The following is a 56950-nucleotide window of genomic DNA, read 5'->3' on the forward strand; positions in this document are numbered from 1 at the left end:
GAATACGCCTGTTCCGCCTGCTGGCGCGCAGCCTCGGCCGCTCCCAGCCCGTGTTCGGCGAAATGCCGCAGCGCGGCTCGCATCATATGGTCGAAGTTCGATTTGCGGGCCAGGATATGGGCGATGTCGCCATTGTCGTTGGCAGCGCGCGCATGAGCCTTTTTTGCCAGCGCGCGGGCAATCGGCGAATGTGCGGTGGAACGGGCGGCGGCGAAATGTAGGGGCATTGCCTCTGACCTCGTGAAGCGACTGTGCTGACTGCAGTGCCCTAGCTGGCCGACACTAAGCATCGGTTCCGCGACATGGTTGTCCGAATGTAAACGCCGTTCACGCCCTCGCGCAGAATGTCACTTCTTGCCGGGTTCGGCGATCCATTTACCCGAATTGGCGTATTCATCGCGCACGCGCCCCGATTGCGGCAGCGTGTCCTTTCGCTCCGGCGCCGTGGTAGCCGCGCCGACGGGTGTGGCGGCGGGCCGGGCGTCGAGGGCGATTGCGGCGTTCGAGGGCGGGGAGGGGCGAACCGGCCCGGGCACTTCGGCCTGCGCGCGCCGCACATTGGGTGCGGCCAGCGGTTCGCTGCCGGCATAGGTGTCGGTAAAGGCACCCGCCGTTCCCGCGCCGCCTTTCCAGCGATAGAAGCGGTGGGTGCCGATCGCGCCGATGAAATCGAGGCTGGCCGCCCAATAAGGGTTTACGTAATCGGTATGATAATGGGTCGCGAGCCCGACAGGTTCGTAGACCTCGCCCGCCAGCGCACCCAGCGCGATCGATTGCGCCACCGCCCAGGCTCGGCGCGAAGGCTTGCGCTGCAGCGATCCGTCGCAGGTAAAGCTGAACTGGCACCCGGTCGTCCTCTCCGATCCCTGAAACACCACGCCGCAGATACTGGCTGGATAGGCCGGATGGGCAACCCGGTTGAGCACCACCTGTGCCACTGCCTGCTGGCCCCCGAAACTCTCGCTCGCCGCTTCGTAATAGACCGCCATGGACAGGCATTGCAGCGCGCGGGCCTTGTCGAGACCGCTGCCCGCCTGGCGGAAGGCCTGCGCGGCCGCCCCCGCACCGTGACTGTCCGCGAATTCGACGGTTTCGAGCTGCCCCTCCGCCTCCCGCAGATCGGAAAGATCGGTGGCGAGGCGGGGCGCATCCTCAAGATAATAGAAAGCCGATCCGGGGAAGCTTTCTCCTGCCGTCTCGAACGGCATCGGGGTAAGCGCGACACGTTCTTCGGCCAATCCCAGAGCCTGCTTGAAGTCCGACCACTGACCCTGTGCGGCCACTGTGGGCAGGGCGATGGCTGCCGCCAGAATGCCGCCGCGCGCCAGCAACTGGCGCCGTTGGCGACGCTTTTCGTTCAGGCGAGACGCGCGAGAGGACGGCGCGCGGCTGGCGCGCCTTGCCGATCCGGCCTCCCTTTCGCGTGCGGTCAAAACCTTTCCTTCCATCAGCCCGGTAACATAGCTCAATTACAGCCGATTCAACAGCTTCGCGAGCGGTCCATCCCGGTTTGGGACCATTGCCCCCGGATTCGGGCCTGGCGATACATGCGGGTTGTTCGGGATTTTTGCACCGCAATGCTTAACAAAGACCGATCTTGTGCAATGCAAAATCGCAGGCTAATCGAACCGCCGAGTCACGGGTTGGCCTGTTTGCGCAGGCCCGAAGAGGGAAGAAGGTGACCCAAGGCCGCCGCAAGGTGGAACGGGAAATCCTTCGCTGCCCCCGCAACTGTGACCGGGGAGCGATCCCGCCATATGCCACTGTCCTGAGCTAGTCGAAGGGCGGGAAGGCGGCGGGAGAGCGTCGATCCGGGAGCCAGGAGACCTGCCCTTGACCGTCGTTCGGCCGCGGGCGGGGTGTACCGATGGCAAACGCGGAAAGGCGCAATTCCGCCCTTTCCCGTCATGGACGGCACTTCGTCCATGATGGGAGGTTTTGTGCGTAAACTTTTCTTTTTTTTGACTGTTTCTTCGATTTCCGTGGCCGCTCAGGCGCAAGACGGTGCCGTCGACCAATCCGACGTCGTCCTTGCGGATTCCGTCCGACCCACGATTACTGTAACCGCCAACGGCCTGGGCACCGCCATCGCCAATACCGGGCAGGCCGTGACGATTGTCGACCGCGAAGAGATCGATAGCGTTCAGGGGGGCGATGCCACCCGCGTCTTGCGCCGCACGCCTGGGCTTTCGTTCAGCCGCAATGGCGGAAATGGCGGTTTTACCGGGGTCAATCTGCGCGGGGCCAATTCGCAGCAGGTCCTGGTGCTAGTCGATGGCGTCCGGGTGGCCGATCCGGCCGCGCCCGGCGGCGGATTCGATTTCGGCAATCTCCTGCTCGGCACGGCGGGCAAATTCGATATTCTGCGCGGGTCCAACAGCACGATCTGGGGATCGGATGCCATTGGCGGGGTTGTCGATATCTCCACGCGGGGCGAGACCGGCTTTGTGGGCAATGCGGAATATGGTTCGCGCGATACGGTATTCACCAGCGCCGCGGGCGGGATCGACGGTGATGGGTATTACGCCGGTCTGACCGGATCGTGGTATCGCACCGATGGTTTTTCGACCGCTGCATCGGGTACGGAGCGCGACGGCTTCGAACAGCTTGCCCTGGGCGGCCAGGTCTTCGTCGATCTGGCCAGCAATCTCGAAGTCTTCGCCCATGCCAATTGGAGCGAGGGCGATCTCGATCTCGATGGTTTCCCGCCGCCGACCTTCGCTTTTTCCGACACGCTCGACACGCAGGAAACGCACCGCCTCTGGGGCGATGTGGGTTTCGCCTATTACGGCAACGATCTCACGCTGAGGGGATCCTACGGTCTGTCGGATACCGAGCGCGACAATCTTGATGCCGCCGGCGCGACCACTTTCGCCTCCGATGGTCGCTCCGAAAGGCTCAGCCTGCGCGGGGAATACCGCGCCATCGGGCCGGTCACCGTTGCCTTCGGTGCGGAACAGGAATGGACCGACTATTCCGCCAGCTTCAGCCCCGATGGTGAGGCGGACATCTTCGGCGCCTATGTTCAACTCGGCTTCGTGTTGGGCCGGTTCGCGGCGCATATCGGATCGCGCGTGGACGATCATTCGCTGTTCGGCAGCAATGCAAGCTACGGGGCCGATGTCTCCTACGGCTTTGGCAGCGACTGGCGCTTGCGGGCAAGCCTGGGTGAAGGGTTCAAGGCCCCGACATTGTTTCAGTTGCTGTCGAATTACGGCAATACGAAGCTGCAACCCGAAGAAAGTACCAGTTTCGATATCGGATTGGAAAAGGGCAGCAGGGGGAAAGGCACGCACCTGGCGCTCACCGCCTTTCATCGGGACAGCGAGGATCTGATCGGGTTCGTATCCTGTTTCGGCATCACCGGCGGTATCTGCGCCGATCGGCCTTTCGGCACCTATGACAACACGGACCGCGCAAGAGCCCAGGGTATCGAGGCCGAGGCCGGTTTCGACATCGCAAAGGGCCTGCGCCTTTCGGCTGTCTATAGCTATATCGATACGGAAGATCGCACCACCGGCCTTCGACTCGCCCGGCGTCCGCGCCATATGGGCACGCTGTTCGCCGATTACGAAACGCCATTCGGGCTCACCTTGGGCGCGGACCTGCGATTGGTGGGGCCGAGTTTTGACGATGCGGGCAACCTTGCCCGGCTCGACGGCTACGAGGTGTTCGACCTCCGCGCGGCCCTGCCGGTTTCCGAAGCGATCGAGATCTACGGCCGTGTGGAGAACGTGTTCGATACCGATTACCAGACGGTCGCACACTATGCTTCGCCGGGCCGCGGAGCGTTCGTCGGGGTAAGGGCGCGGATGTGAAGCGCCTGCTGCCCGCGCTGGTCCTACTTGTCGCAGCATGCGCGGGCGAAGGGCCGGCGCGGGACGCCAAGGGCGGGCGCACTACCATCGTCAGCCTCAACCCCTGCTCTGATGCCATTCTGGCCGAGGTCGCGGCGCCCGATCAACTGCTCGCCATTTCCCATTATAGCAAGGACCCGCGCTCCAGGTCGATGGAGGCGGCGACTGCGGAGCGTTTCGCGGTCACGGGAGGGACGGTCGAGGAAGTTCTGGCGCTTGACCCCGACGTGGTGGTTGCGGGCAGCTTCCTAGCGCCTGCCACCCGCGCCGCTTTGGAGGATTTCGGGATCGAGGTGGTGACTCTCGACATTGCCGGGGACGTCATGGAGAGCGCGGCGCAAGTGCGCACATTGGCCGAACTGGCTGGTCATCCCGATGCGGGAGACCGGTTGGTCTCGCGCATCGAACGTGCGCTTGCCGAGGCCAGTCCGCGCGACGACGAGCGGATCGATGTCCTGCTCTGGCAGCCGGGCGGGATCGTGGCGGGCGAGCAAGCCTTGGTCAGCGATCTGCTCGCGCGGACGGGCTTTGCCAATGTGGCGCCCTCGCGCGGGCTTTCCCAAGCCGATTACGTCGCGCTGGAGGATGTGGTGGCGGCGCCCCCGCAGGTGCTGCTGGTCGCGGGAAGCGCAGTCGGCCAGCGTCATCCGGTGCTCGACGCCTTGCCCGAAATGCGCCGCGAGCGTTTCGATACCGGCCTGCTCTATTGCGGTGGGCCGACCATTATCCGCGCAGCGCGACGGCTGGCCGAAATCAGGAAAGCGGCGTCATGAACCGCGCGACGGTTGTCTTCGCGGGGTTGCTGCTCGTCGCTACCCCGCTTTCGCTGCTGGCAGGCCGCGTCTGGCTCGATCCGGCGAGCACTCCCAACGCCAGTATTATTCTTGCCGAATTGCGCCTGCCCCGGGCGATGCTGGCTATCGTCGTCGGCGCGGGGCTGGGGGCCGCCGGGGCGGCGATGCAGGGCTATCTGCGCAACCCGCTCGCCGACCCGGGCCTGTTCGGGATTGCGCCGGGCGCGGCATTGGGCGCGGTTGCCGCGCTGTGGATGGGTTATGCCGCATCGCCATGGCTGTTGCCGCTCTTCGCGCTGGTCGGGGCCAGCGGGGCGATGGCGCTGCTGGCGGCGATCGCAGGGCGGACCGGCGGCATCGCCTTGTTCACGCTTGCCGGACTGATGGTGGCAAGCCTGGCCGGAGCGCTCACCGCGCTGGCGATCAGCATGGCCCCCAATGCCTTCGCGATGAGCGAAATCGTGATGTGGCTCAACGGCGCGCTGACCGACCGTAGCTGGCGCGAAGTATGGCTCGCCGCACCGCTGGTCATGCTGGGGATAGCGCTCCTGTGGCGCAGCGGGAAATCGCTCGACGCGCTCACGCTGGGCGAGCCGGTGGCGCGGTCGCTCGGCGTGGATACGCGGCTCTTACTGTGGCTGCTGATCGTCGGCGTCGGACTGACCGTCGGCGCGAGCGTGGCGGTTGCCGGGATCATTGGCTTCGTCGGACTGATCGTGCCGCACCTCGTCCGCCCGCTGACCGACCGGCGTCCATCGCAACTGATCCTGCCGAGCGCGCTTGCGGGCGCCTTGCTGGTTCTCGTCGCCGACAGTGTGGTGCGGGTCCTGCCGCTGGTCACCGAACTAAGGCTCGGCATCGCGCTGAGCCTGCTGGGCGCGCCCTTCTTCCTGCTTTTGTTGCTGCGCATGCGCAAGGGGCTGGCATGAGGCTGGCTGTACGCGATCTGACACTTGCAGGCCGCCTTTCGGGCGTCTCGTTCGATCTGGCACCGGGGAGTATCACCGCGATTTGCGGCCCCAACGGCGCGGGCAAATCGAGCCTGCTCGAAACGCTGGCCGGATTGCTCCAACCCGATGCCGGTGACGTTAGCCTTGGCGGGCAGAGCTTGCGCGACATGCCGCCCCGCGAACGGGCAAAATGTGTCGGATATCTGCCGCAGTCGCATGAAATCGCCTGGGATGTTCCGGTGCGCAGTATCGTCGAGCTGGGACGTATGCCGCATGGCGACCGGCTGGCCGATCCCATCGATTGCGCGCTGCGGGCGCTCGACATCGAACGTCTGGCACACCGCCGTGCGCAATCGCTTTCGGGGGGCGAAACCGCACGTGTCCTGCTGGCCCGCGTCTTGGCAGGCCAACCGCGCTGGATCCTTGCCGATGAACCGCTCGCCGCGCTCGACATCGGTCACCAGATCGCCCTGCTACGCCATCTGCGCAGGGCCGGGTCAGGCGGTGCGGGGGTGGTCCTGGTGCTGCACGATCTCGCGCATGCCATGAACCATGCCGACCGCGCGATCGTGCTGGATCAGGGGCATATCGCCGCCGACGGCGCATGCGAAGACGCGCTCGACCGCGATACGATCGAGCGCGTCTGGAAAGTGCCTGTCCGGTGGATCGGCGAACCGGGCCACCGGGCTTTGGTCACTGGGTGATTACTGCGCATTCTCCGCCGGTAGCGCACCATCAGACACTTCGCTGTCGGCGGCTTCTTCGCCCGCGATCAGGCCGCGCGCGGCCAGCATCGGGGTTACGTTGGGTTTGCGACCGGCGAAGTTCTCGAACATCTTGAAGTAATCCATCGTGCCGCCCTGGCTGAGCACGGTGGCGCGATAGTGATCGCCATTGGCGCGCGTCAGGCCGCCATTGTCGATGAACCACTGGCGGCTGTCGCGGTCGAGCATTTCGGTCCAAAGATAGCTGTAATAGCCTGCCGAATAGCCCGAGGGCGAACTGAAGATGTGGTTGAAATAGGTGCTACGATAGCGCGGCGGCACCAGGTCGATCTCGAGGCCGAGCTCTTCGAGCGACTTGCGTTCGAAGGCGTCGACCTTTTCCGGCGTGTCGATCGCGGCGGCTTCTTCGGGCGACAGCGCGCTCCACTTCATGTCGAGCAGCGCGGCTTCCACGACTTCACCGAAATCGTAGCCTTGGTTGAACTTCGCCGCCGCTTCGATCTTGGCGATCATCTCGTCGGGGATGGTCTCGCCGGTCTGGTAATGCTTGGCATAGTTCGACAGCACGCTCGGCCAGGTCGCCCACATTTCGTGGACCTGACTGGGATATTCGACGAAGTCGCGCGCGGTCGCCGTGCCCGAAAGGCTCTCATACTTCTGGTTGGCGAAGAAACCGTGCAGCGCATGGCCGAACTCGTGGAAGGTGGTGTTGACCCAGTCGAAGCTGACGAGCTGCACCTCGCCTTCCGGCGCCTTGGGGATGTTGAGCACATTGTAGATCACCGGCTTGGTGCCCCACAGATGGCTCTGGTCGACGAAATTGCTCATCCACGCTCCGCCGCGCTTCGACGAGCGCTGGAACGGGTCGAAGTAGAACAGGCCGAGTTCCGAACCATCGCGGTCGAACACGGTGTAGGTCCACACGTCCGGGTGATAGACCGGCAGGTCGGTGCGGCGCTGGAAGGTCAGGCCGTAGAGCTTTTCGGCCATGTGGAACACGCCGTCCTCGAGCACCTTGTCGAGCACGAAATATTCCATCACCGCATCTTCATCGAGATCGTACTTCTCGGCTTTGATGCGGTTGGCATAGCGATACCAGTCCCACGGCTTGACTTCGTAGTCGCCGCCATCGGCTGCGATGGCTTCGTTGAGCATCGCGGCCTCGCGCCGCTGCGTGGCGGCGAGGGCGGGGACCATCTGTTCCATGAAGCCGAGCGCGGTGGCAGGCTTTTCCGCCATGCGGTCCCACATGGCATAGCTGGCCCAGTCGGCCTCGCCGAACAGCGCGGCCTTTTGCGCGCGCAGCGTGGCGATCTTGGCGATCAGCATACGCGTGTCGACATCCATCCGGCCATCGGCACGGTGATAGCTGGCCATGAACAGCTTTTCGCGCGCCGCACGGTTTTCCATGCTCGGCAGCAGCGGCTGCTGCGTGGTGTTCTGCAGCGCGATGGCGAACTTGCCCGGCTGGCCGTTTTCCGCAGCGAGGTCGGCGGCAGCCTGGATATCGCTGTCCGACAAGCCGGCCAGATCTTCGCGGCTGTCGAAAAGCACCGGATTGTCGTTCATCGCCGCGCGGGCGAGCTGGCTGAATTCGGTGGTCAGCGTCGAGAGTTCGGAATTGATCGCCTTGACCTGTTCGCGCTCGGCATCGCTGAGCAGCGCGCCGGCATGGACCATGCCGTCATAGGTATCTTCGAGCAGCTTGGCGTCTTCGCGCGTCATCGTCATCGCGGCGCGGTTGTCGTAAACCGCCTTCACGCGCGCGAAGAGTTCGGGATTGAGCGTGATCGAATCCCCGTGGGCGGTCAACTTGGGGCTGATTTCGGTGTTGATGTCGTCAAGCCGGTCGGTCGTGTTCGATCCGGTCAGTGCGAAGAACACGCGCGTCACCCGGCCAAGCATGCGACCCGATTTTTCCAGCGCGACAATGGTGTTTTCGAAAGTCGGCGGGGCGGGATTGTCGATGATCGCAGCGATTTCCGCCTTCTGGATAGCCATGCCCTGTTCGAAGGCGGGAACATAATCCTCTTCCGAAATCTGCGAAAAATCGGGTGTTTTGAAAGGCAGCGTACTGTCGGCGGCGAAATAGCCGGTTCCAGCCGGGATCGCGGCTGTGTCGGTATTGGCTTCGGCCATGGTTTCGATGTCCTCTCCGTAGGCGGCGGAGCAGCCCGCGAGAAGTGCAGCGGATGCGACGGTGGCCAGGATCTGGGCCTTCATGATTTTCCCCTCTGAAATGATACGCCACGCGGACGCGCGGTACAGTAATGCGACAATGGATGCGCGATTGGACCGCTCACCTCGCGCGCGCAAGGCCGCACAAGTCGCCGGTCGGCGCTCCTTCTACGTTAGTCGAACGGAACGGGGTGGCCCTGGTTCCGCTCGGCCTGGTCGCGCGCCGCCGCGATCGCTTCGTCCAGCGCCTGGCGGTTGACGGTCATCAGACGCGGACGGCCGCCATCCCGATCGACCACCAGCCATAGGGCACCGAGATCGAAAAAAGCGCCCTGGTCCTTGGCAACGCTCATCCTGGAAAGATCGAGCCGTTGCAGCAAGTCGAGCATTGCGGGATCGAATATCTCGTCGAATACCGCTTCGACCTCTTGGCGATCCTCCATTTCGCGGCGATTGCCTTGTGCATCGATATAGAGCAGCGGAAGGCCGATTTCCTCGAGAATACGTGCCTTGTTACCGCTCTTCGCCGCTTCGCGCAGCGCGGCGATGGCGGCGTCGAATTGGCTGGCGCTGGTACCCGTGGCGCAGGAAATCGCGCCGCCTTCGACAAAATCGTTTTCGCGATCGAAGTCGACCCGGCGCTCTTCCTGGTTCGACCATACCAGCAGCAGGCAATCCTCCGGCTTGGCTACCGCCTCGGCCAGGATCTGGGCATTGGCCTCCTTTTCCGGCGCGCGTTCCGGTGCGCATCCGGCAAGCGCCGCGCAGGACAGTATCAGCAGGGGCAGGGGTACGATCTTCATGGGCCTGGTTCGAGTGCATAGCGGACGACCGGTTCGTAAACAGAACCTTCGGGCCGCAGGAAGGCTTCGTACAGAATATAGGCTTCGGCTTTCCATGGGCCAAGGCGCAACCCGGCATTCCTGGCGAGAAACGGGCCGAGAGGACCGGTTGCCAGATTGCATCGCGCGAGGGTGATGTGAGGGTGATATTTGCGGTGTTCGGGTTCCAGACCCGCGGCGATGCAGAGGCGTTCGATGCGGCGTTGCAGGCGCTGCAGTTCGGGCGCTTTTTCGATGCCGGCCCACAGCGTGTGCACGCGGCCTTTCTTTTCGAAAACGCCGACCCCGCGAATTGTTAGCGCGAAGTCCGCCCCGATGGCCATGCGCAGCCGTTCGGCCAGATCGTCGGCGCGGTGAGTGTCCACCTCCCCGATGAAGCGAAGCGTCAGATGCAGTTGGTTCTCGTCTTGCCAGCGTACGTCGTCGATGCCTTCCATCAGATCGATCAACGCGTCGCGGATTGCCGAAGGGGGACGGATGCCGATGAAAAGGCGATGGGACATAGATGGGCAGCGCCGCTCGATCGGCGTATGGATAGAGTTCAGGCGACCTGTCGTCTGACGCGGTTGCGGCCGCTTTCCTTGGCCTCGTAGAGCGCATTGTCGGCGCGCTGCAAGGCCTCGCTGACATGTTCTTCGCGCTGCATCGAAGAAATCCCGATCGATGCCGTGCCGACGCCGGGCGGGAGCCCGAAGCTGGCGGCAAGTCGATGAGTCGCTGTGCGCAGACATTCGGCAGCGCGATCGGCTTCCATATCGTCGGCGATGGCGAGGAACACGGCGAATTCCTCGCCGCCCAGCCGCGCGGCGAAATGCCCTTCGCCAGGAAGGCTGCGGAGAACATCGCGAATGGCGGTCGCCACGCCGACCAGAACGCGGTCGCCCATGTCGTGACCGAACCGGTCATTGACCTGTTTGAAGTGATCCAGATCGACGATCAGCACGTGATAGCGGTCGCCCGGCGCATTCTCGTATATCCGGTCCTCGAACAAGGCCCGCCGGTTATAGAGCCCCGTCAGCGGATCGCGTATGGCGAGAAACTCCGCCCGTGCCAGCGCTTCCTCCAGATCCTCGGTCAGCCGGCGGTTGTGAACCCATGTATTCGCCGTTTCCAGCCGCTGGCGTCCGCTTCCGATGCTGAAGATGACGATCCCGCTCATGAGGAATAACAGGCCCCCCGCCAGCCAGATCGCGGTTCCCAGTGGGATGAAGGCGAGGGCACCGAGGAAGGTCGCCATGAAGCCGATAGTGTAGGGAATCGCGATATGCTTGATCGCCGAAGTGTTGGTGATGATCAGCGCAACGCTGATGAACACCCCCGCCGTCACGATATAGGATGCCGGATGCAGGTAGGGATCGAGAAATATGGGAAGGACTATGCTCGCCCAACTCGCTCCGCCGAAAGCCGCCACGACCGAGGCCATCCGCATCGGGACCAGCGTGCTTGCCCTTGCATCCAACCGTCGGCGGATTTTTCCGTAGAGCAGCGCCGTCGCGAACAGGGCGAGGAATCGGAGCAGCATGGGAATATAGAAATCGGCGGCGTTGGGCAGCGCTTGGGCGGCACCGATGACCAGCAGCGTTCCGGCGATATTGGCGGGTAGGGTGCGGCGCTCGGTCTCGGCCGCTGAGTGAACGAGAAGATGCAGGCGCTCCATGCGCCAATCCTCGTCATACTCCTCGTTCTCTACCGCCACTATCGTCCCACGCCTGTTACTCTTGCGAAAGGAACACTACCATGCCGATTGTAAAGGCAAAGTAAGCCGAGGTTGTGATCTCAGGCGGAATTCGCTCCGGCGGTTTCGCGCGGGTCGTCGTAGGATGCGTCCATGAATATCTGGGCACGGCGTTCGCTGCGATACTGCAGTCCCTTGGCAAATTTGCCGCCCGCATGGGTATAATCGAGTTCGGCCGCGATACGCTCGTAATCGCCCGCATCGATGGCGGCATTGAGGCGGGGGCTCTTTTCCGGCGACACGTTGCCGATACCGACATTGTAAACGAGATCGAGCAGGGCATCGAACTCGTGCTGGTAGAGCGGCAGGTCGCCGACCAGTTGGCGCACCCCCTGTTCGGCTTCGGCAAGGTCGGCCTCGAGAAATGCCAGAACCTGTTGCTCGCTAATCCGGTCGCCGACTCTCAATCCGTCCTCGGGTTCGACCAGATGGCCAACGCCGACGGTCGGATAGCCCGCGACATCGCGATAGACGGTAAATCGCACGCCCTCTTCTTCGATCAGGGCCTGCTTGAACGTATCGCTCGCTTTGATGAGCGGGGCGGGCTGGCGCGCGCTCCGAGCATCGTGAACCATCTCGATGGCGTTGGACGGGGCCACGGCTTTTCGCGCCTTGGGCGGGCCAGTGAATGCGGTCAGCCCCAGCGCGCCCGCACCCAGCATCAGCGTGGCCCGCTTGCGGGTGGACATTCTGGGTCTTACATCGAAGGCCCGCGCGGCCGCCCGGCGCGCCTGGCGCAAATCGCGGCGATGCTGGCGCTCGCGGCGGCGGCGTTTCAGAAAGCTCTCGGGCTTTTCACCCTTCTTGCCGCGCAAAGTGGTGTGCGCCCAATCGACTTCGTCGAGCGGACGGTTGAGATCGTCGAGGATCGCCCTGAGCTTGGCGTCGTTCTGCGCGCGTTGTGCCGGAGACGGCGGTTTCCCGGCGGTCTCGTTAGAGTAGTGCGCGGTGTCCTTGTCCATGTGGAGAGGCACCTTTCATAGTATCAACGTGTTGGGACACCGACGCTGCGACCGGGCGCATGCGATTTCATGCGCTCTCGCGTGATGTCTGACTTGTCTATGAAACGGTTCGCCAAGCGTCATTGGTCCCCGATTCGTCGCTGCGCAGCAACGTCCGGGCGGTCAATCGATGGGGTGCAACACAGAATCGGACCGCGCGATCGACCCTGCGAAGGCGGTCCGGGCAGGGTCTCCGGCTGGCCCGCTTGCGGTCATGGCTCAGCAAAGCCGCGGGCGGCAAGCCTCGTGGCGGCGCGCGGACAAGGGGCCACGCGCCGCCCGATCGGTCACCAGATGCGCACGCGATCCTCGGGCGCAATATACATTTCGTCCTCGGGCGTGATGTTGAACGCCTCGTACCACGCATCGACATTGCGCAGCGGCGCGATCGTGCGATAGCGCGGCGGGCTGTGCGGGTCGGTCGCGACCTGATTGCGCAGCGAATCCTCGCGCGCCTTCGCCCGCCACACCTGCGCATAGGCGAGGAAGAAACGCTGGTCGCCGGTCAGCCCGTCGATCACCGGCGCGACTTCGCCATTCAGCGATTTTTTATAGGCATCGTAAGCCACCAGCACGCCGGCCAGATCGGCGATATTCTCGCCCATGGTCAGGTCCGGATTGATGAAGCTGCCGGGCACGACTTCGAAGGCGGCATATTGCTCGCCGAATTTCTTGGCCTCGGCGTTGAACCGTTCCGCGTCCTGGGCGGTCCACCAGTCCCTGATCGCGCCATCGGCGTCGATCTTGCGGCCCTGATCGTCGAAGCCGTGGCTGATTTCGTGGCCGATCACTACTCCGATGGCCCCGTAATTGACCGCGGGATCGGCCCAGGCATCGAAGAAAGGCGGCTGAAGGATACCGGCCGGGAAGACCATCTTGTTTTCCAGCCCGCCATTATAGGCATTCACGGTCTGCGGGTTCATTGCCCATTTGCTGCGGTCGACCGGCTTGCCGAGATCGCTCATCTGATAATCCGCGTTGAACCGGGTCGCGCGGACCATATTGCCGAACAGGTCGTCGGGCGACATGGGCAATTGCGAATAATCGCGGAATTCCTCGGGATAACCGACCATCACATCCATCCGCGCCAGCTTTTCGAGCGCGGCCTGCTTGGTTTCCGGAGTCATCCAGTCGTTTTCACGGATGCGGTCGCCCATGGCCAGCTTCAGGTTCTTCACCAGCTCGTCCATCCGCGTTTTCGCGATCTTGGGGAAGTATTCCTCGACATAGGCTTCGCCCACAAGTTCGCCCAGCGAGCCATCGATCGTGTCGACCGCGCGTTTCCAGCGCGCGCGCTGCTCGCTGGTGCCGTTCAGGGCGCTGGTGTAGCGAAACCGGCTCTCTACCATCCTTGCGTTGAGATAGGGCGAGGCCTGATGCGTAACACGGGCCTTCTGCCACAGTTTGAGCGTTTCCAGATCGGTGCTGGCGAAGAGTTCCGCGATCGCCTTTATCGCCGTATTGTCGGTCACGATGATGCGGTCCTGCGGCGGAATGTTGTGCCCGTCGAAGAACGCGGCCCAATCGACACCCGGCGCATAGGCGACCAGTTCGGCGCTCGACATAGGGTTGTTGATCTTCTCGATCTGGCGGGTCTGCTCGACATCCCAGTTGAGCTGGGCGACATAGGTTTCGAACGTCATCACGCGGCTTGCCGCGCCGCGGGGGTCCTCCTCGCCGATATTGCGGAAGGTGCGCACCAGATATTCGTAATAGGCGATGCGTTCTTCATCGAACTTCGAATTGAAGTAGTAGTCCTTTTCCGGAAGGCCGAGGCCGCCCGAGAACATCCATAGCGCGTTGGTCGTGGGATCGTCGGGATCGGCATAGGGCGCCGCGCCGAACAGCGTGCCGCCGAATTTGGCGTAGGTCGCGCCCATGTAGCGGGCGAATGCGCTCTTGTCGGACAGCGCATCGACCTGCGCCAGTTCGCGCGTGAGAGGGGCGATGCCGACCTTCTCGATCGCTTCCTCGTTCATGAAACTGGCATAGAGCGCGCCATATTGCGTGCCCGCCGGCGCTTCGGTGATAAGACCGTTGACCTGCTCGGTCACGTCCTCGCGCAGATTGTAGAACGAGCCGACCGAGGGGCGATCCGCAGGGATCTCGGTACGGTCGATCCAGGCCCCCGATGCGTAGCGTTCGAAATCGTCGCCCGGATCGGCGGTGAGATCGCGGGCGGTCAGATCAAGGCCGTATTCGCCGATCTTGGCCGAGCCGGTGACGACAATGGTGTTTTCATCATCGGTGGTTTCTTCAGCGAAGGCCGGTGTGGAAAGCGCAAGGCCCAGCGCAAGCGCCGAGACTGCCGCCGTGCTGGCGAGCGTATGAATGCGTGGCATGAAAAGTCCCCTGAATTGTAATGATGGCCTGCGCTAACACGCCCGCGACGGCGGCGGCATATGAACTCGGTGAACCACACAGAACCATCGGCAAGCGACGGCTTGTGCGCGGTCTCGATAGCTCGTCGACCGTGCTTGTCGGTGCGGCTCCTCCGATCCGGGGCGGGGGAGAACGGGGAGTGGTTTTCGTTTCTGGGGCGTGGTTCTAAGGCGCGGTTTTCGTCTTGCCCGTTTCGAACACCCCGCGCGCCCGATCCATGACCGCGGCAGGCAAGCTCTGTTCCAGCAGGCCGAAGATCAACCCGATCAGCAGGGCGATCGTGCCGCTCTGCATGAGCTGGCCCGTGCTCATCGAACTGAAGCGGAATTCGACCACCCCGGTGATAAAGAACAGCGAGAAGACTACCGCCAGCGAACCGGTGAAGAGCAGGCGCATTCGCGGTGCCAGCCGATCTCCCTCCAGCTCGGCCAGATCGGTGAAGGCCAGCGTCACCTTGCGCGCGGCGAATGACAGCCAGGTTCCGATCATGCAGCCCGCCAGCAACAGGAACATGGCGCGAAACCGATAGGCTTCGGAAGGAAACAGGGCGACATATTTGCGCGTTTCGCTGGGTTTTGCGCACATCCAGTCGAGCCGATCACCATAGCCGCCGCACACCGTGGCGAAGAAGCCCGGGGATTTGTCGTAAAGCAGGTACAGCAGAAGAAAGATGAACGCGGCGCCGAATGCAGGCGCGCCGAGCTTGAACATGTAGTGGTTCTTGATCCGGGTCCCTTCGCGCATCAAGGTTTCATTGCGCAGCGTTTCGAGTGCGCCGTCGGCGGCCCGCAGATCGACGTTTTTCACAGTGAAAGCGAGCGTGGTCAGGCTGAATAGCCGGTCGAAGGCCTCCTTGAATCTGACCTCGCACTCTTTCTCCCAGGCATCGGTCTGGTGATCGGCCTGCGCGCCGATGATCATGCGGCGTAACCTTTTGCCGAGGCGAGCCCATCTGCTCTCCCCGCTCTCGGTCGCCGGGGCGGGGCGGTAAATCGCCTTGAGCACGCCCAGCGTCTGTTCGATCTTGCTTTTGAAGGCCAGTTCCTGCTCGTCCACGGGGGCGGGCTCTTCCCGTTCCAGATATTTGGCACCGAAATAGATGTCCCACAGGAACGGGTCTTCGCCATCGGCCGCGGGATTGTCCTTCGTGGCATTGGGGTGAAAGCGGGCGATGTCCCATCGCTCACCCAAATGAATGTCGCTCGTGCGCCAATCGCGTTTCTTGCCATTTCCCCCGCCCGTGCCGCTTTGGGCCTGGGCGGCCTCTCCCTCTTGCGGTTCGATTCGTTCCATCATCTTCCCCCCTTCAGATGTGTTGACGGCTCGCTCGAAGCGTAGGGTCGAACCGGTTGATCCGAAACAGGCGGCAAACCTGTATTCGACCCGTCAATCGCCAAGCTCATGGAAGCGACACGCCGGCGAACCGGGCGCAGTGCTGTCGAACGAGCTGTATTTATTGGCCACCCGGTGCTTCCATTCTTGCCGAAGCTGCATCGCTTCTATGCCATGGGTGCGATTATTCGACAATCGGCAGCAGATAGCCCGCTCGCGCTTTGCCGCGCCACGCTGGTTCGCGCAGCGATTGGAACTGCGTCGGCGCTTCCTATATCCGGCGTCCTGCCATTCGCATGGCTGGAACCCCGATGGTCGCGATGCGCTCCCCAAACGAACCGCCCTTGACTTGGTTGAACACAACAGGAACATACGCCACCCATGGCACTCACCAAAATTTCCGTCCGCGGCGCGCGGGAGCACAACCTCAAGGGCGTCGATATCGACTTGCCGCGCGATGCGCTGATCGTGATCACCGGCCTGTCGGGCTCGGGCAAGTCGAGCCTCGCCTTCGATACGATCTATGCCGAAGGGCAGCGGCGCTATGTCGAAAGCCTGAGCGCCTATGCGCGGCAATTCCTGGAAATGATGCAGAAGCCCGATGTCGAGCATATCGACGGGCTGTCTCCGGCCATCAGCATCGAGCAGAAGACTACCAGCCGTAACCCGCGTTCGACCGTGGCGACGGTGACCGAGATCTACGACTATATGCGCCTGCTCTGGGCGCGTGTGGGCGTGCCCTATTCACCCGCCACCGGCCTGCCGATCGAGGCGCAGACCGTCTCCAACATGGTCGACCGCGTGATGGCGCTGCCCGAAGGCACGCGGCTCTACCTCCTCGCGCCGGTGGTGCGCGGGCGCAAGGGCGAATACCGCAAGGAACTGGCCGAATGGCAGAAGGCGGGGTTCACCCGCGTGCGGATCGACGGCGAGATGTATCCGATCGAAGAGGCGCCCGCGCTCGACAAGAAGTTCAAGCACGACATCGAGGTGGTGGTCGACCGCCTCGCGGTGAAGGAGGGGCTCGAAACCCGCCTCGCCGACAGTTTCGAAACTGCGCTGAAGCTGGCCGAGGGGCTGGCTTATGTCGATCTGGCGGATGGGACGGTTGCCGACGTCATCCCAGCGAAAGCTGGGATCTCCCAGCAGCAAGAGACCCCAGCTTTCGCTGGGGTGACGGATGGGGGAAAGATGAAAGGCGCGGGCATCCCCGCCAACCGCATCGTGTTCTCCGAGAAGTTCTCCTGCCCGGTCTCCGGCTTCACCATCGAGGAGGTCGAGCCGCGCCTGTTCTCCTTCAACGCGCCGCAGGGGGCCTGCCCGACCTGTGACGGCATTGGCGAAAAGCAGTTATTCGATCCGCAATTGGTCGTGCCGAACGAGGCGCTGAGCCTGAAGAAGGGCGCCGTGGTGCCCTGGGCGAAGAGCAATCCGCCGAGCCCCTATTACATGCAGGTGCTGGCCTCCCTCGCAAAGGAATACGAGTTCAGCCTCGAGACCCCGTGGGAGGATTTCGACCGCGAAATCCGCGACATCATCCTCTACGGCACCAAGGGCCGCGCCATCCCGCTGACCTTCAAGGACGGGCGCAAGAGCTACACGGTCAAGAAACCGTTCGAGGGTGTGATCGGCAATTTGAACCGCCGCATGCTGCAGACCGAGAGCGCCTGGATGCGCGAGGAGCTGTCGAAGTTCCAGACCGCGCAGCCGTGCGAGACCTGTGACGGCAAGCGCCTCAACGAGAAGGCCCTCGCGGTGAAGATCGCGGGCACCGACATCGCCGAGCCCACGAAAATGAGCGTGGCGGATGCGAAGAAGTATTTCCTCGCGCTGCCTGACCAGCTCAACGCCACGCAGGCGCAGATCGCGACCGCCATCCTGAAAGAGATCAACGAGCGGCTGGGCTTCCTCGACAATGTCGGGCTCGACTACCTCAACCTCGACCGCACCTCCGGCACGCTGTCGGGCGGGGAGAGCCAGCGCATCCGCCTCGCCAGCCAGATCGGCAGCGGGCTGTCGGGCGTGCTCTACGTCCTCGACGAGCCCAGCATCGGCCTCCACCAGCGCGACAACGACCGGCTCCTGGAAACCCTCAAGCGCCTGCGCGATCTCGGCAATACGGTGATCGTGGTCGAGCATGACGAGGACGCCATCCGCACCGCCGACCATGTTGTCGACCTCGGCCCCGGCGCGGGCGTGCATGGCGGCGAAGTGGTGGCGCAGGGCACGCTGAAACAGGTGCTCAAGTCCAGGAAGAGCCTCACCGCGGACTACCTCACCGGCCGCCGCGAAATCGCGGTCCCCGCCACCCGCCGCAAGGGCAACGGGCACGAGCTCACCGTCCACGGCGCGCGGGCGAACAACTTGCAGGACGTCACCGCCTCCATCCCGCTCGGCACCTTCACCTGCATCACCGGCGTTTCGGGCTCGGGCAAGTCGTCCTTCACCATCGACACGCTCTACGCCTCCGCCGCGCGCCAGCTCAACGGCGCACGCGTGATCGCGGGCGCGCACGACAAGGTCACCGGCCTCGAATATTGCGACAAGGTGATCGAGATCGACCAGTCGCCCATCGGCCGCACCCCGCGCTCCAACCCGGCGACCTACACCGGCGCCTTCACCCAGATCCGCGACTGGTTCGCCGGCCTCCCCGAAGCGCAGGCGCGCGGCTACAAACCCGGGCGCTTCAGCTTCAACGTCAAGGGCGGCCGCTGCGAGGCGTGCCAGGGCGACGGGCTGATCAAGATCGAGATGCACTTCCTGCCCGACGTCTACGTCACCTGCGAGGAATGCGGCGGCAAGCGCTACAACCGCGAAACGCTGGAGGTGAAGTTCAAGGGCCACTCCATCGCCGACGTGCTCGACATGACGATCGAGGATGCGGAAACCTTCTTCAAGGCCGTCCCCCCGATCCGCGACAAGATGCACATGCTGAACGAGGTGGGGCTGGGCTACGTCAAGGTCGGCCAGCAGGCGACCACGCTGTCAGGCGGCGAGGCGCAGCGCGTGAAGCTGGCCAAGGAACTTTCGAAGCGCAGCACCGGCCAGACGCTCTACATCCTCGACGAGCCCACCACGGGCCTCCATTTCGAGGATGTGAGGAAACTCCTCGAGGTGCTGCACCGGCTGGTGGAGCAGGGTAATTCGGTAGTGGTGATCGAGCACAATCTGGATGTTATCAAGACCGCCGACCACATCCTCGACCTCGGCCCCGGCGGCGGCGTGCGCGGCGGTGAGGTTGTGGCCGAGGGTACGCCTGAGGAGGTTGCTGCGGTAGCCGGAAGCTATACGGGGCAGTATCTCAAGCCGATGCTGGAGCGGCAGCGAGAGGCGGCGGAGTAATTTTCTTGGCTGCGTATAAGAGCTGTAACCCACTTCCTTTGATTTTTGCATTGTGCTGAAAGGTAAAGGAATCTTGGTTTTCTCGGAAGTGGCATGCCCAACCTAACGCTCGACGAGTATCTTGATTGGCATCAGGATAAATTCGCCGAGAATCTACGAGATAACTCATTTGAGAAATCGTTCGCGATCAACTCGGTCAATTTGTTGAGTAGTGTTAGTTTGCACGCCTTCTTCAAGGACCTTCAGCGCAAGCTCACCGAGCTCGAAAGCGAAGGCATTCTCGCAGCTAATGAAGCTTCATCATTTGGGTTGGTCAAGAAGGGCTTTTCGTCCGTCGTCAACAAGATTTACCGGCGGAATTGTCACTGGAATAGGCATTGGCCCAGCAAGCCGAAGGGTGGGTGGATAGCGTTTTCCGACGTCTATACATCTTTCGACGACATCATTCGCGGAACGATTGTCACCCGATACCTCGACGGTGGTGAACTAATAGGGCAGCACCTTCAGGCAATTGGCGAGGTCCATTCTGTTGGGGTCGAGGTGAGCCCTAGAGCCACTGATCAGGGGCACTATGCTTGGCACATATATGTGACAACTCCGCATGATGTAATTGTAAATGGAGCGGTGCAAACCGTTGATCTGAAGTGTGAAATCCAAATAATCACACTCCTCCAGTCGGTTCTTAAGGGATTGACCCACCAGTTCTACGAGAGGTCGCGAATTGCCGATACAGGCAGGCCAGTTGAGAGGCGTTGGCAATTTCAATCTCCCGAGTTCAAAGGAGAGTATTTAGGCCACACACTCCACCTTGTAGACTCAATGCTCGTAGAATTGCGGGAAGAGGCGGCGACAGGTGACATCTCTGTCGAAGGCGACAAGGAAGAAGAAGCGGAGGTTGGCAATCAACCGTTAGATGAAGGCTCGCCAGAGAGCGGCGAAATCGGAGATTCTAAGTGAAGCGTAGAAGCTTTCCCCCTCAACCATCAGTCGAGCACCTGACGACGTTATTTCGGCGAATAGATGCGGGCGATATTGTAGTGCCAGCTTTTCAGCGAGCCTTCGTGTGGGGCGCTGGGGAGATGCTTAGTTTGATGGAAAGCGTGAATGAAGGCTACCCTATCGGAAGCCTCCTTCTTTGGTCTGCAGACGAAGAAATTCTCAAAATAAGCACATCTGAAGACATACCATTTCCGCCACTAGCGGCGGAGATGCCCGTGAACTATATTTTGGACGGGCTGCAAAGACTTTCGACTCTTTACGGCGCTTTCCATTATGAGCCTGAAGTGCACCATAAATCCTTCGACATTCATTACGATTTGACTTTCGATCGCTTTATCCGGGGGGATGACGCACGTGATCTCACGTATGAAACAGTCCCCATGTCGAGCCTGTTCAAGCCCAAGCGAATGCTCGAAATCCAGCGCAAATTGATAGAGGGTGGAGCTTATGAGGCTGAGTTAGACAATCTCACCGCTCTACAATCCCGATTTCAAGAATACATGATCCCGATCGTCACGCTTCCCCAGCGGGAGGTTGAAGAAGTGGTGACAATTTTCGAGCGAGTGAACTCAACAGGGACTAGGTTGAGCCGAGTAGATTTTATGCGCGCGGTTACGTGGTCTCGCGAATTTGACCTCAACGAAGCTATCGATGACGTGAAGTCATCGTTGGAGTCCGAAGGCTTTGAAATTGATGACGATACAATCGTTAAGGCCATGGGTCAGAAGTTTGATCTCGATCCTGTCCCCGACTCGCTACTGAAATTGCGAAGTCAAAATGCTGGCGAGCTCCGTGACACTATTCCCGCAATCGTCTCAGATTTTCGACACGTATTCGAATTTCTCCGGCAGGAGTTGGGCATCTACTCTGAGGAATTCGTACCTTACGAGGGTCAATTTTTGGCCTTACTTAAGGCGTTCAGTGAGTTCGGTGGGTTTGATATCCAAAGGCGCGAATTTCTCTCCTCGTGGTTCCTGAGGTTGAGCTTTGAAGAGGCTCTCCAAGGTCGTCCTGACCATCATGTTGCCAATTTGGTGAAGAGCCTGATTCAGCAACTTTATGAGGGGGGGCGATCGATTAGATCGTTGACTATTGACGAAAACACTTTTGTTCGACGGAGAATGCTCAAGGGGAAGTCGCTGACTTCGGCAATCTGTGTCATGATGGCCCAATCTGAGCCGCTAGATATCATTACGGGCGAGCGGATTGATCCATTCGATATTACATCTGCGTACGATTCAAATCGCTTTGTGCCAGTTTTTGAGGTCGAGGAAATTGAAAAGTTCACTGGATCAAGCGTGTCTTCGAAAGTCCCTGCCAACGTCATATTAAGCACTTTCCCATTTTCCACTCGTGAACAGCTAAATCTAAGAAGTACAATATTGGGGATGGCGGAGCACGAAGCTGGCAGAGAAATCCTCACCTCGCATTTCATTTTTGATGACATGATTGAGGCTTTGGGAGCGAATGATGCGGAAGCATTCTTGTTTTTGCGGGCTGATGCAATGCTGGAGACAGCGCGACAAATGGTCAGCAAGTAGAACCGTTTTACGCTTTCCTCTCTTGATAGAGGCCCATACCTAACTCGGTTCGCTCGAAAACATGAGGTGAACCATTTACGCAGGGTGATTTCCTCTCGCACCGTGCGACATCCGGGAATGACCGGCTCGCGTGCCGGGCGGTGCGGGTTTCGGTCGGGACCGCGAGACCCTAAACCGCCGCCTTCGCCCGGCCCATCGACCAGTTCTCCTGCATCCGCACCTTGGGGTTGGGGGCGCACCAGATCTCGCCGCTTTCGTCGAGCGCGGTGACCCAGATGAGGTTGTGCTCCGGGCCGTAGTCGATCACCGCCAGCGCCAGCCCCTTTCCACGGTCGATGACGGTCACGGGCAGCGGCGGATTGAGTTGGGTGAACATAAGCGTGCGATCCTGCGCAGGCGAGGGGACAATTCCCTGCCGCGCATGGTGAAACGCGCCATCGCGATTTTCGGCACCCGCATGCCGCGCGCATCTGCGCTCTGTCCTACACGCCGCCCGCTGTATACATGGCCCGGTTCCCCTGAACGCAACCAGCAGGTGAACCATGGAATTGGGTTTTTGTTTTCGCCCTCAGGCGCCGGGCGCGACGCATCCGCGTCGCTTGGCTTCCTCGCATAAGCTCGGGCGGCCGGTCGGCCTTGCCTCGCCTTCGGCTCGGAGACTTGTGCCTGTCTCCACCTGGGGAGGCGCGGTATGACCGATCTCTCCAACCACCCCCTCGTCCTCCACGCCGACAGCCTCGTCGAGACCCCTCCCGCTCCGCAGACCCAGTTCGTGGCCGAGCGGCAGGTGGCGTTTCTCGAGGCGCTGGCGGTTACCGGCAATGTCCGCACCGCGGCGCGGCGGGCGCGGGTTTCGCACCAGACCTGCTACCGCGCGCGGCGCTGGTCCGGCTGAGACCCCCGCCTGCGCAGGGGATCGGGATGGGATTGCGGGCGTTCGGTCGGGCGTCCGGTGCCTGTGCTTGTGGGGCGGGGCGTGCGGGTGTCTCGCCCGCGCGCTCGCCGCCGCCGCTCGGCCCTACATCATCGGCCCTACATCAATTGATAACGCGCGCTGTCCGTGTACCTGCTAGACCTATGCCATCGTCGGCCTCTTTTCAGGCTTTCCGGCGACCGAGAGAAGCTTCGGCATTGCTCCCGCCTCGTGCATCGGAGTCCCGTCATGCCCGAATGGCTAATCGTTGTTCTCGCCGTGCTCGGCACCTTCGCGCTGGCGTCGTTGCTGGGTGAGCTGCTGGTGCGCCGCGTCCGCCGCCGCCGGTGACCGTGCAGGCCGGGTTCCGCAATCCCTGCGGCAGGCTCTGGGATCGATAATGCCGATCGTCACCCTGGACCCGATCCGGGAGGCTCCGGTTCTCAAACGTCGATAATGCCGTATTTCATGCCCTTGACCGCCGCCGAGGCGCGATCGGACACGTTGAGCTTGAAAAATATCCGCTTGATATGCGTGGCGATGGTCGGGCGCTTGCTGCCCAGAATCAGGGCGATTTCCTCATTGCTCTTGCCCTGCGCGATCCAGTGCAGGATCACCACTTCGCGCGGAGCGAGCCGCGGCCGTTCGACCAGGCCCGTCTCGAGCTGGTCGATCCGCAGATGCGCGGCCTGGGCGATCGTCTGGAGGATGGGGATATCGGCATGTTCGACCCGGTCCTGATGGTCGACCTGGTTGATGCCGAAGGCGGCCAGGTGCTGATGCGGGCCGAAAGTGGGGAAGGCATAGCCATCGGTCACCCCGTGTTCGCGCGCCTGCTCGACGAAATGCCGCTGATCGGGGGTCAGCGACTTGCCGGCCGCCATGTGGCTGAGCCGCATCGGCTGCCCGGCGCGGGCGATCAGCGAGGGGAAGGGGTCGAGCAGGTTGAGGCCGTCATTATATTTAGCAATCCATTCGTCGGGGAAGCCGAAGGATATGACATCGGCCTGCCCGGGATGGTCGCGCGAGGGTTTGAGATAGCTCAAAGCGTGGAAGCCGTGAGAGCGATAGAAGGCCCTGGCGATGGTGAACACATCATCCTTGGTCTCTGCCCCGGCAATCTGCCGCACGGCCCAACTCTCATCCATGGTCGCGCTCACTTCCCTGCTATGTTTGGCACTCTTTGTGCGGCAGTCCGATTGAATGTCATCCATTCGGACTACGTATATCCTTTGATGATTCGCTGAAGATTGCAAGCGGATATTAGCCGGTAGGATGGCACCGCACCCAGCCGTCGGCACGTAATACCTTGACGTTTTGCGTAGTTCGTTCGGATGACATCCGGCAGGGTGACCTCCGAACGGGTGACTACGGTTATCACCCTAGTAACCATACGAGTTTGGGCGACGGCTGGGGAAAACACACGATCCTGAGCGTCGGGGAACTTGACAGGTAGTGGGGGCCGAATCGCTTATGCAGGAAAACACGTTCATTGTCGTCGACAACGACTATCGCAGCCGCAATGAACTCACCATGGCTCTCGGCAAGATCGGGTACGTGGTGCCCGCCGACAGTCTCGACGATCTGGGCGGTCGCTGGCCGGAAGAAGCCTGGGTTCTGGTCCACGATCATGGCCTTCAACTCACCCGGGCGATGCGGGATCTGCGCCAGGCTGGGCGGTTCTATCCCCTGGTTGCCTATTCGAAGAAAGCCAGCATTTCTCACATCATGGATGTCCTCAGCGGCGGTGCCGCGGGCTATTTCGAATGGCCCACGCCCGATGAGCGACTGCAGCGCAGCCTTACGAATATTCTGGCGCGGAAATGGCAGAATTCGACCGCGACGATCGAGCAGGCCCGGGCCAAGCAGAAAATCGGCCAGCTTTCGCCGCGCGAGCGTGAGGTTCTGACCGGGGTGTGTGAAGGCTTTTCGAGCAAGGAAGTCGCCCGCACGCTGGGGATCAGCCCGCGCACGGTCGAGCTGCACCGCGCCAATGTGTTGAACAAGCTGGGCGTGCGCAATGTCGCCGCGGCGGTACGTCTTTCGGTCGAAGCCCGGTTCGAAGGGACCAGACTGCCCGACGAACAGCGCGAACTGGCGCTTTAGGGGCGAAGCGAAACGGCGCGCCGCTTTCGGGCGGCCTCTGCCGCCTAACGGTCGAGGACGGCGAGTTCGACCCGCCCATGCCCGCGTCGGATCAGGCCGAGTTCGGTCGCGGCAGCGCGGCTCAGATCGATTGCGCGGCCAGGGGCGAAGGGGCCGCGATCGTTGATCCGCACGGTGACCGTCTTGCCGTTGCGCGGATTGGTCACCGCCACCATTGTGCCGAAGGGCAGGGTGCGGTGGGCTGCGGTCATCCCGTGCATATCGAAGCGTTCGCCATTGGCGGTCCGGCGGCCGTGAAAGCGCTTGCCGTAATAGGAGGCGATGCCGCTGCCGATGGACCGTGCTGCGGGGGGCATTTCTACAGGCGCATCGATAGCATTCAGATCCACGACATGGGCGGCGGGTTCGGGCGCGGGCGGCAAGGCCTCGAAGCTGGCGAAACTTGCATCGAACTCCGCCCGGGGCAGGTTCTGCCGGACGTTTTCTTCAGGCTGGGCCGCCGTTGCCGGCACGGCCAGGATGGCAAGGAAAAGCATGCTGTGAAACGCGCGATTGGCCATCGTGTGGACCTCCCGTTCGGTTTCGATGGCTATACTGAAGGTTGCGGCGAGAGTCTTTAACAGCGGCGGTGCCCGCCCCATTCGCGCCACAGGTCATCGCGGATCGGGATCGTTTGTCCTCCGGCCCAAACTATTCCGGACATGCGGGAAAGCGGTTCTGGAAAGGCAGGAAAAGGGGCGGGATAGTCCAGCCCACCGGATCGCCAGACGAACCCGGTATGGAGCCGCATGCGATCCCGACGAGCAAATGGGGCCGACATCGCTGCCGACCCCACTCTCACCGATGCGTGGTCATGCCCGCCAACTGAATGAAACGCGCAGGAACTTGGCATCCGACGTTTTCCCTTCCGCTGCATCCGAAGATGCCGCATCCGGTTCTGTCACCGGCGCTCGCACCGGCATCCGGCTCCACCCTCCGACTTATCCGGTCGAGTGCGCCAGGCCATAAAGGCCCTCGCTTTTCGTTCCGGACTGGCCTTCGACAGGCGGTGCCGCGATCGAACTTTCCGTCAATGGCCGAACCTCAAGCGGCTGCATCGCCGATCCGGTCCGAAGACCTTTTCCATGCGATACCTCCTCGGCATCCGACCGGGTTGGTCCGATCCATGAAAGACGTACGTTGCGTTTCGTCATCGACCCGCTTGCGTCCGACCGAAGTCTTCCCCATGCCGGTCTCGGAAAACACATGGACAGCGTCTCCCATGTCTTTCCGGTCTGGATTTTCTCCGTTATTTCAGGCCGTTAAGCCATCTATCCGGTGGAAGATCCTCGCCGTTCCGATGCCTTCAAGCTGCGCCCGATCGGGCGATTCGTCCAGCCGACAAAGCCCGACTTTTCCACCATCCCCCGATTCCGCTGTGGAGGGGGGTGGAAAAGTCAACGCTTCATCGCAAATTACGAACGCGATCTTTGTTGCAGGCGCAATATTGCGCCGCAAAACCTTGTTGCGGCGCAACTAACGGTCGCGTCTGGCGAGCAGGCGCAGGCGCAACGCGTTCAGCTTGATGAAGCCTTCGGCGTCTTTCTGGTCGTAAGCGCCCGCATCATCCTCGAAGGTCACATGCGCTTCGGAATAGAGCGAGTTGTCCGACTTGCGGCCCACGACACTCGCATTGCCCTTGTAGAGCTTGAGCCGGACCGTACCTGAAACCTTCTCCTGGCTGAGGTTCACCGCCGCCTGCAGCATCTCGCGCTCGGGGCTGAACCACAGGCCGTTATAGACCAGCTCGGCATAGCGCGGCATCAGCTCGTCCTTGAGATGCGCCGCGCCGCGATCGAGCGTGATCTGCTCGATCCCGCGATGCGCGCGGGCGTAGATCTCGCCGCCGGGGGTTTCGTACATGCCGCGGCTTTTCATGCCGACGAAGCGGTTCTCGACCAGATCGAGGCGGCCGATGCCGTGCTTGCGACCCAGCTCGTTGAGCGCGGTCAGCAGCGTGGCAGGGCTCATCGCTTCGCCATTCAGCGCAACGCCGTCGCCCCGCTCGAACGCAATCTCGATATATTCGGGCGTGTCGGGCGCATCCTCGGGATGATCGGTGCGCGAGTAGACATAGTCCGGTGTCTCCTCCCACGGATCTTCGAGCACTTTCCCTTCCGACGAGGTGTGCAGCAGGTTCGCATCGGTGGAGAAGGGGCTCTCGCCGCGCTTGTCCTTGGGCACGGCGATCTGGTGCGCCTCGGCCCAGGCGATCAGCGCGGTGCGGCTCGTCAGGTCCCATTCGCGCCACGGGGCGATCACCTTGATGTCCGGATCGAGCGCATAGGCCGACAGCTCGAAACGCACCTGGTCGTTGCCCTTGCCGGTCGCGCCGTGCGCGATGGCGTCCGCGCCGGTCTCGTGCGCGATCTCGACGAGGCGCTTGGAGATCAGCGGGCGCGCGATGCTGGTGCCGAGCAGATAGTCGCCTTCGTAGCGGGCGTTGGCGCGCATCATCGGGAAGACGAAATCGCGCACGAATTCCTCGCGCAGGTCCTCGATGAAGATGTGCTTGTCCGGAATGCCCATCGCCCGGGCCTTTTCGCGCGCGGGTTCGATCTCCTCGCCCTGTCCGAGATCGGCGGTGAAGGTGACCACCTCCAGCCCGCGCTCCACTTCGAGCCACTTGGCGATGACGGAAGTATCGAGGCCGCCGGAATAGGCGAGGACGACACGCTTGATATCGGACATTGCGGGCACCTTTGTTGACTTGGCCGCGCCGCTAGCAGGGGTGGGGGCGCGGTGGCAATCAGGAAGAGCTTGGTGGGGGGGAAGGCGTGAAGCAATAGCGGCGCTTATGGTCTCGTGGTGCGTGAAGGGCAGGGCGCGTGCTTTCCGATTGAGCCGTGCAGATCGAAAGCAGGTTGATCTAGCGTTTGGGGTGGGCTGGTAAGAGCTGGAATCAGGCCTAGTATTTCTGCATTTCATCTTGAGTTGTCTGATTGACTCCAAATGAAGTACCCGGAAAGAAGATCACGGTGATCGGAGATTTAAGAAATGGTAGATCAACCCGAATTTGACGGCGTAACGCACCCAACGACTGAGGATGGAGTCGAAGCTCCCATTATCACCTCGGCTGCTAGGGCTCCGACGATCTATGCCGATGGGGTAATCTTCGCGACTCGCTTCGGCTCCACTGTTAGAGTCCACCTCGTTGAAACAGTGGCTGAAGCTGCTGATGCACCTCATCCTGGGTTAAAAACGCGCCATGTGGCGAATATAGTGATGCCAATTGAAGGGTATCGAAATACCGTGAAGTATCTCAATGAGATCTCCGAGTACTTCGATGAGGAGGGTCGCGAAGTTGACCAATCCTCGAAAAAGTAGTCCACCCAAAAATCCGCAGCCAATTTCTACGGATATAGTAGATTTGAACGGTAATCCTTACCGGGCGGAAGCAGCGCCACAGCCTCCGATAAATTCTTCTTTCGGTAGTGGGTCTGGTGACGGCGGTGGCATCCATTCACTATCGTCCGATCTGGGCGGGATTAAGAAGAACATTTCATTTTTAAATTGGGCGCTTGGCATCATTTTTCTCAGTGGTCTGAGTGCCCTGGTAGGAATTTACCTTTCTTTGTCTTCGGAAATTGATACTCGTTATGATCGCATATCGGACAAAATAGATGGCGTTTCAAATCAAATTGGCGAGGTAAGGATTGGCATTGGGAAATTGGAAACTCGACATGAGTCTGAGTTTACTGAGAAAATTCCGAAAGAATCTAACGCCAGCCAGTAAAACGGGGTTTGGTTGATTTAACAGCCTTGTTGAATCAAAAAAATATCTAATATCGTTCAATCTTGTTGATAACTTGCTTGCAGGCATATCCGCTAGGCTACTCATTCCCTCCGAGGCATCTGAATGGGAATCTCGTACAAGTGGCATACACTTTTGGATCAGAATTTTACTGTTCCAATACCTCCATGCGGCTCTACCGCCTTGTGCAAAGCCAGTGCGAGGCGCCAATGCCGCCCGTTTTTGTTTAGGCCAGCAAATGGTCGATAGTCGGTCCCACCGTTAATACCTCCGAACACTCCCTTTCCTACACACCCCCATCTGTGCCTTAAGCTATGCGATGAGCAAGAAGCCGCCCCGTATTCCGCCCGCACAGCCACCACTTGCCGCGCCGCGTGCCGAGGGTGCGCCCGGCGAGCCGTCTGACAATCTCGCCGCCGGGTTGTCACTGCCCGTCCTCGCTGCGGCGCAGGCGGCCTTGCCTGCGGTTAAGCGCAAGCGCGCCGCCACGGGTAAACGCGGGCCACGCTGGACCAGGGCGCGGCAGGTCGATTTCCTTGTGGCGCTGGCGGAAACCCATTCGGTGGCCGAGGCGGCGCGGCGGGTGGGGATGAGCCGCCAGTCGGCCTATCGCCTACGCCAGCGGTTGCGCGAACAGCCCTTCGGCCGGGCCTGGGACGCAGCCTATGCCAGCGCGCGCCACAGCCTCTACCGCGCGGCGCTGGAACGTGCGATCGAAGGCGTGGAGGTGCCGCATTATGCCGGGGGCGAGCTGGTCGGCACCTCGCGCAAGTTCGACGAGCGCCTCACGCTTGCGCTGCTGGCCATGCCGACGCCTGCCCCCGCAGAGCTGCCTGCGGTCTATCCGGGCAGCGCCTATCCTTCGACCGACTTTCGCGGATTGCTGGAGCGGGTCGAGACCGGACCCGACCATTTCGGGGTCGACGAAAGCGAGCATCACCTGCTCCGGCTGGAAGCGGAGGAGGAGGCCCGCTGGTCTGCGGACGATGCGGAGGACGAGGGCGGCGAGCAGGAAAAGGATGACGGCGGCGAATGGGAATATTGACCGGATGTGTCACCCGGTCTCCAACATCGTCTGCAATTTCAATGCGATGACCTGTAGGAAAAGCCGGACACCCCCGTCACCTTGTGTAACCTACACAGAAACCCTGGCGCAGCGCGCTATTCCGCCGCTTCGCGCAAGGCCGGGTCGAGATGCCAGCGCGGCACCTTGCCCTCATCCGCCGCGCGCAGCCGGGCGCTTTCGGCCTCGATATATTCGCGCGTCATCGGGATGGCGGCGCGATCTTTCACATACTGGATCTGCCAATTGACCATATTGCCGTGGCGGAAGCTCTGTTCGGCCCCGGCGAGGTAGAACAGCCACATGCGGTAGAAGCGTTCGTCGTAAAGCTCGGTGATCTCGCGCTGGTGCAGCACGGTGCGTTTGTACCATTCCTCCAGCGTGTGGCTGTAATGAAAGCGCATCGCCTCCACATCCATGACCTGCCAGCCATGCTTCTCGCTCTGCGTGACGAGCTCGGACAGGGCCGGGATATAGCCGCCGGGAAAGATGTATTTGCGCGTCCATTTGTCGGTGAAGCCCGGCGGGCCGGCGCGGCCGCAGCAATGGCTGATCATCACGCCATCGGGCTTCAGCAGGCGGTTGGTGTGTTCGTAGAATTGCGGGTAATGCGGCGTGCCGACATGTTCCAGCAGGCCGACCGAGCTGATCCGGTCGAAGGTCCCTTGCACGTCGCGATAATCCATCAGCTTGAACGTCACCCGGTCGGCGAGGCCCGCTTCCTCGGCGCGTTCCTTGCAGAAGGCGATCTGGTCGGGGGCGAGCGCGACGCCCATAACCTCGACATCGTAATGGCGCGCGAGATAGAGCGCGAAGCCGCCCCAGCCGCAGCCGATATCGAGCAGGCGTTGGCCCGGTTGGATGTACATCTTGGCGGCGAGATGCGCCTTCTTGTCGAGCTGCGCTTTCTCGAGCGAGGTCGTTTCCGGATCCTCGCGGTAATAGGCCATGGTGTACTGGCGGTCCTCGTCGAGGAAGCGCTCATACAGCTCGCGGGTGAGGTTGTAAGTGTGCTCGGCATTCTTGCGCGCCTTGCCGCGCAGGTTCACGCTGTCGGCTTTTGCGAGCAGTTTTTGCGCCGCCTTGCGCAAGGGGCCTTTGGGCTTGAGCGATGCGCCTGCCTCGCGCTTGGCGTTCCTGGTCACGAACAGGACGAGGTCACGGATATCGTGCGGTTCCTCGACCTCGAGCCAGCCCCACATGAAGGCCTCGCCCGCGCCGACCTGCGGATAGCGTGCGATATGGTTGGCCGCTTTGCGATGCGTCAGGCGGATACGCAGCGGCTGTGTGCCGTCCTCGGGCGCGCCGTATTCGTAGGTCTTGCCGTCATGGTCGGTGACGATCATCCGCCCGCGCCTGATCGCGGCCTTCAGGAATGTGTCGAGCAGCCACATGGGCGCGCCTCTCCCCTTATGTTTTCCCCGGGACGAGACTGTGGCACACTTCGCACGGAGTCAATCGAAGGGAGGAGCAAAGCCGTGGCCGAAGCCAAGACGCAAATTACCGATGTCGATCCGGCCGACTTTCTTGCCGCGGTCGAGCCCGAAAGAAAGCGAGAGGAGGCGAAGGTGCTCGACGCGCTGTTTCGTCGGGTAACGGGTGAGGAGCCCAGGATGTGGGGGCCGAGCATTATCGGCTATGGGAGCTACCGCACCACCTATGCCAGCGGGCGCAAGGTGCATTGGCTGCGCACCGGCTTCAGCCCGCGCAAGGCGAAGCATTCGCTCTATCTGATGGGCAGCTATTGCGACGAGACCACGGGCCAGCGCCGCGACGAATTGCTGGCGCGGCTGGGCAAATACAAGACCGGCAAAAGCTGCCTGTATGTCAACAAGCTGGCCGATGTGGATATGGACGTGTTGGAGGAATTGCTGCGCAACGACTGGGAAGCAATGGCGCGCCTCTATCCCGAGTGATCAGATGCCCGCATACCACTGATATCCGGCGCGGTCTTCCCAATAGCCGCCCTGGCCTTTGCCGATCTCGTCGAGGCTCGCGACCGCCTCGATCGCGGTAAGGTATTTGGCGTGTTTGTAGCCCAATTGCCGCTCGATCCGCATTCTCAGCGGTGCGCCATTGCGGATGGGCAGCGGCTCGCCATTGAGGCTGTGCGCGACGATGGTCTGCGGGTGGTAGGCGTCGATCAGGTCGACGCTCTCGTAATAGTCTTGCCCGTTGAGATTGTCGGCGCAGCGGAAGACGATGAACTTCGCCTCTTCGCGCAGGCCCGCCGCCTCGAGCAGAAGCGAGAGCTGCGGCCCGGTCCATTCGCCGATCGCGCTCCACCCTTCGACGCAATCGTGGCGCGTGACCTGCGTGCGCTGGGGCAGCTTGCGGATATTGTCGAGGCTGAGGCTGAGCGGATTCTCGACCAGGCCGCGAACTTCGAGGTGCCAATTGGCGAAGCCTTCCCCGGCGTGGCGCGGATAGTCGCCATTCTGCGGATCGGTCGAGCCATTGCCGCGGAAATAGGGCGAGATCGCGCTGCGCGGATATTCAGGGGCGAGAGCCTCGCGGTTCGTCAGCAGTCGGTGCGCGGTTTCGTGCCATTTCTCCGCCGCGCCGAGCAGCGACTTGCCCGCACCGGTATCTGCAATTTTGTTACAGCCCGCAACGAAGGCTGCACCTGCGGCCACGAGGAAGTTCCTGCGCTTCATCGCTCGCGCCCCCCGGTAATCATGTCGCGTATCTGGTGGATCGGTCCGACGAGGATCACCAGCACCACATGCACCACGAAAAAGGCGGCGATGGCGAAGGCGAAGATGAAATGCAGGCTGCGCGCCGATTGCCGCCCGCCGAGCAGCTCGACCAGCCAGCCGAATGTCGGTTCCAGGCCCGGGCTGATGGCGATTCCGGTGAAGATCATCATCGGCAGAAACACGCCCAGCACAAGGCCATAGGCGAGCTTCTGGAGGAAATTGTACTCACCGCCTTCGTGGTCGAAATTCAGCTTGAGGTGCTGGACTATGTCATGCCGGATCGCGTCCGCCTTCCATTCCTTGCGGCTGGTGGCGATGTCGCGTTTGAAGTGGCGGTTGGCGAGCATGACGATCCACATGAACAGCAGGCCCAGCGCGAAGGGCCAGGCCATGAGGATATGCCAGTCGCGCGCCACGGCGAGGCTGTAATAGCCGGGGATCGTCGTCCAGTCGGGAAAGCGCGGCACGGTGAGCCAGGCCTGTTCGGCGGCAAAGCCCCAATCGCCCCAATAGAGCCGGCGATGCGCGTTCGAGATCGTCAGGCCCGACATGAACAACACGACGACGCAGATGAGGTTGAGCCAGTGCCACAGCCGGGTGCTGAGCGTGTGGCGCTTCATGCCCCGGCTCGCTCGCGCGCGAGGTAGATCACGTCGCGCGGCTGGGAGAGGAGGTGCTGGCCGCTGTCGACATAAAGCGTCTGTCCGCTGGCGAGATGACCCTGTGCGAGGAACAGCGCGGCATCGGCGACTTCCTCGGGGCCGGTCTTGCGGCCGAGCAGGTTCATGCGGTGGGAAATCTCGGTCTCCTCCTCGCTCTGGTCGTGGCTGGCGAGGATCGCGCCCGGCGCGAGCGCATAGACCCGGTCTTGCGCGCGGGCCGCGCCCATGGCCAGCATCGGCACGGTCGATGCCAGTGCGTGCTTGCTCATCGTGTAGCTGAAGAAATCCGGATTGGGATTGGCGAGCTTCTGGTCGGTGAGGTGGATCACACGACGCCCGCCGCGTGCACTCGCACGGGCGAGATAGGTCTGCGCCATGCGGGCGGGGCTGCGGGCGTTGATCTGCATCGTACGGCTGTTCGTCGCCGGATCGAGCGCGGTTACCGCATCATTGTCGAACACCGCCGCGCAGTTGACGAGGGCGCGCCAATCCGTGAGTCGCCCGGCGAGGGCCTCGACCATCGCGACTGCCGCATCGCCGTCCGCGAGATCACAGCGCACCGTTTCTGCTGAGGGGAGCTCTTCCGCGAGAGCTTCGGCCTCCGCGCGCGAGGAAGCGTAATGCACGACCACATGCCATCCCGCCTTGCCGAAGGCGCGGGCGATCGCCGCGCCGATCCGCTTCGCCCCTCCCGTTACGAGTACCGCTGGCTTGCTGTCGGTCATTGCCTGCGACCATAGCGCCATGCGGTGCAAAGAAAAGGCGCGCCGCCACCCGAGGGGAAGGTGACGGCGCGCCGCATTCGCAACCTCCAGGTTGCGTCAGAGGGTCAACGGCACTTCAAACTACCGCGGTCGATTTCGCGACCGACGATTGCGCCGACAGCGCCGCCCAGAATTGCGCCGAGCGTCTTGTCGCCGCGACCGGCCAGTTCATGGCCTGCCAGCGCGCCGACGCCGGCGCCAATGACGAGGCCGGTCGTGCCGTTGTCGCGCTTGCAGTAATAGCGCCCGTCGTCACCGCGCCACATCCGGTCGGCACGGCTGATCCGGCGCGGTTCGACATAGTAGCCGCGGCTGTCGTAGATCGCGCGGTCCTTGGCGCGTTTGCCGTGAGCGGGAGCCCAGCTCGGCGGATCGGCGGCGGCCGGTGCGGCGGTGCCGATGCCGGTAAGGGCAAGCGTCCCCGCTGCGAATGCGAGAGTGAGTTTTTTCATGTTGCGTCCCCATTCGGTTGTCTCCAGCGCGACCCTGCGCGGACGATTTACAACACTGGCTGAACGGATAGCGGTTCGCCGAAATTCGCGATGAGCCGTGCTGAGACGCGCGACCAATTGCTACCGATCGAGCTTTTTTCGGGCGCGATCACGCCATGGCAGGCAGAGTCTTTCGAGTGCCGTGATCTGTTCGAGTTCTTCGCGCGTGGCCTTGTGCGCCGGATCGAAGAGCTTCGCGAACAGGCGCCCCACGGTCCAATCCTCGTGGCCCGTTTCGATTTGCTCCAGCCTGTCACCAGCCTTGGCGTCGCCTTCCTCGATGACGCGATAGTACCAGCCGCAATTGTGCTGCGCGACGATCCGCGCGACCATACCCTTGCGGCCGAAGCGATGGTCGATCTTCCAGCAGGGCTGGCGTGGCTGGCTGACTTCGAGCAGGGCGCTGCCAAGACGGAAGCGGTCGCCGATCCGCACTGCCTCTTCGGTCAGCCCCTCGACATGGATATTCTCTCCGAAAGCGGCGGGGCGGGAGAGCAAGTCGTGCCCGCCGAGCCAATCGTTCCATCCCGCGTAATGATCGCGCGGATAGTGATGCACTGCCATGTCCGGCCCGCCATGGTTTTTGGTATCGGCGACCATGTCGCCTTCGATGCCGAAAGAGCGAATATGGGCGATCCCGTCGACGGGCTGCTTGTCGATGGCGCTCAGTTCGGCGCCGTTGAAAGGCTTGGGCAGGCCGACACAGATGGCGAGCACTTCGGTGGTCATCGATCCTCCTTGCGCAGAGTAAGCGCGAGCCAGTCCCGCTGCGTGCCATCGCTGCCCTTGCCAGGATAGCGCTCGCTGGCCAGGATCGTGAGGCCCGCTTCGCGGTAGACCTCTTCCAGCCATTCGGGAGAGGGGAGATTGGTCCAGCGGCCCAGCAGGTCGCGGCCCTCGCCGGGATGGGCATGGTCGCACAGCTTGTAATTGGCGAAGTGAAGACCGCCCGGCCGCAGCGCGCGATGGATCGCCGAAAGAACCGGTGGCAATGCAGCGCGCGGCAAGTGAAGCAGGCTCGCATGAGCCCAGACGGCGTCGTATTCGAACACCGCGTTGAGTTCGTCCAAGCGCATCTGGCGCGCCGCGATATTGTGGCGTTCCTTCGCTTTCCTGACCATGGCGGCAGTCCCGTCGGTTGCATCGATGGAGAAACCGCGATCACGGATATAGGCGGCATCGCGCCCGCCGCCGCAGCCCAGTTCGAGGATGTGAGCGCCTGGCGCCAGGCGGTCGAGAAAACCGTCGAGATGGCGGCTCTGCCCCTGCGTACCGCTCGCCGTGTAATGGGGCGCCTCGCGCTCATACCAGGCGAGGGTCGCCTCGTCGGTCATCAGGAGGCGGCAGCGTCTGCGGCTTCGGCAGCTTCGCGGTCGCGCTGTGCGCGGCTCTTCTTTTCGGCGGCAGTCTTGAGCTGGCCACAGGCGGCATCGATATCGCGCCCGCGCGGTGTGCGCACGGGCGCGCTGATGCCGTGCTCGAAGACGATTTCCGAGAAGCGTTTTACCCGCTCCGGCGTGGAACATTCATAGGGTGCGCCAGGCCAGGGGTTGAACGGGATGAGGTTGACCTTGGCAGGCAGCCTGTATTGCTTGATCAGCCGTACCAATTCATGCGCGTGTTCGTCGCTGTCGTTCTTGTCCTTGAGCATCACATATTCGAAAGTGATGCGGCGCGCGTTGCTCGCGCCCGGATAGGCGGCGCAGGCTTCGAGCAGTTCCTCGATGCCGTACTTCTTGTTCAGCGGGACGATCTCGTCGCGAATTTCCTTGGTCACCGCGTGGAGCGAAACGGCGAGGTTCACGCCGATCTCCTCGCCGCAGCGGTCCATCATCGGCACCACGCCGCTGGTCGACAGGGTGATCCGCCGCTTCGACAGGGCAAGCCCGTCGCCGTCCATGACGAGCTTCAGCGCGCCCTTGACGTTGTCGAAATTGTAGAGCGGCTCGCCCATGCCCATCATCACGATATTGGTGAGAAGTCGACCGTCCGAGGTATAGTGCGCGCTGTCTTCGTCGTCGTCGAGACCTGCCATCGAACCCTTGGGCCATTCGCCCAGCGCGTCGCGCGCCAGCATGACCTGGCCGACGATCTCGCCCGGCGTGAGGTTGCGCACCAGCTTCATCGTGCCGGTGTGGCAGAAACGGCAGTTGAGCGTGCAGCCGACCTGGCTCGACACGCAGAGCGTGCCGCGATCCGCGTCGGGGATGAAGACCATTTCGAAGTCGTGGCCGTCCGAGGTGCGCAGCAACCATTTGCGCGTGCCATCGGTCGAATGCTGGGCTTCGACGATATCGGGCCGCCCGATGTAGAACCGCTCGGCCAGCCAGGGGCGCATGGTCTTGGCGATATCGGTCATCGCCGCGAAATCGGTGACGCCGCGATGATAGAGCCAGTGGAACACCTGCTTGGCGCGCAGCTTTGCCTGCTTTGCGTCTAGCCCCGCATCGGCGAACAATTCGCGAATGCGGTCTTTCGGCAGACCGATCAGGTCCACACGGCCATCTTCGCGCGGCGTGATGTCACGCGCGACGGGAACCGGGTCCACCTGCCCGGGGATGCTCATGAGTGTCGTATCGGCCATGGGAGCGGCGCATATAGGGCCTGTTGCGCCGAAAGCAAAGTGCACGCGCCGCGTGAGCCGAGCGCCCATCGCGCAGACGCGCCTCAGCCACGCAAATCTTCCTCGGGAAACGCGTTCCCAACGCCTCGTCTACCAAAATCACCTTTTCGTCGCGCAACATGTGTTCAATTTGCAACAATATCCTGTTGTTTGAGGTTAATGAAACTGTTTCCAATCTCGCGACGTTCTCCCAGTCCATGCAGCATGAAAGCTGCAGGTCAACAAACGGAGTTCGTACATGAAGAAGATTTCAACCCTGCTCGTAGCCGGTTCGATGGCCGCCTTTGCCACACCCGCTTTGGCGCAGGATGCCAACGGTAATTTCGACGGCTTCCGCGTCCAGGGCGTGGTCGGCTACGATGCGCTGAAGGCCGGCAGCAGCGTCGATGACGACGGCAACGACAACAACGACCAGTCGATCGACGGCCTGGTTTACGGTGTGCAGGCCGGTTACGATTTCGACCTCGGCGGCGCAGTCATCGGGCTCGAGGCGGAACTGACCGATTCAACAGCCAAGACCGAATTCGACAATGGCGATTTCGAAGGTTTCGGCTTCGGTGAAGTCGAAGCGGGACGCGATCTGTTCCTCGGTGCGCGCATCGGTGCCAAGGTCGCCCCGGACCTGCTGCTCTACGCCAAGGGCGGCTATACCAACGCCAAGCTCAACATCCTCGCCAATGACGGCACCAGCGAGTTCCGCGAAAGCTTCGACCTCGATGGCTGGCGCGCCGGTGCGGGTATCGAATATGCCATCAACCCGCGGACCTTCATGAACGTCGAATATCGCTATTCGAACTACACCGAAGGCGAAGTGGACTTCGATGGCACGCTGCCCGACAGTGACCGTTTCGACGTCGATTTGGACCGTCACCAGATCATGGCGGGCGTTGGCGTTCGCTTCTAAGCGATAGCCCGCACTATGAATTGGGGCCGGCGAGCGATGGCGCTTTCCGGCCCCTTTTTCTTTCCTGTCTCCACGGTTCAGCGCCGGGCGCAGGCGAGGGTGGCGGCATCCATCGCGGTCGCCGCGCCCGACAGTGAGTAGCTGTTCGCAAATCGGCGACCGCGTTTGTCCGTGGCGCGGATGGTCATCCGCTCGGCCGAACGCATGGCGGCGACGATCGCGGCATCCATCGCGCGGTCCCGAGCCCAGGCATCGCCGCCGCCGCCAGTAAGGCGGAAGCGCTTGCCGCCGATGGCAAGCGTGATGGCCGAGCCGGGCACGATCTGGCGCGACAGGCGGAAATGCACCTGTCCACGCCGGTTTTGCCGGGGCCAGGTGCCGATGGTCGCGAATGGCTCGAACTCTCGGTCGAGACGGCTTGGGGCAGGCATGGCGATGGCATAGCAGCGCGGGACCGAAGGATCGCGAAAGGCGCCCCAATCGGAAAACACCCCGAGATCGTCCTTGGCCGACAGCGGCGCGGCAAGCACCATCAGCAAAAGGGCAGCGAACTTACGCATAGTCGATCGCCACGATCTCCCATTCTTTCAGCCCGCCGGGAAGCCGCACGCTGCGCAGATCGCCGATTGCCGCGCCTTTCAGCGCGCGGGCGAGAGGGGAGGACCAGCCGATCCGGCCCGCACTGGCATCCTGTTCGTCATCGCCGACGAGAGTCACGACCTTTTCCCTGTCGTCCTCGTCAGCAAGCGTGACGGTGGCGCCAAAAAAGGCGCGTGCCTTGTCGGGCTGTTCGGCCGGATCGATCACCCGCGCGGCTTTCATTCGCCGGGCCAGATGCGCCAGTTCGCGGTCGATTTCCCGCATACGCTTGCGCCCATAGAGATAATCGCCATTCTCGCTGCGGTCGCCATTGCCCGCCGCCCAACTGACGATTTCGACTATTTCCGGCCGCTCGGTGCCGAGCAGATGATCGTAGCGCGCCTTCATCGCGGCATAGCCTGCGGGCGTTACGGGATTGGTCTTGCCTTGCATCAGGGCTGCGGCCCTAGCGCAATTCAGCGCCGCAGGTAATTGGCGATGTCGCGTTCGTGCCCGGCCGATTTATCGGGATGCATATTGGCATAGCTGACAGCATTCCCGATCACACGCATGACGTAATAACGCGTCTCGAAATTCGCCGGTATCTGCTCGATCCACGTGACCCAGTCGACTGTGCCTGTACGCGGGTCGCCGTTGAGACGCAGCCACTGGTTAACTCGCCCGGGGCCTGCATTATACGCTGCTATGGCGAGCGGATAAGCGCCATCGTACCGCTCCATCAGCCGGGCGAAATGTGCATCGCCAAGGCGGATATTGTAGCTCGGGCTCTCTGTCAGGCTGGCTGACATGTAGCGCACGCCGATCTTGCCGGCCTCCTCGCGCGCGGTGCCGGGCATGAGCTGCATCATGCCGCGCGCACCGGCATGGCTGATGCGATTGCGGTCGAATTCGCTTTCCTGCCGCGCGATCGCGTGGACCATGGTCCAGTTGGCGCCCGAATGCGTCTGCACTGTCGGATAGCCGAGCCGCTCGAAACCCTTGAGGCCGTGTTCGCCTGCAACCAAGCCAGCGACCACCGCCATTTCTTCAAGACCCGTTTCGCGGGCAAGTTGGCCGACCAAGGCCATCTCGCCGGGCGTGTCTGCCTTGTCGGCAATGGCTTCGAAAAAGGCGCGTTCTGTACGCCAATCGCGGCGGTTGCGGGCAATTGCTCGCAAGGCGCCGGTCAGCGGATCCGCTTCGAAGGCCGCGCGTTCGGCGGTATCGGGCTGGGGCACCTGGCCGAAGTTCGGCATTGGCTGCCGCAGTTCGCTCAGCGCAAGCTGGCCGTAATACCAGTCGGGAAAATCTGCGGCCATCTGCCAGTAGCGCTCCGCCTCGGCGCGGTCACCTGCACGGGCTGCGGCGCGTCCTGCCCAGTAAAATCCTTTGGAGCGGGTGAGCGGCGTTTTGGCTGCGGTACCGTAGCGATAGAAGAGCGGGGCCGCGCGCGCGCCTTCGCCGAGCGACCACAGTGCCTTGGTCCCGCCGAGCCACATGAGGTCGGTATATTTGTCGCGCAGAGTGAAGCTGCCTTCCGAGATATCGGTGCCCGGCGCGAAGACATCGTCGACTTTCGACGCGATGCTGACCGCCTGGTTCGCACCCGCGCTCTTGGCAACTGCCAGTGCTTCGGAAACGAACAGTGTCCCATCGATTGCGGGCGCGGCGAACTGCGCCCGCGAGGCCAAGAGCTCGACCGCCCGGTATGGCTGGCCCGAGCTGCGATAGTGGCGAGTAAGGTTATAGACATAGCCCGCATCGCTCAGCGCACCGTTCGGTACGGCAAGCCCGGCCTGCGTCGGAGTGCTGCCTTGTAACAAGGCCAGACGCGCCTGTGCCATCTCGCGATAGGCTGGTGAGACGCGCACGACATGGCGCGATGCGGCTTCGTAATCGCCCTGCCAAAGCAAGGCATCCATGCGCGCATCGTGATCTTCCGGGCCGAAGCGCCCGCCAAACAGGCCCTGTAGATAGAGCTCGGCCGGGCCGCTCATTGGTCCGCCGCGCCAGGCCTTCCGCGCCACGTCGAACGCTTCGGGGCGATCGAGCGACGCGAGCGCCAAGGCATAACGCGCCTTGCCGCCATTGGTCAGCGGCGGGTATTTGTCGAAAAATGCGACCAGCGATTGCGACGATGGAGCATCCCGGTCGAGCGCGGCTTCGGCACGGTAGCGCAGCAATTCCTGCTTGGGAAAATCAGGATAGGTTGTGACGAAACCCGCATAGGAAGCGAAAGGCAGCTCTTCCTGCTTGGTCAGATATTCCCATTGGCCCACGGCCTGATCCATCCGGCCTGGCTGCTGCGCGACCATATCGGCGCGGGAGGCGTCCTGCGCCTGCGCTTGCGCCATGGTGGGAAAGGCCAGTGAAGAACCGGCCATAAGAGCGAGTGAGAAAATAGTTTTTCGGCCCATGCTGGACATACTGCCCGGCCCCTCCTTATCAGGCGCTGAATGAATTGTGGCGTGAACCGCCGAAAATCGCCTTGTTTCATATCCCTAACGCAGGACTCCCGTAAATGTTCTCAGGCTCGATTCCGGCTCTGGCGACTCCTTTTCGCGACGGATCGTTCGACGAAGCGGCTTTCCGCAAACTCGTCGACTGGCAAATCGAAAACGGCAGCAAGGCGCTGGTCCCCTGTGGCACTACGGGTGAAGCCTCGACCATCTCCAATGCCGAGCATCACCGTGTCGTCGAAGTCTGTATCGAACAGGCCGCAGGCCGCGTGCCGGTGATTGCCGGTTGCGGCTCGAACGACACGCGCAACGCGCTGCTGCACATGCAGTTCGCCAAGAAGGCCGGGGCGGCGGCGGGTCTATGCGTCGCGCCCTATTACAACCGCCCGAGCCAGGCCGGGCTTATCGCCCATTTCAGCTACCTTGCTGAAAACAGCGACCTGCCGATCGTGCTCTATAATGTCCCCAGCCGGACGGTAACCGACATCGAGGATGAGACGGTCGTCGAACTGGTTCGCAAATATCCCAACCGCATCGTCGCCATCAAGGACGCCAGCGGCGATCTGTCGCGTGTTGCGGATCACCGCATGGGGCTGGATCACGAATTCTGCCAGCTTTCGGGCAATGACGAATTGTGGCTGCCGCATTCGGCCGCAGGCGGGGCGGGCTGCATTTCGGTCACCGCCAATGTCGCACCGGCGCTATGCGCGGAGTTCCATGAAGCGATCGCCGCCAACGATCTGGTCAAGGCACGCGAATTGAACGATCGGCTGTTTCCGCTGCACTACGCCATGTTCTCGGACGCCAGCCCGGCCCCGGTCAAGTATGCGCTTAGCCGCGTCCACGACTGGTTTTCGCCCGATGTCCGCCTGCCGCTGTGCAACGCCAGCAAGGCAAGCCGCGAAGCCGTCGACGAGGCGCTTGGGATCGCCGGCCTGCTCTGACTTGGCAGGCGCGTCGCAAGCGCCTACATGCGCCCGCCTTATGGCTCGTCCCAAACCCTCTACGTTCGACAAGCAGAAAGTCGTCGCCGACAATCGTCGCGCGCGCTTCGATTATTATGTCGAGGATACGTTCGAGGCGGGGCTGGCGCTGCAAGGCACAGAAGTGAAGGCTTTGCGGGCCGGTGAGGCCAGCATCAAGGAAAGCTACGCCGAGATACGCGACGGACAAGTGTGGCTGGTCAACGCGAATATTCCGGAATATTCGCACGGTAACCGGCTGAACCACGAACCACGCCGACCGCGCAAGCTGCTGCTTCACGCGCGCGAAATCGAAAAACTGTTCGGCGCGGTCGAGCGCAAGGGCATGACGTTGGTACCCCTGTCTGTCTATTTCAACAGTACCGGCAGGGCCAAGGTCGAGCTGGCGCTCGCCAAAGGCAAGCAGGCGCATGACAAGCGCGCCAGCATCAAGGATCGCGACTGGAAGCGCGACAAGGCTCGATTGATGCGCGAACGGGGCTGATCTGCGCCCATGCCCTTATAAAACACGCCCGGGCTAACCACATCGCCAGACATGCCGCATTCGTCGCAAGCCGCCTCTCTCACCCCCTTGAACTCGCCGATGAGGCGGCGCATGGCAGGGGCGTGGCCATGAGCAAGCGCAGATCGAAGACCTTTCTGGCGGACTGGATCCGCGCGCATATGCCCACGCGCGAGGAAATGGCGCGGAACAGATATTTGCGTCCGATAGCCCATCGGTTCCTGACGCCGGAATTGTGGCGGTTCACCCGCCGGAGCGTACCGCGCGGTGTTGCGCTCGGCATATTCGCAGGGTTCATCATCCCGGTCGGCCAGATATTCCTTGCCGCGTTTCTGGCGCTGCCCGCGCGGGCCAACGTTCCTCTCTCGGCGATCGTGACCTTCATCACCAATCCGTTCACCTTTCCGTTCTGGGCGGTGATCGCCAACAAGCTCGGCGTTTTCATCCTCAAGGTCGATCTCGCGGCCACCGGCGGCGCCGCGCAGGATGAGATCAATAGCGGACGCTGGGCCTGGTTCATCGAGATGTTCGAGGATGTCGGCGTGACCGTGCTGGTGACGATTTTCGGCTTCACCGTGCTCGCCATCGTCGGTGCGGCAATCGGCTATCTGCTTTCGGGTTTCGTATGGCGCTTTGTCGTAGCGCGTAGACGTCAGCGGCGATTGAAAGCCATGGAGAGCCGTCTCGACGAACGTTTGCAGAAGGGTGCCGACGCATGATCATGCGCGAGGACAGTGCCGCCGCGACGCTGCCTCCCGTGCCACTCATGCTCGGGATTGCGGCGGCCTGTGTCGTCTCGGTCCTCTTGGTATGGCTGGTCGGCGAGCAGAGCATGGTCGCCTTGGCTTATGGCGGTGCGCTGGTCGCCGTTCTTCTGACAATCCTGCTGACCGCGCGCCTGAGAACTGTGCCGGTCGAGGAAACGACGCTTCAGCCCGATTGGTCGGTGACCAGCGCGGCCATCGAGAATCGCAGGCGCGGCGTGGCCATCATCGATCGGGCCAATCGCATGGTCTGTGCCAATTCGACCTATGAACGCTGGTATGGGGGCAATGTGATACCCTTCGATCTGCCGTTCGAGGTGGAAACGCGCGAAGCCGTGATGGGCGCGGTCCGCGATGCGTGGAGGGATGGATCGGCCAAGCTGGACGAGTTGCGCGTAACCGATTCCGACATGCGGTACCGTTTGCGCATCGATCGCAGCGGACGCGGGGAAGCCTATCTTGTGTGGCGCTTCGCGGAAATCCGCGAGGAACGCAGCTATGACGGGCTGGCGGAACGAATGTCGGGTCGGCTCGGCGAAGTGATTTCGCGTGCGGGGATCGAGCTTGCTCTCGTGGCGCCCGATGGCATCGTTCTTTCGACCACACCGGGCCTGGCGGAGCGCGTCACGGGCGGTCGGGAGAAATCGCTCGCCGGGGTCGAATTCGTACAATTGCTACGTTCCGACGATCGCGACCGCATCTATTTCGCGCGCGAAGGCCAGCAGGGATCGCCCCAGACGCTGGTCCATATACCGCTCGATACGGCGGCGGACGGCAGGTTGAGCGATGCCGATCAGGCGCCGTCCATGATGTTGCTGGTCGACAGCACCGTGGGGATCGGCGGAGGCTGGGAAAACAACGGAAAAGCGGCAGTTCCGCAACTCGAAGCCTTGCTTTCCGCACTGCCGCTGGGGCTTGCCCTGACCGATCGCGACAGCCGTTTCCTGTTCGCCAACAAAGCCTTCCTGCGCGCGGTTGAGCGAGAGGGCCAAGGGCTGCCGCAATTCCCGTCCGACTTGGTCGTGCGCGAGGACAAGGCCGCGATGGCCGATACCGTCCGCCGCTTTGCCAAGGGAACGACAACCAGCGGCGACATGGCCGTGCGACTGGCCAACGACAAGGAAGAGCCGGTGTCGATCGGCCTTGCCGGCGTGCGCGGACTGGGCGACGCGGCGGTTTTGCTCTCGATCTCCGATTCCTCCGAGGAAAAGCGCCTGCGCCGCCAGGTCGCCCAAGCCACCAAAATGCAGGCGGTGGGGCAGTTGGCGGGGGGCGTCGCGCATGATTTCAACAATGTGCTGACGGCGATCATCGGCTATTGCGACCTGATGCTGTTGCGTCACACGCCGGGCGACAGCGACTATGACGATATCCAGCAGATCCGGGCGAATTCGAACCGTGCGGCCAGCCTGACACGCCAATTGCTCGCCTTCAGCCGTCAGCAGACGCTGCGCCCGGTCGTGCTGCAACTGCCCGATGTCGTCAGCGAGGTCAGTCAGCTCCTGAAGCGCCTGATGGGCGAGAAGATCGAGTTTTCGGTTCGTCACGACCGCGAACTGGGCTCCGTCCGGGCCGATCCGCAGCAGCTCGAGCAGGTCATCATCAATCTTGCCGTCAACGCGCGCGATGCCATGCAGGCCAATGCCCACGAGCGTGGCAAGCAGGACTGGAAGGGGCGGCTCACCCTCGCCACACGCCGCGTATCGGCGCGGGATGTGCGCAAGATGGGCATCGATATCATGCCCGCCGACGATTACACAGTGCTGATCGTGCAGGATACGGGCGGGGGTATTCCCGAAGAGCATCTCAACAAGATCTTCGAACCCTTTTTCACGACGAAGGAACAGGGCAAGGGCACCGGCCTCGGCCTGTCGACCGTCTATGGCATCGTCAAGCAGTCGAACGGGTTCATATTCGCGGACAACGTGCAGGGGCCTGACGGCGCTCCCATAGGTGCGCGGTTCACCATGTATTTGCCCGTGCACAAGGGCGAAATGCCCGCCGATATGACCACGGAGGAGCCCGAGGAACCCAAGGCCACCGAATGGTCCGCTGGCGGCAAGCTGCTGCTCGTGGAGGACGAAGACATGGTCCGCGCCGTGGCAGAGCGGGCGCTGGTCCGCGCCGGCTACACCGTCACTACGGCGACGGATGGCGAAGAAGGCCTGGCCGAGGTGGCCAACGGTTCGACCGAGTTCGATCTGATCGTTTCCGATGTGGTCATGCCGGTGATGGATGGACCGGCAATGGCGCGCGCCATTCGCAGGGTGAAGCCGGACATCCCCATTCTGTTCATGTCGGGCTATGCCGAAGAGCAGCTTCGCAACGATATCGACATCGACAATATGCACTTCATTCCCAAACCTTTCAGCGTCCAGCAGATCAATTCCAAGGTCGCCGAAGTGCTGACCGGGCAGCGCGACTGAACCAGCCCCAGCGTGGAAATCGGGCGCGGAGGGGATACACCCCGAAATTATTTTCGTTCCCCTCTTGTTCTATGAGAACGAACCGGGTACATTGCTTGTCAGTTGAAGAGTCGGGATGCGGCTCTGGCCAAGTGCAGGAGGTAATGTCATGGCGGCAAGTCTGAAGCTCGTAGAGGACAAGAAAGTGGACGCAGACCGCCAGAAGGCATTGGACGCCGCGCTCGCGCAGATCGATCGCGCGTTCGGCAAGGGTTCGGCGATGAAGCTGGGCCAGAAGGAAACCATGCAGGTGGAGGCGATCTCCACCGGGTCGCTCGGCCTGGATATCGCATTGGGCGTGGGCGGCCTGCCCAAGGGGCGCGTGATCGAAGTCTATGGTCCGGAAAGTTCGGGTAAGACCACGCTGGCGCTCCATGTGCTGGCCGAAGCGCAGAAGGCGGGCGGCACGGTCGCCTTCGTCGACGCCGAGCACGCGCTCGACCCGGTCTATGCCCGGAAGCTGGGTGTCGATATCGACGAACTGATCGTGTCGCAGCCCGATACGGGCGAACAGGCGCTGGAAATCACCGATACGCTGGTGCGATCCAATGCGATCGACGTGTTGGTGGTCGATTCGGTCGCGGCTCTCGTGCCGCGCGCCGAAATCGAAGGCGAGATGGGCGATAGCCATGTGGGTCTCCAGGCTCGCCTGATGAGCCAATCGCTGCGCAAGCTGACCGGCTCGATCAACCGTTCCAAGTGCATGGTAATTTTCATCAACCAGCTACGCATGAAAATCGGCGTGATGTATGGCAATCCCGAAACCACCACCGGGGGCAATGCGCTCAAATTCTATGCCTCGGTCCGCCTCGACATTCGCCGCACCGGCCAGATCAAGGATCGCGACGAGGTGATCGGCAATTCGACTCGTGTGAAAGTGGTCAAGAACAAGGTCGCCCCCCCGTTCAAGCAGGTCGAATTCGACATCATGTATGGCGAAGGGATCTCGAAGATCGGCGAGATCCTCGACCTCGGCGTCAAGGCCGGTGTGGTCGAGAAGTCGGGTAGCTGGTTCAGCTATGACAGCGTCCGCATCGGCCAGGGGCGCGAAAACGCCAAGAAGTTCCTCAAGGAAAACCCCGAGATGTGTGCCAAGTTGGAAGCCGCCATTCGCGGCCGCACCGACGAGGTCGCCGAAGAGATGATGACCGGCCCGGACGCGGACGAGGACTGACCTCTCTTCAAGCGGGAGCGCGTCGGTCCCGATCCCCCGGGACGGCGCGGAAGCCGGACTGTCCCCCGGCGCTCCCGAACAAACGGAAAGCCGGTGCGCGCCTCCTCTTGGCCGCACCGGCTTTTCCGTTTCCGGCATGGTCGAGGCTGCTCCGCGCAGATAGGGTGCGGGCGAATCGCAAGAGAGGGCCTGCCGCATGACCATCACCGTCCACCACCTCAACAACAGCCGTTCGCAGCGTATCCTCTGGCTGCTCGAGGAATTGGGGGCGGATTACGAGATCGTGAACTACCAACGCGACGCACAAACCAATCTGGCCCCACCGGAACTCAAGCAGGCCCATCCGCTCGGCAAGTCGCCGCTGATCGAGGACAATGGCGTATGCGTGGCGGAAAGCGGGGCGATCATCCAGTATCTGTGCGAGCGCCATGGCGGCGAGGACTGGCTCCCCGCGACGGACGGCGAGGACCATATCCGCCATCTGGAATGGCTGCAGTTCGGCGAAAGCAGCTTTTTCGTTCCCGTCATGCTCAAGATTTACGCCGGGCACCTCGGCGATGCGGCTGCTCCGATGATGCCCCGCATCGACGAACAGCTCGCCGCACACATCCAGTTTGCCGAGAATAGTATCTCGGACGATCTGCATTTCGTCGGAGCCGACTGGTCGGCGGCCGATGTGATGATGAGCTTCCCTGCCGAGATCGCGGTGATGCAGGGCTATGCGGAAAAGGCGCCGAAGCTGGCGAGATTCGTCGAAGCGATCCATGCACGGCCTGCCTGGCAACGTGCGCGTGAACGGGGCGGCGCCTATTTCATGTGGTGAGAGGGGAGGGGGCAAGACTTGCATTCGTCTCCGCCACCCCACAGAAAGCCCGCGCGGCCGCTTCCGTGGCCGCATGCTGATTGACGGGTGGTTTGATGAAGATCGCGGTTTTCGGGCTCGGCTATGTCGGCCTTTCCAATGCCATCATGCTGGCGCAGCACAATACGGTAGTCGGATGTGACGTTTCGGCCGAGCGCGTGGCGATGCTGGCCGAGCGGACCTCGCCGATCCAGGACGAGCTGGTCGAGGAATATCTCCCCCGCGAGGATCTCGACCTGTCCTTCACCACCGATGCCTCCGCTGCGATCGAGGGCGCGGAATTCGTGGTCGCCGCCGTGCCGACCAATTACGATGTCGAAACCAATTTCTTCGACACGAGTGCGGTCGATGCAGTGATCGAACGCGTCTTGGCGGTTAGCGATAGCGCTGTCGTGGTCATCAAATCCACCGTGCCCGTCGGCTACGTGACCGAGGCCCGCACGCGGTTCGCGAGCGACCGGATCATCTTCAGCCCCGAATTCCTGCGCGAAGGCAAGGCGCTGTACGACAATCTTCACCCGTCGCGTATCGTTGTCGGCGAGCGTTCGGATCGGGCACGCAGCTTCGCCAATCTGCTGGTCCAACCCACACTGGTCGACGATGTCCCGGTTCTGCTGACCGATGCGGAAGAGGCGGAAGCGATCAAGCTCTTCGCCAATACCTATCTTGCCATGCGCGTCGCCTTCTTCAACGAGCTCGACAGCTATGCTCTCTCGCGCGGCCTCGACACGCGCCAGATCATCGATGGTGTCGGTCTCGATCCACGCATCGGTTCGCATTACAACAATCCGTCCTTCGGCTATGGCGGCTATTGCCTGCCCAAGGACACCAAGCAGTTGCTGGCCAATTACTCGGAGGTTCCGCAGAACCTCATCCGCGCGATCGTCGATGCCAATCGCACCCGCAAGGATTACCTTGCAGATCGGATCATCGCCAAGGCGCCGAAAACGGTGGGCATTTTCCGCCTGGTCATGAAGGCCGGGTCCGACAATTTCCGTCAGTCTTCGATCCAAGGCATCATGAAACGCGTCAAGGCCAAGGGCATCGAGGTGATCGTTTACGAACCGGTGATGGAGGAGGACAGCTTCTTCGGCAGCCGGGTCGAACGCGATCTCGGCCGGTTCAAGCAGAACGCGGACGTCATTGTCGCCAATCGTCTCGATCCCGATCTCGCCGATGTGCGCGAGAAGGTCTTCACCCGCGACCTGTTCGGCGCCGATTGATGGGCGAGACACGCACTGCGCTGGTCACGGGATCGGCCGGGTTTATCGGTTATCACCTCTCCCGTCGGCTGCTGGCGGACGGGTTCACAGTGATCGGAATCGACAGCCTTTCGGATTATTACGATCCCGATCTCAAACGCAGGCGTCAGGCCACGCTGATGCAGAGTGCAGGCTTCTCCGCGATCAACCAGCCCATCGAAACCCCCGGCCTGTTGGCCGATCTCTTCGCCGAACACCGGCCGAACATCGTCGTTCACCTCGCCGCACAGGCGGGGGTGCGTTATTCGATCGACAATCCGCGCAGCTATCTGGAAAGCAATCTCGTCGGCACTTTCGAACTGCTGGAGGCGGCGCGCGCGCATCCGCCGCAGCACATGCTGCTTGCCTCGACGTCCTCGGCCTATGGCGCCAACACCGAGATGCCCTATCGCGAGACGATGAAGGCGGATCACCAGATGTCCTTCTATGCCGCGACCAAGAAGGCGACCGAGGCGATGGCACACTCCTATGCGCATCTGTTTGGCCTCCCGGTAACGATGTTCCGTTTCTTCACCGTCTATGGTCCCTGGGGCAGGCTCGACATGGCGCTGTTCAAGTTCACCCGCGCGATGTTGGCGGGCGAGCCGATCGACGTTTACAACCACGGCGAAATGATGCGGGATTTCACCTTCGTGGAAGACCTCATCGAAGCCGTGCGTCGCCTGATCGACGCCGTCCCGGTCCGCCCGGCCACGCCGGATGAAATCCCGGACGGTGACAGCCTGTCGCCGGTCGCGCCCTGGCGCGTGGTCAATATCGGCAATTCGCGGCCGGTCCGCCTGGGCGCGATGATCGCCGCGCTCGAGGATGCTCTGGGGGTCGAAGCGAAGCGCAATCTCATGCCGATGCAGCCCGGCGATGTGCCCGCGACCTGGGCCGATGCGGAACTGCTACACGCGCTCACCGGCTATGTACCGAACACCGATATCCGTGAAGGCGTACAGCGCTTCGTCGAATGGTATCGCGACTTCTATCAAAAGTGAGAACATGACCGATCAATTCGAATGGACCGGCCAGGTCGGGAACGTCTGGGCCGAGGAATGGCAGCGGACAGACCGCAGTTTCACCCCGGTGACCGAGCGCCTGCTTGAGGTTGCGCGCGCGCATGACTTCGCGCGGGTAATGGACATCGGGTGCGGTGCGGGCGAACTTTCGGTAGCGCTGGCTGGCGATGCACCCTCCGCTCGGGTGATCGGCGTCGATGTCAGCAACGATTTGCTCGGCGTTGCACGGGCGCGCGCCTCCAAGCTCGGCAATCTTCGCTTCGCGCTCGGCGATGCGGCTGCGTGGACTGCGGGCGAGGGCGAACGGCCCGATCTGCTGGTCTCACGCCATGGCGTCATGTTCTTCGATGATCCCGTCGCCGCATTCGCGCATATTGCGGGCCAGGCGACGCCCGGGGCGAACCTCGTCTTTTCCTGCTTCCGCGAGCGCGGTGAAAACGGTTGGGTTCGCGAACTCGCCTCTGCCCTGCCGCCAGGAGACGGTCCGAAACCCGATCCGCATGCGCCCGGCCCCTTTGCCTTCGGCGATCGCGAGCGGGTGGAGGGCATACTCTCCGAAGCCGGATGGCAGGACATCGGTTTCGAACCGATCGACTATTCAATGGTCGTGGGCGAGGGCGAGGATGCGGTGGACGAGGCGCTTTCCTATTTTCTGCGTATCGGCCCCGCAGCGCGCGCTATCGCATCGCTCGACGGGGCGCAGCGGGGCGAGGCACTCGCCAGACTGCGCGGTGTGCTGGAAGCCCATCGCCGCGGCGACGCAGTAACGCTTCCCGCCGCCTGCTGGATCGTGACCGCTCGTTCCCCCCGCTGATCGCCGGTACTGCACAATCTGTCCGGGCATTCGCGCTTGTCGGGCGATGCGCGATTGCCTAACTGCCCGCTCATGACTTCGACCAACGACATTCGCCGCAGCTTTCTCGACTATTTCGGCTCTCACGAGCACGCCGAAGTCGCCAGCGCGCCGCTCGTCCCCTTCAGCGATCCCACGCTGATGTTCGTCAACGCCGGGATGGTGCCGTTCAAGAACGCCTTTACCGGCCTCGAAACGCCGCCCGCACCGCGTGCGACCAGCGCGCAGAAATGCGTGCGGGCCGGGGGCAAGCACAACGATCTCGACAATGTCGGCTACACGGCGCGGCACCACACCTTTTTCGAGATGCTCGGCAATTTCAGCTTCGGCGACTATTTCAAGGAGCAGGCGATCCATCATGCATGGACGCTGCTGACCAGGGAATGGGGCCTCGATCCTGCGCGCCTTCTGGTCACGGTCTATCATACCGACGATGAGGCGTTCGACCTGTGGAAGAAGCTCACCGGCTTTGCCGACGAGAAGATCATCCGCATACCGACCAAGGACAATTTCTGGGCGATGGGTTCGGACGGGCCGTGTGGTCCGTGTTCGGAAATCTTCTACGATCATGGCGATCACATCTGGGGCGGGCCTCCGGGTAGCCCGGAAGAGGATGGCGACCGCTTCGTCGAGATATGGAACCTCGTCTTCATGCAGTTCACGCAGGAAAACGACGAGATCGTCGGCGATTTGCCCAAGCCGAGTATCGATACCGGAATGGGTATCGAACGCGTCGCCGCGGTGATGCAGGGCGTTCACGACAATTACGATACCGATACGTTCAAGAACCTGATCGCGGCGAGCGAGGGGCTGACCGGCGTCAAGGCCGAAGGCGATCGCATCGCCAGCCACCGCGTTATCGCAGACCATTTGCGCTCGACCAGCTTCCTGATGGCCGATGGTGTGCTGCCGTCCAACGAAGGGCGCGGCTATGTGCTGCGCCGGATCATGCGCCGCGCCATGCGCCATGCGCACCTGCTCGGCGCGAGCGAGCCGCTGATGCACCGGCTTGTGCCCGCGCTCGTCACCGAGATGGGGCAGGCCTATCCCGAGCTCGTGCGCGGCCAGGCGCTGATCGAGGAAGTGCTCGAGCGGGAAGAAACCCAGTTCCGCCGCACGCTCGACAAGGGGCTCCAATTGCTCGACGAGGCGACCGGCGACATGGGCGAAGGCGGCACGCTCGACGGAGAGACCGCGTTCAAGCTCTACGACACCTTCGGCTTTCCCTACGACCTTACCGAAGACGCGCTGCGCAGCCGCGGGATCGGCGTCGACAGGAACGGTTTCGATGCGGCGATGCAGCAGCAGAAAGCAGCCGCGCGCGCCGCGTGGAAGGGGTCTGGCGAAGCCGCCAGCGAGGACGTCTGGTTCGACATTGCCGAGCGCGAGGGCTCGACCGAATTTACGGGCTACAACTCGACTACGGGTGAGGGGGCGGTCGTCGCCATCGTCAAGGACGGCACCGAGGTGGAGTCGGCCAATGAGGGCGATGCAGTCGTCATCCTGACCAACCAGACCCCTTTCTATGGCGAAAGCGGCGGCCAGACGGGCGATGCGGGTCGCATCTGGACGCCCGAAGGGTTCGAATTCGCGGTCGAGACCACCAACAAGCCCTTGGGCCGCTTGCACACGCATGTCGGCACGATCGCCAAGGGCTCGGTAAAGCTTGGCGATGCCGTCCACCTCGAAGTCAATGCCAAGCGCCGCGACCGCATTCGCGCCAACCATTCGGCTACACACCTTGTCCATGCCGCGCTGCGCAACCGGCTCGGCGGGCATGTGACGCAGAAGGGTTCGCTCGTGTCCGACGACCGCTTCCGCTTCGACTTCTCGCACCCCAAACCGCTGAGCGACGACGACATCGCGGCCATCGAGGCCGAGGTAAACGAGGAAATCCGTGCCAACGAAGCCGTGGGCACGCGCTTGATGACCCCCGAAGATGCGGTCGAGGCAGGCGCGCTTGCTCTGTTCGGCGAGAAGTATGGCGACGAGGTCCGCGTGCTTTCGATGGGCCGCAAAGGCGGTGCCAGGGATGGGAGCGGGCGCGACTACTCGGTCGAGCTGTGTGGCGGCACGCACGTCAAGGCGACTGGCGATATCGGTCTGTTCAAGATCGTGTCGGAAAGCGCCGTTAGTTCGGGTGTGCGCAGGATCGAAGCATTGACCGGCGAGGCTGCGCGCCAATGGCTGGTCGCACGCGATGAAGCGGTGAAAACCATTGCAAGCGCGCTCAAAACCTCGCCAGATGACGCGCCGACGCGTGTCGCTGCGTTGGTCGAGGAGCGCAAACGGCTCGAAAAGGAGCTGGCCGAAGCCAAACGGGCGCTCGCTCTGGGCGGCGGCGGTTCGGGGGATGCTGGCCCGGCCGATGAGGATATCGGGGGAGTAACGTTCTCTGGGCAAGTGATCGATGGGCTGAACCCCAAGGAACTGCGCCCGCTACTCGATGAGGCGAAAACGCGTATGGGCTCGGGTATCGCGGCGATCTGCGCGGTTAACGAAGGGAAGGCCGCCTTTGCCGTGGCGGTTACCGACGATCTGACCGATCGCTTCAGCGCGGTCGAGCTGGTACGTACCGGTGTCGAGGCGCTTGGCGGCAAGGGCGGCGGCGGTCGCCCCGACATGGCCCAGGGCGGCGGTCCCGACGGCAGCAAGGCCGATGTGGCACTGGCTGCCGTACGGAGCACGATTGCAGGCTGATCGTCCGACCTAGCCCTGGCGTTTGACGTCGGGCTCGCTGCCGCGCGGAATGTCCTGACCGTCCGTATCGGCGGGCTTGTCGGCATTGGCCGTCGGCGGTTCGACGGTGCTGACCGGATCCTGCACGTTCTGCGGCTTGAACTTCTCGCTATTGGGCGTCGGTTTGGTCGGGTCGGGATTGCTCATGTCTGTCTCCTTATTCCCGATCAACGCGCTGCCGCGCCGAAGGTTCAGGCCCGCCTTAGCGTGGCAGGATCGAGCGAGGCATAGATACGGCGGAGCGCCTGCTCGCAGCGCGCGATCCGCGCGCTGTCAGCAAGTGATTGGCGAGACTGCGCAATTTGCTGCAACTCGCCCCTGACGTTCAGCAGGTCCTCGACGAGATCGGCGTCCGGCTTGGTGCCGAGCGCTTTCTCGACCAGATGGGCGAGGTCGCTGACAGGTCGCATGGCGAGAAAGGTTTCGACCATGGGGCGGAGCAGCGAAGGATCGCCGCGCCAGTCGCGTTCCTCGAAGAGCGTCTGAACGACATGCTGGCCCGCGCCGAAGCATTCGTAGCAGATGCAGCCTGCAAACCCCTCTTCGGCGCGGTTCTCGTAAATCGTGCATCGTCCGTCGCTGGCCAGCTTGGGGCAGGGTTCGCCTGCAGCTTTTCGCGCCGCGAAGCCTGGCATGTCGTCGGACGGATAGGCGATGCAACACAATGCAGCGCAGCGGTCGCAGTCCGAGCGGGTCTCCAGCGCGGCAACCACGGCTCAGGCGTCCGATGTGCTCGTGCGCAGCTTGGGCTTGTAGGCTAGCGCGCCTTCTTGCTCGATCTGCACGCGGAACTCGTCACGCTTCTCGTGTATCGACGCGATTACAGGACCCATGGCCACGCCGATATCGACCAGAACAGCCTCGGACAGTTGCAACGAGCTTTCAAGCGTTTCGGGAACGGCATGGCTGGCTCCCGCGCGGTAGAGCGCGGCGGCATGCTGCACATCGCGAGCGCGGCAGACGATCAGAAGATCGGGATGCTCCTTGCGTAGCTTCGACACCAGGCGTTGGACGAGCACCGGTTCGTCCATGGTCAAAACGACCGCGAGCGCATTCTCGATTCCCAGGCGGTTCATCGCATCGCCCCGCGCCGCATCTCCGAAAGTTGCGCGAAACCCGCTGCGCTTGGCCGCTTCGATCAAATCCGGATCTGCATCTAGGGCGATGTAGGGCTTGTCATGCGTCGTGAGCATCTGCGCGACAAGCAGGCCGACGCGGCCCGCCCCCACGATGATCACGCGTGGCTCGTCCCCGCTGTCGGCAGGCAGTTCGGGTATCGGTTCGACGCGCCGTGCAATGGCGCGCCCCAGGCGGGCGAGCAGGGGTGTGACGGTGAGGCCGATTGCCGTGACGATCTGCCAGAATTGCGCAGTCCCAGGCTGGATCAGCAAGGCCGAGCTGGCTGCCGCGATGATGATCAGGCTGGTTTCCGACGGACTGGCCATCAATATGCCCGTTTCCGCTGCGGTGCTGCGGCGGGCGCCCATCAGACGCAGCAATACGCCGGTCACCAGCGCCTTGAAGGGCAGGATGAGCAGGACGGCCGTCGCGATTATCCCGATATTTTCCCAGATCGTTTGCAGGTCGATGCTCATGCCGACGGTGATAAGGAAAATCCCCAGGGCAAGGCCCTTGAAAGGTTCCATGATCACTTCGACCTCGCTGTGATATTCGGTTTCCGCGATCAGCAAGCCGGCGATCAGCGCACCGACGATGGGCGACAGGCCGACTGCGGCGGTCGCCAGGCTCGCGCCGATCACGACCAGTAGCGAGGCAGCGAGAAACAGCTCGGGGCTTTTGGTGCGCGCGGCCTGGCCGAACAGGCGCGGCAAAGCGAATCGTCCCAGGATCATCATGGCTGCAATGACCAGTCCGCCCTGCCAGAGCGTGGTCAGCATGCCTTCCCAGCCTTCGCCACTGGTATTGGGTGCCATGGCGCCGAGGATGAAGACGATCGGCACGATCATGATGTCTTCGAACAGCAACATTGCGAGCGCGGCTCGGCCGACCGGAGAATGCGTGCCGGCGATGGGCAGGACGATAGCGGTCGACGAAAAGGCGAGGGCGAAGCCCAGCGCGAGCGCACCGGTCCAGTACTGCCCCATCATTGACAGGGCTACGGCCAGGCAACTGCCAATGACGATCAGTTCCATGGCGCCCAGGCCGAAGACCAATTTGCGCATTTGCCACAGGCGGTTGAAACTGAGTTCGAGGCCGATCGCGAAGAGAAGCAAGATAATCCCGAATTCCGCGAACGGTTCGAGAGCCTCGGGATCGGATATCGTTATGTGATTGAGCCAGGGATACTCGAAAACGAGCCGCCCGAGACCGTATGGCCCGACTGCGAGCCCAATCAGGATGAACCCAATGATCGGCGTGACGCGAAAACGCGTGAAAACCGGAATGACGAGCCCGGCCGCGCCGAGAATTACCAGCGCGTCCGATATTGCCGGGCTTGCGAATTCTGCCGATGCCATGGCGCTACCCGTAACGGCGCCTTGCTATGCTGTCACGACGCTTGGCCTCTCTAACCCCCGCCTGCGTGGGAGGGGCCGAGCGGTTCGCGGCGCGGACGCGGCTTGCCCGGGTGCTTGCCGTCCTCGTCCCATTCGATCCGGTAGAGGTCGAAGCGCCTGTCGGCGAGATTGCGCACGGTGCCTTCCGCGCGAGCCCAGCTGAGGTCGGCGAGGTTGATGTCGCTGATGGTCAGCGTTTCGACATTCTCGCTTGCCTCGGCGGCGATGCCGTCGCGCGCGAAGGGAAAGTCGCATGGTGTCAGGATGCAGCTCTGCGCATATTGGATGTCCATGTTCGCGACATTGGGCAGGTTTCCGACATTGCCCGAGAGAACCACGAAACACTGGTTCTCGATCGCCCGTGCCTGCCCGCAATAGCGCACGCGCAGATAGCCCTGGCGGCTGTCAGTGCAAAACGGCACGAAGATGATCCGCGCGCCTTCGTCGGCCAAGCGGCGGCTGAGTTCGGGAAATTCGCTGTCGTAACAGATCTGTACGCCGATCGGGCCGCAGTCGGTCTGGATCACCTCGACCTTGTCGCCGCCCTTGATATTCCACCAGTACCGTTCGTTCGGGGTGGGGTGGATCTTCTCCTGCGCATGCACCGCACCGTCGCGCAAGCAGACATAGGCGACATTGTGAATATCGCCATCGTCCATGCGCGTAGGGTGCGAACCGGCGATGATGTTGATGTTGTAGCGCATCGCCATCTCGGAGATGTCGGTGCGCAGGCGCGGGGTGTATTCCGACAGACGTTCGATCGCCTCGACCGGCGAGAGTTCCTTTTCCTCGAAGCTCAGCAGCATGAGCGTGAAGAGTTCGGGAAAGACTATGAAATCCGCCTCGTAATCACTTGCTACATCGACGAAATATTCGATCGCGCGCATGAATTCGGCGTAGTCTGCGACCTGCCGCGCCTGGAGCTGGCACGTTGCCACGCGGACGGCCTCGACACCACGCGGCAGGCGCTTCTTAACCGGCTGGTCGCGTTCGACATAAGGGTTGCGCCAGACCATCATGACGGCGTTCGCCATCGAGGCCTTGTCCTCGGGCAGATAGCCTTCCATGATCCGTTCGGGCTCGAAGCCATTG

General features: G+C 62.3%; 52 protein-coding genes and 1 riboswitch (2 of these 53 only partly in view). Of the genes, 24 read left to right on the top strand and 28 right to left on the bottom strand.

Annotation, left to right across the window (positions count from 1 at the left end; all coding sequences use genetic code 11):
- Both MUY37_RS06400 and MUY37_RS06405 read right to left on the bottom strand, forming a co-directional pair.
- Positions 1-227, bottom strand: partial view of a hypothetical protein gene (locus MUY37_RS06400; protein ID WP_499194524.1) — the 5' portion only. Its footprint begins 115 nt before the window's first position; 227 of the gene's 342 nt are visible here — the first part of the coding sequence; the start codon lies at positions 225-227; its stop codon lies beyond the left edge, outside the window.
- A 120-nt stretch (positions 228-347) separates the two neighbouring features.
- Positions 348-1469 carry a cell wall hydrolase gene (locus tag MUY37_RS06405; protein WP_499194525.1) on the bottom strand — a complete coding sequence of 374 codons (1122 nt, stop codon included), beginning with the start codon at positions 1467-1469 and terminating at the stop codon, positions 348-350.
- Positions 1470-1623: 154 nt separating this feature from the next.
- A riboswitch (cobalamin riboswitch) is annotated at positions 1624-1849 on the top strand.
- A gap of 91 nt (positions 1850-1940) precedes the next feature.
- Here MUY37_RS06405 and MUY37_RS06410 point away from each other — a divergent pair.
- Genes MUY37_RS06410 through MUY37_RS06425 form a run of 4 tightly spaced genes read left to right on the top strand, consistent with a single transcriptional unit; the run spans position 1941 to position 6305 of the window.
- Positions 1941-3818: a TonB-dependent receptor plug domain-containing protein gene (locus MUY37_RS06410; RefSeq protein ID WP_499194526.1), complete on the top strand. Its 1878-nt coding sequence runs from the start codon at positions 1941-1943 to the stop codon at positions 3816-3818.
- On the top strand, positions 3815-4630 hold the full coding sequence (locus MUY37_RS06415) for an ABC transporter substrate-binding protein (protein WP_499194527.1): 816 nt from the start codon (positions 3815-3817) through the stop codon (positions 4628-4630). Before MUY37_RS06410 ends, MUY37_RS06415 begins: the two co-directional genes overlap by 4 nt.
- Positions 4627-5580, top strand: a complete 954-nt coding sequence (locus tag MUY37_RS06420) for a FecCD family ABC transporter permease (protein ID WP_499194528.1) — start codon at positions 4627-4629, stop codon at positions 5578-5580. The genes MUY37_RS06415 and MUY37_RS06420 overlap by 4 nt, the downstream gene beginning before the upstream one ends.
- Complete coding sequence (locus MUY37_RS06425) at positions 5577-6305, top strand: ABC transporter ATP-binding protein (RefSeq protein WP_499194529.1); 729 nt, start codon at positions 5577-5579, stop codon at positions 6303-6305. The genes MUY37_RS06420 and MUY37_RS06425 overlap by 4 nt, the downstream gene beginning before the upstream one ends.
- On the opposite strand, the gene MUY37_RS06430 is transcribed toward MUY37_RS06425, so the two are convergent.
- The 7 genes from MUY37_RS06430 to MUY37_RS06460 form a co-directional block, all read right to left on the bottom strand.
- A complete protein-coding gene (locus tag MUY37_RS06430) occupies positions 6306-8465 on the bottom strand; it encodes a M3 family metallopeptidase (protein WP_499195122.1) in 2160 nt (719 codons plus the stop codon).
- A gap of 212 nt (positions 8466-8677) precedes the next feature.
- The gene (locus MUY37_RS06435) at positions 8678-9307 is read right to left on the bottom strand and encodes a hypothetical protein (protein ID WP_499194530.1); all 630 of its coding nucleotides are present in this window, start codon (positions 9305-9307) and stop codon (positions 8678-8680) included.
- The gene (gene thpR, locus MUY37_RS06440) at positions 9304-9849 is read right to left on the bottom strand and encodes an RNA 2',3'-cyclic phosphodiesterase (RefSeq protein ID WP_499194531.1); all 546 of its coding nucleotides are present in this window, start codon (positions 9847-9849) and stop codon (positions 9304-9306) included. The genes MUY37_RS06435 and thpR overlap by 4 nt, the downstream gene beginning before the upstream one ends.
- 38 nt (positions 9850-9887) lie before the next feature.
- A complete protein-coding gene (locus MUY37_RS06445) occupies positions 9888-11042 on the bottom strand; it encodes a GGDEF domain-containing protein (protein WP_499194532.1) in 1155 nt (384 codons plus the stop codon).
- Between the two features lie 80 nt (positions 11043-11122).
- Positions 11123-12043: a lysozyme gene (locus MUY37_RS06450; RefSeq protein WP_499194533.1), complete on the bottom strand. Its 921-nt coding sequence runs from the start codon at positions 12041-12043 to the stop codon at positions 11123-11125.
- 326 nt (positions 12044-12369) lie between these two features.
- Positions 12370-14424, bottom strand: coding sequence for a M13 family metallopeptidase (locus MUY37_RS06455; RefSeq protein ID WP_499194534.1), 2055 nt, complete (start codon positions 14422-14424; stop codon positions 12370-12372).
- Positions 14425-14629: 205 nt separating this feature from the next.
- Positions 14630-15760, bottom strand: coding sequence for a hypothetical protein (locus MUY37_RS06460; RefSeq protein ID WP_499194535.1), 1131 nt, complete (start codon positions 15758-15760; stop codon positions 14630-14632).
- Positions 15761-16177: 417 nt separating this feature from the next.
- On the opposite strand from MUY37_RS06460, the gene uvrA reads away from it, so the two are divergent.
- The 3 genes from uvrA to MUY37_RS06475 all read left to right on the top strand — a co-directional run bounded on the left by uvrA (position 16178) and on the right by MUY37_RS06475 (position 21678).
- Positions 16178-19138, top strand: a complete 2961-nt coding sequence (uvrA, locus tag MUY37_RS06465) for an excinuclease ABC subunit UvrA (protein ID WP_499194536.1) — start codon at positions 16178-16180, stop codon at positions 19136-19138.
- Between the two features lie 93 nt (positions 19139-19231).
- Positions 19232-20095 (top strand): hypothetical protein, encoded by an 864-nt coding sequence (locus MUY37_RS06470; protein ID WP_499194537.1) that lies wholly within the window; start codon positions 19232-19234, stop codon positions 20093-20095.
- Entirely contained in the window at positions 20092-21678 is a 1587-nt protein-coding gene (locus MUY37_RS06475) for a DUF262 domain-containing protein (protein WP_499194538.1), read from the top strand. Before MUY37_RS06470 ends, MUY37_RS06475 begins: the two co-directional genes overlap by 4 nt.
- Positions 21679-21847: 169 nt before the next feature.
- On the opposite strand, the gene MUY37_RS06480 is transcribed toward MUY37_RS06475, so the two are convergent.
- Positions 21848-22054, bottom strand: a complete 207-nt coding sequence (locus MUY37_RS06480) for a hypothetical protein (RefSeq protein WP_499194539.1) — start codon at positions 22052-22054, stop codon at positions 21848-21850.
- Between the two features lie 315 nt (positions 22055-22369).
- Here MUY37_RS06480 and MUY37_RS06485 point away from each other — a divergent pair, with 315 nt between their 5' ends.
- Positions 22370-22573, top strand: coding sequence for a hypothetical protein (locus tag MUY37_RS06485; protein WP_499194540.1), 204 nt, complete (start codon positions 22370-22372; stop codon positions 22571-22573).
- 461 nt (positions 22574-23034) lie between these two features.
- Here the strand turns inward: MUY37_RS06485 and MUY37_RS06490 are convergent, their stop codons facing one another.
- Complete coding sequence (locus MUY37_RS06490) at positions 23035-23739, bottom strand: autoinducer binding domain-containing protein (RefSeq protein ID WP_499194541.1); 705 nt, start codon at positions 23737-23739, stop codon at positions 23035-23037.
- A 325-nt stretch (positions 23740-24064) separates the two neighbouring features.
- On the opposite strand from MUY37_RS06490, the gene MUY37_RS06495 reads away from it, so the two are divergent.
- Positions 24065-24697 (top strand): response regulator transcription factor, encoded by a 633-nt coding sequence (locus MUY37_RS06495; RefSeq protein ID WP_499194542.1) that lies wholly within the window; start codon positions 24065-24067, stop codon positions 24695-24697.
- Positions 24698-24741: 44 nt separating this feature from the next.
- Here MUY37_RS06495 and MUY37_RS06500 read toward each other — a convergent pair whose 3' ends face one another.
- Both MUY37_RS06500 and MUY37_RS06505 read right to left on the bottom strand, forming a co-directional pair.
- Entirely contained in the window at positions 24742-25257 is a 516-nt protein-coding gene (locus MUY37_RS06500; RefSeq protein ID WP_499194543.1) for a septal ring lytic transglycosylase RlpA family protein, read from the bottom strand.
- 955 nt (positions 25258-26212) lie between these two features.
- The gene (locus MUY37_RS06505; RefSeq protein ID WP_499194544.1) at positions 26213-27427 is read right to left on the bottom strand and encodes an argininosuccinate synthase; all 1215 of its coding nucleotides are present in this window, start codon (positions 27425-27427) and stop codon (positions 26213-26215) included.
- Between the two features lie 306 nt (positions 27428-27733).
- Between MUY37_RS06505 and MUY37_RS06510 the strand changes: the two genes are divergently transcribed.
- The 3 genes from MUY37_RS06510 (at position 27734) to MUY37_RS06520 (ending at position 29535) form a co-directional block, all read left to right on the top strand.
- A complete protein-coding gene (locus MUY37_RS06510; RefSeq protein WP_499194545.1) occupies positions 27734-28063 on the top strand; it encodes a hypothetical protein in 330 nt (109 codons plus the stop codon).
- Entirely contained in the window at positions 28041-28472 is a 432-nt protein-coding gene (locus MUY37_RS06515) for a hypothetical protein (protein ID WP_499194546.1), read from the top strand. The genes MUY37_RS06510 and MUY37_RS06515 overlap by 23 nt, the downstream gene beginning before the upstream one ends.
- Before the next feature lie 337 nt (positions 28473-28809).
- Positions 28810-29535, top strand: coding sequence for a helix-turn-helix domain-containing protein (locus tag MUY37_RS06520; protein ID WP_499194547.1), 726 nt, complete (start codon positions 28810-28812; stop codon positions 29533-29535).
- A 116-nt stretch (positions 29536-29651) separates the two neighbouring features.
- Here MUY37_RS06520 and MUY37_RS06525 read toward each other — a convergent pair whose 3' ends face one another.
- The gene (locus MUY37_RS06525) at positions 29652-30947 is read right to left on the bottom strand and encodes a class I SAM-dependent methyltransferase (protein ID WP_499194548.1); all 1296 of its coding nucleotides are present in this window, start codon (positions 30945-30947) and stop codon (positions 29652-29654) included.
- A gap of 84 nt (positions 30948-31031) precedes the next feature.
- Between MUY37_RS06525 and MUY37_RS06530 the strand changes: the two genes are divergently transcribed.
- Complete coding sequence (locus MUY37_RS06530) at positions 31032-31469, top strand: DUF1801 domain-containing protein (RefSeq protein ID WP_499194549.1); 438 nt, start codon at positions 31032-31034, stop codon at positions 31467-31469.
- On the opposite strand, the gene MUY37_RS06535 is transcribed toward MUY37_RS06530, so the two are convergent.
- The 7 genes from MUY37_RS06535 to rlmN form a co-directional block, all read right to left on the bottom strand.
- Positions 31470-32210, bottom strand: coding sequence for a molybdopterin-dependent oxidoreductase (locus tag MUY37_RS06535; protein ID WP_499194550.1), 741 nt, complete (start codon positions 32208-32210; stop codon positions 31470-31472).
- Positions 32207-32872, bottom strand: a complete 666-nt coding sequence (locus MUY37_RS06540) for a cytochrome b/b6 domain-containing protein (RefSeq protein ID WP_499194551.1) — start codon at positions 32870-32872, stop codon at positions 32207-32209. The genes MUY37_RS06535 and MUY37_RS06540 overlap by 4 nt, the downstream gene beginning before the upstream one ends.
- Positions 32869-33639: an SDR family oxidoreductase gene (locus tag MUY37_RS06545; protein ID WP_499194552.1), complete on the bottom strand. Its 771-nt coding sequence runs from the start codon at positions 33637-33639 to the stop codon at positions 32869-32871. Before MUY37_RS06545 ends, MUY37_RS06540 begins: the two co-directional genes overlap by 4 nt.
- Before the next feature lie 104 nt (positions 33640-33743).
- The gene (locus MUY37_RS06550) at positions 33744-34130 is read right to left on the bottom strand and encodes a glycine zipper 2TM domain-containing protein (protein ID WP_499194553.1); all 387 of its coding nucleotides are present in this window, start codon (positions 34128-34130) and stop codon (positions 33744-33746) included.
- 120 nt (positions 34131-34250) lie between these two features.
- The gene (locus MUY37_RS06555) at positions 34251-34898 is read right to left on the bottom strand and encodes an MOSC domain-containing protein (protein WP_499194554.1); all 648 of its coding nucleotides are present in this window, start codon (positions 34896-34898) and stop codon (positions 34251-34253) included.
- On the bottom strand, positions 34895-35503 hold the full coding sequence (locus tag MUY37_RS06560; RefSeq protein ID WP_499194555.1) for a class I SAM-dependent methyltransferase: 609 nt from the start codon (positions 35501-35503) through the stop codon (positions 34895-34897). Before MUY37_RS06560 ends, MUY37_RS06555 begins: the two co-directional genes overlap by 4 nt.
- Complete coding sequence (gene rlmN, locus MUY37_RS06565) at positions 35503-36753, bottom strand: dual-specificity RNA methyltransferase RlmN (protein ID WP_499194556.1); 1251 nt, start codon at positions 36751-36753, stop codon at positions 35503-35505. The genes MUY37_RS06560 and rlmN overlap by 1 nt, the downstream gene beginning before the upstream one ends.
- A gap of 277 nt (positions 36754-37030) precedes the next feature.
- Here rlmN and MUY37_RS06570 point away from each other — a divergent pair, with 277 nt between their 5' ends.
- Positions 37031-37696, top strand: a complete 666-nt coding sequence (locus MUY37_RS06570; protein WP_499194557.1) for an outer membrane protein — start codon at positions 37031-37033, stop codon at positions 37694-37696.
- Positions 37697-37773: 77 nt separating this feature from the next.
- Here MUY37_RS06570 and MUY37_RS06575 read toward each other — a convergent pair whose 3' ends face one another.
- Genes MUY37_RS06575 through MUY37_RS06585 form a run of 3 tightly spaced genes read right to left on the bottom strand, consistent with a single transcriptional unit; the run spans position 37774 to position 40692 of the window.
- On the bottom strand, positions 37774-38256 hold the full coding sequence (locus MUY37_RS06575; RefSeq protein WP_499194558.1) for an invasion associated locus B family protein: 483 nt from the start codon (positions 38254-38256) through the stop codon (positions 37774-37776).
- Positions 38249-38728: a transcription elongation factor GreB gene (greB, locus tag MUY37_RS06580; RefSeq protein WP_115417046.1), complete on the bottom strand. Its 480-nt coding sequence runs from the start codon at positions 38726-38728 to the stop codon at positions 38249-38251. Before greB ends, MUY37_RS06575 begins: the two co-directional genes overlap by 8 nt.
- A 23-nt stretch (positions 38729-38751) precedes the next feature.
- Positions 38752-40692 (bottom strand): lytic transglycosylase domain-containing protein, encoded by a 1941-nt coding sequence (locus MUY37_RS06585; RefSeq protein ID WP_499194559.1) that lies wholly within the window; start codon positions 40690-40692, stop codon positions 38752-38754.
- A 104-nt stretch (positions 40693-40796) separates the two neighbouring features.
- Between MUY37_RS06585 and dapA the strand changes: the two genes are divergently transcribed.
- The 10 genes from dapA (at position 40797) to alaS (ending at position 53303) form a co-directional block, all read left to right on the top strand.
- Positions 40797-41678, top strand: a complete 882-nt coding sequence (gene dapA, locus MUY37_RS06590; protein WP_499194560.1) for a 4-hydroxy-tetrahydrodipicolinate synthase — start codon at positions 40797-40799, stop codon at positions 41676-41678.
- A 40-nt stretch (positions 41679-41718) separates the two neighbouring features.
- On the top strand, positions 41719-42201 hold the full coding sequence (gene smpB, locus MUY37_RS06595; protein WP_499194561.1) for an SsrA-binding protein SmpB: 483 nt from the start codon (positions 41719-41721) through the stop codon (positions 42199-42201).
- A gap of 128 nt (positions 42202-42329) precedes the next feature.
- Positions 42330-42938: a DUF2062 domain-containing protein gene (locus MUY37_RS06600; protein ID WP_499194562.1), complete on the top strand. Its 609-nt coding sequence runs from the start codon at positions 42330-42332 to the stop codon at positions 42936-42938.
- Entirely contained in the window at positions 42935-45409 is a 2475-nt protein-coding gene (locus MUY37_RS06605) for a hybrid sensor histidine kinase/response regulator (protein ID WP_499194563.1), read from the top strand. Before MUY37_RS06600 ends, MUY37_RS06605 begins: the two co-directional genes overlap by 4 nt.
- A 148-nt stretch (positions 45410-45557) precedes the next feature.
- A complete protein-coding gene (gene recA / locus MUY37_RS06610; protein WP_499194564.1) occupies positions 45558-46622 on the top strand; it encodes a recombinase RecA in 1065 nt (354 codons plus the stop codon).
- Between the two features lie 196 nt (positions 46623-46818).
- Positions 46819-47445 carry a glutathione S-transferase family protein gene (locus tag MUY37_RS06615; protein WP_499194565.1) on the top strand — a complete coding sequence of 209 codons (627 nt, stop codon included), beginning with the start codon at positions 46819-46821 and terminating at the stop codon, positions 47443-47445.
- 95 nt (positions 47446-47540) lie between these two features.
- Positions 47541-48707, top strand: a complete 1167-nt coding sequence (locus tag MUY37_RS06620) for a nucleotide sugar dehydrogenase (protein WP_499194566.1) — start codon at positions 47541-47543, stop codon at positions 48705-48707.
- Positions 48707-49729, top strand: coding sequence for an NAD-dependent epimerase/dehydratase family protein (locus tag MUY37_RS06625; protein ID WP_499194567.1), 1023 nt, complete (start codon positions 48707-48709; stop codon positions 49727-49729). Before MUY37_RS06620 ends, MUY37_RS06625 begins: the two co-directional genes overlap by 1 nt.
- A gap of 4 nt (positions 49730-49733) precedes the next feature.
- The gene (locus MUY37_RS06630; protein WP_499194568.1) at positions 49734-50564 is read left to right on the top strand and encodes a class I SAM-dependent methyltransferase; all 831 of its coding nucleotides are present in this window, start codon (positions 49734-49736) and stop codon (positions 50562-50564) included.
- Between the two features lie 72 nt (positions 50565-50636).
- Positions 50637-53303, top strand: a complete 2667-nt coding sequence (gene alaS / locus MUY37_RS06635; protein WP_499194569.1) for an alanine--tRNA ligase — start codon at positions 50637-50639, stop codon at positions 53301-53303.
- Positions 53304-53312: 9 nt separating this feature from the next.
- On the opposite strand, the gene MUY37_RS06640 is transcribed toward alaS, so the two are convergent.
- The 4 genes in view from MUY37_RS06640 to MUY37_RS06655 are tightly spaced (at most 50 nt apart) and all read right to left on the bottom strand, a layout consistent with a single transcriptional unit that may run on beyond the window.
- Positions 53313-53489 (bottom strand): hypothetical protein, encoded by a 177-nt coding sequence (locus MUY37_RS06640; protein WP_499194570.1) that lies wholly within the window; start codon positions 53487-53489, stop codon positions 53313-53315.
- A gap of 44 nt (positions 53490-53533) precedes the next feature.
- On the bottom strand, positions 53534-54055 hold the full coding sequence (locus MUY37_RS06645) for a hypothetical protein (protein WP_499194571.1): 522 nt from the start codon (positions 54053-54055) through the stop codon (positions 53534-53536).
- Positions 54056-54058: 3 nt separating this feature from the next.
- Positions 54059-55819 carry a cation:proton antiporter domain-containing protein gene (locus MUY37_RS06650; protein ID WP_499194572.1) on the bottom strand — a complete coding sequence of 587 codons (1761 nt, stop codon included), beginning with the start codon at positions 55817-55819 and terminating at the stop codon, positions 54059-54061.
- 50 nt (positions 55820-55869) lie between these two features.
- On the bottom strand, positions 55870-56950 hold the 3' portion of the coding sequence (locus tag MUY37_RS06655; RefSeq protein WP_499194573.1) for a GNAT family N-acetyltransferase. The gene runs 575 nt beyond the window's last position; the window shows 1081 of its 1656 coding nt (coding positions 576-1656); the start codon falls outside the window, past its right edge — the gene reads right to left on this strand; the stop codon is at positions 55870-55872.

Origin of the sequence: Qipengyuania sp. ABI-127-1, from assembly GCA_022953095.1 — a bacterium.
GTDB lineage: Bacteria > Pseudomonadota > Alphaproteobacteria > Sphingomonadales > Sphingomonadaceae > Qipengyuania.

Excerpts from the sequence above, each read along its gene's own strand:
- MUY37_RS06420 (WP_499194528.1), top strand. The coding sequence starts at position 4,627 with ATGAACCGCGCGACGGTTGTCTTCGCGGGGTTGCTGCTCGTCGCTACC.
- MUY37_RS06425 (WP_499194529.1), top strand. The coding sequence starts at position 5,577 with ATGAGGCTGGCTGTACGCGATCTGACACTTGCAGGCCGCCTTTCGGGC.
- MUY37_RS06430 (WP_499195122.1), bottom strand. The coding sequence starts at position 8,465 with ATGGCCGAAGCCAATACCGACACAGCCGCGATCCCGGCTGGAACCGGC.
- MUY37_RS06435 (WP_499194530.1), bottom strand. The coding sequence starts at position 9,307 with ATGAAGATCGTACCCCTGCCCCTGCTGATACTGTCCTGCGCGGCGCTT.
- thpR (WP_499194531.1), bottom strand. The coding sequence starts at position 9,849 with ATGTCCCATCGCCTTTTCATCGGCATCCGTCCCCCTTCGGCAATCCGC.
- MUY37_RS06450 (WP_499194533.1), bottom strand. The coding sequence starts at position 12,043 with ATGGACAAGGACACCGCGCACTACTCTAACGAGACCGCCGGGAAACCG.
- MUY37_RS06455 (WP_499194534.1), bottom strand. The coding sequence starts at position 14,424 with ATGCCACGCATTCATACGCTCGCCAGCACGGCGGCAGTCTCGGCGCTT.
- MUY37_RS06460 (WP_499194535.1), bottom strand. The coding sequence starts at position 15,760 with ATGATGGAACGAATCGAACCGCAAGAGGGAGAGGCCGCCCAGGCCCAA.
- uvrA (WP_499194536.1), top strand. The coding sequence starts at position 16,178 with ATGGCACTCACCAAAATTTCCGTCCGCGGCGCGCGGGAGCACAACCTC.
- MUY37_RS06470 (WP_499194537.1), top strand. The coding sequence starts at position 19,232 with ATGCCCAACCTAACGCTCGACGAGTATCTTGATTGGCATCAGGATAAA.
- MUY37_RS06480 (WP_499194539.1), bottom strand. The coding sequence starts at position 22,054 with ATGTTCACCCAACTCAATCCGCCGCTGCCCGTGACCGTCATCGACCGT.
- MUY37_RS06485 (WP_499194540.1), top strand. The coding sequence starts at position 22,370 with ATGACCGATCTCTCCAACCACCCCCTCGTCCTCCACGCCGACAGCCTC.
- MUY37_RS06490 (WP_499194541.1), bottom strand. The coding sequence starts at position 23,739 with ATGGATGAGAGTTGGGCCGTGCGGCAGATTGCCGGGGCAGAGACCAAG.
- MUY37_RS06495 (WP_499194542.1), top strand. The coding sequence starts at position 24,065 with ATGCAGGAAAACACGTTCATTGTCGTCGACAACGACTATCGCAGCCGC.
- MUY37_RS06500 (WP_499194543.1), bottom strand. The coding sequence starts at position 25,257 with ATGGCCAATCGCGCGTTTCACAGCATGCTTTTCCTTGCCATCCTGGCC.
- MUY37_RS06505 (WP_499194544.1), bottom strand. The coding sequence starts at position 27,427 with ATGTCCGATATCAAGCGTGTCGTCCTCGCCTATTCCGGCGGCCTCGAT.
- MUY37_RS06510 (WP_499194545.1), top strand. The coding sequence starts at position 27,734 with ATGGTAGATCAACCCGAATTTGACGGCGTAACGCACCCAACGACTGAG.
- MUY37_RS06520 (WP_499194547.1), top strand. The coding sequence starts at position 28,810 with ATGAGCAAGAAGCCGCCCCGTATTCCGCCCGCACAGCCACCACTTGCC.
- MUY37_RS06525 (WP_499194548.1), bottom strand. The coding sequence starts at position 30,947 with ATGTGGCTGCTCGACACATTCCTGAAGGCCGCGATCAGGCGCGGGCGG.
- MUY37_RS06535 (WP_499194550.1), bottom strand. The coding sequence starts at position 32,210 with ATGAAGCGCAGGAACTTCCTCGTGGCCGCAGGTGCAGCCTTCGTTGCG.
- MUY37_RS06540 (WP_499194551.1), bottom strand. The coding sequence starts at position 32,872 with ATGAAGCGCCACACGCTCAGCACCCGGCTGTGGCACTGGCTCAACCTC.
- MUY37_RS06545 (WP_499194552.1), bottom strand. The coding sequence starts at position 33,639 with ATGACCGACAGCAAGCCAGCGGTACTCGTAACGGGAGGGGCGAAGCGG.
- MUY37_RS06550 (WP_499194553.1), bottom strand. The coding sequence starts at position 34,130 with ATGAAAAAACTCACTCTCGCATTCGCAGCGGGGACGCTTGCCCTTACC.
- MUY37_RS06555 (WP_499194554.1), bottom strand. The coding sequence starts at position 34,898 with ATGACCACCGAAGTGCTCGCCATCTGTGTCGGCCTGCCCAAGCCTTTC.
- MUY37_RS06560 (WP_499194555.1), bottom strand. The coding sequence starts at position 35,503 with ATGACCGACGAGGCGACCCTCGCCTGGTATGAGCGCGAGGCGCCCCAT.
- rlmN (WP_499194556.1), bottom strand. The coding sequence starts at position 36,753 with ATGGCCGATACGACACTCATGAGCATCCCCGGGCAGGTGGACCCGGTT.
- MUY37_RS06570 (WP_499194557.1), top strand. The coding sequence starts at position 37,031 with ATGAAGAAGATTTCAACCCTGCTCGTAGCCGGTTCGATGGCCGCCTTT.
- MUY37_RS06575 (WP_499194558.1), bottom strand. The coding sequence starts at position 38,256 with ATGCGTAAGTTCGCTGCCCTTTTGCTGATGGTGCTTGCCGCGCCGCTG.
- greB (WP_115417046.1), bottom strand. The coding sequence starts at position 38,728 with ATGCAAGGCAAGACCAATCCCGTAACGCCCGCAGGCTATGCCGCGATG.
- MUY37_RS06585 (WP_499194559.1), bottom strand. The coding sequence starts at position 40,692 with ATGGGCCGAAAAACTATTTTCTCACTCGCTCTTATGGCCGGTTCTTCA.
- dapA (WP_499194560.1), top strand. The coding sequence starts at position 40,797 with ATGTTCTCAGGCTCGATTCCGGCTCTGGCGACTCCTTTTCGCGACGGA.
- smpB (WP_499194561.1), top strand. The coding sequence starts at position 41,719 with ATGGCTCGTCCCAAACCCTCTACGTTCGACAAGCAGAAAGTCGTCGCC.
- MUY37_RS06600 (WP_499194562.1), top strand. The coding sequence starts at position 42,330 with ATGAGCAAGCGCAGATCGAAGACCTTTCTGGCGGACTGGATCCGCGCG.
- MUY37_RS06605 (WP_499194563.1), top strand. The coding sequence starts at position 42,935 with ATGATCATGCGCGAGGACAGTGCCGCCGCGACGCTGCCTCCCGTGCCA.
- recA (WP_499194564.1), top strand. The coding sequence starts at position 45,558 with ATGGCGGCAAGTCTGAAGCTCGTAGAGGACAAGAAAGTGGACGCAGAC.
- MUY37_RS06615 (WP_499194565.1), top strand. The coding sequence starts at position 46,819 with ATGACCATCACCGTCCACCACCTCAACAACAGCCGTTCGCAGCGTATC.
- MUY37_RS06620 (WP_499194566.1), top strand. The coding sequence starts at position 47,541 with ATGAAGATCGCGGTTTTCGGGCTCGGCTATGTCGGCCTTTCCAATGCC.
- MUY37_RS06625 (WP_499194567.1), top strand. The coding sequence starts at position 48,707 with ATGGGCGAGACACGCACTGCGCTGGTCACGGGATCGGCCGGGTTTATC.
- MUY37_RS06630 (WP_499194568.1), top strand. The coding sequence starts at position 49,734 with ATGACCGATCAATTCGAATGGACCGGCCAGGTCGGGAACGTCTGGGCC.
- alaS (WP_499194569.1), top strand. The coding sequence starts at position 50,637 with ATGACTTCGACCAACGACATTCGCCGCAGCTTTCTCGACTATTTCGGC.
- MUY37_RS06640 (WP_499194570.1), bottom strand. The coding sequence starts at position 53,489 with ATGAGCAATCCCGACCCGACCAAACCGACGCCCAATAGCGAGAAGTTC.
- MUY37_RS06650 (WP_499194572.1), bottom strand. The coding sequence starts at position 55,819 with ATGGCATCGGCAGAATTCGCAAGCCCGGCAATATCGGACGCGCTGGTA.